This window comes from Amycolatopsis stemonae, assembly GCF_054781455.1.
On sequence record NZ_BAAGUJ010000008.1, the window covers coordinates 280039 to 333169 of the forward strand.

Below are 53131 nucleotides of genomic sequence, written 5' to 3' on the forward strand. Positions count from 1 at the left end.
GGGACGCCGACTTCGACGAGTTCTGGTCGGCCTACCCCCGGCGCGAGGCCAAGAAGGGCGCAAGGACCAAGTTCGCCCAGGCCGTCAAGGCGGGCACCTCAGCCGCCACGATCGTCGCCGGGGCCCGCCGGTACGCCGCGTACGTCACCCAGGTCGGCCGCGAACGGGAGAAGATCAAGATCCCAACGACGTGGCTCAACAACGGGTGCTGGGACGACGAGCTGAACGGCCCGACGATCGCGGCCCCGGCCAAGCCGTCCGGCGACCCCGCCGACTGGCTGCGCGAGCGCTGGCAGGCCGGAGACGCCGCCGCGGTGGCGCGCGTGCTCGGCGAGCGCTACGAGCGGCCGGACCTCCCGGTGCACGTCGACGGGAAGGAGAACATCGCCGCGTTCTGGCGAACCTCGGCGCGCACGTGGATCGAGGACCACCGCGAGGCCGCGCTGGCGAAGCTCGCCGAGGGGGTGGCGGCATGACGGACTTCGACGACGACGTGCAACACGCGCCGCCGAACCTCGCCGCCGAGGCACTGGCCCAGCTGCGCCCAACCGCCGAAGAGGCGTACCTCGTCAGCCTGCTGACCACGATCACCGCCCGCGAGATGCGCGAGGAAGCCCTCACGCGGATCCAGCCGGAGGACTTCGCCGTAGCCGCCTACGCGGGGCTGTGGGAGGCCGCGCAGCGGCTGCTCGCCGAGGGCAAGCCGGTCACCGCGCGCACCGTCGCCGCGGCCGCCGACACCGCCGGCGAGCTCGCCGAGCGCACCCTGGCCCGGTTCGTCGGCGCCGTCCCCAACCCGGCGGACTTCCCGAACGCGCTCGCCGAGGTGACCCGCTGCGGCGCGCTCCGGCGCGTCGTCGAGGCCACCGTGCGGATCCAGCAACGCACGATGGCGGCCGCCGACGGCTCGGCAGCGCTCGCCGCTGCGCACGAGGAGCTGGGCAAGCTCGACACCGCCGAGCTCGGCCAGGACGAGCACACCCGCACGTTCCGGGACGTGCTCACCGAGCTGGACGCCGCGCTGCGCAGCCCGGAGACCTACCGGTACGTCCCGACGCCGTGGGACGACCTCAACGAGCGGTTCTCCGGCGGGCTCCACATGGGACGGATGATCGTCGTTGGCGCGCGGCCCGGCGAGGGGAAGTCGATCGCTGCGCACCAGATCGCCGAGCACGCCGCGAGCCTCGGCCACCCCGCCGTGATCTTCAGTGTGGAGATGGGCTCGGTCGAGGTCGCCGGCCGGATCGTGGCCAACGGCGCCACCGTCGAGATGGGCGAGATCACCCGCCGCGAGCTGTCCGAGCACTCGTGGCGCAACTTCCACGAGTACCGGGCCCGCGCGCAGGACTTCCCGCTCACGATCAACGAACGCCCGGACCTGACGCTCGGCTACATCGCCGCGCAGTGCCGCGCGATCAAGCGACGGACCGGGCTCGACGTGGTCGTGATCGACTACCTGCAGTTGCTCAACGGCGACCGGCGGATGCCACGCGAACAGCAGGTGTCGGCGATCTCACGCGGCCTCAAGCAACTGTCGCGGGAGCTCGACTGCGCAGTGGTCGTCCCGGCCCAGTTGAACCGCAACGCCGTCGCGCGCGGCAAAGCCGGCCTGTCCGACCTGCGTGAGTCCGGGAGCATCGAACAGGACGCCGACGCCGTCATCCTGCTCGCCCGTCAGTACGACGACGAGGGCGAGCCCAACGGCATGCTGACCATCGACATCGCGAAGAACCGCTTCGGCCGCATGGGTGAACTCGAGCTGCCTTGGCGCCCGTACCTGTCCAGAATCGGGTGAGGATGTCCTGATGCCGAAGGTCTACCGACAGCACAACTGCGCACGCAAGCACCGGACGTTCCTCGCGATGGCCAAATGCATCTGGCGTCGCGCCGTCTGGATCACCGGTGAAGGGCCCTACGCCACCGTGTCCAGGTGCGCGCACGGCCCGTACGAGCTGGCGGTCACCGTTCGCCTGCACGCCGACCTCGACAGCGCCCAAAGCTCGCTGAAACTGATCAACGACACCGGCTGCGGGGGTCGCTGCTCGAACAGGCACGAACTGGTCGAGCTCCAGCGTTAAGAGACGTAAGGCCAGGCGACCCGAACCCGCGGGGAGCCTGGCCTCACGCATATCGGCAGGTCAGGACATGCGTCCCAACAGTGCGGACATGCGTCCTGCTGAGTAACCATCTCACCAGGTTAGATGGTTAGAATACGTGCATGTCGCACGCATGGGCCCGTGGGTCCACCCGCCAGTGGCGCCGCCTCAGGCGCGCCGTACTGGACCGCGACCAGTGGATCTGCCAGCTGTGCGGCAAGCCCATCAACCCGCAGCTGCGCAACCCCGACCCGATGTCCGCCCAGGTGCACCACGCCCAGGGCAAGGCGTACGGCGACGACCCCGCCCAGCTGCAGGCAGCTCACCGCCTGTGCAACCAGCAGGCCGGCGACCCCACACGCGCGCCCGACCCGGCACCCCGACCGATGACCAGGTGGTGAGGCGGATGCGAGCAACACGAACCGATCAAGCCTCTGACCTGCAGGAACGCGTGACCACAGTGGACAACGCGCTGACCTGCGGTTTTTTGCGAGGCCCGACCGGCCCGGACATCCGCGCCCTTATGTTCTCTCTCTCCCCGGGCTCTCACCACCACCGCGGGGGCCCGCGGTGAGCCCCGGCGTGTCGGCCGCCGACGTGCACGGCGCGGTCGCTGAGGCGGTCGAGCACCTGGAGCTCGACGACGAGGACCAGGCCGCCGTCGCTCTCGCGCTTCGGCTCGCTTCCGCGATCGATGGCGAGGAATCCGGCCGGACCTTGGCCGAGCTCGCCGGAAAGCTGACGAACGTGCTGGCCGAGCTCGGGGCGACTCCGGCTGCGCGCAAGTCGATCGTGCCGCGTACCGGCCCGGCCGAGCGCTCGCCGTCGCAGCAGGCCAAGGACGAGCTGAAGGCCCGGCGCGCGAATCGCCAGGGGGCGGGATGACCGCGGCCGCGCAGGAGCGCGTTCTGGGCTCGACGACGCCGCGGCAGTTCACGCCGCCGCTCGTCGAGGGCCCGCCGGGGTCGTGCGGGTGCGGGTGCGCGCTGACGCCGGAGACGAGCTACGGCTTCGAGGTCGAGGAGTTCGCGCGGGACACGCTCGAGCGGCCACTGGACCCGTGGCAGCGCTTCGCCGCGATCCACGCAGGCGAGCTGCTGCCGGATGGCCGGCCGCGGTTCCGGATCCTGCTGATCATCGTCGCGCGCCAGCAGGGCAAGACCGAGCTGCTGGTGATCCTGGTCCTGTACTGGCTGTTCATCGAGGAGCGGAAGCTGGTGCTCGGTACCAGCACGAACCTCGCGTACGCCGTGGAGAGCTGGAACAAGGCGGTCGAGCTCGCCGAGGCGTGCGACGCGCTGGCCGAGGACATTCCGACGAACGGCGTCCGCCGGACCAACGGCGAGAACCAGCTGCGCACGATCTACAAGGCGCGGTACCGGATCGCCGCGTCGAACAGCAAGGGCGGCCGGTCGCTCACGATCGACCGGCTGATCCTCGACGAGCTGCGCGAGCACCACGACTGGACGGCGTGGAACGCCGCGGTGCCCGCCACGAACGCCGTGTTCAACGCCCAGATCTACGCGATCAGCAACATGGGCGACCACCGCGCCGTCGTGCTCAACTCGCTGCGCGAGGCCGCGCTGCGGTTCATCGAGTCCGGCGAGGGTGACCAGCGGCTCGGCCTGCTGGAGTGGTCCGCGCCGGAGGGCTCCAAGCCGACCGACGAGCGCGCGCTGGCCATGGCGAACCCGAACTACGGCCGCCGGACCGATCCGGACTCGCTGCTCGGCGACGCCGCGCGCGCGGAGAAGGCCGGCGGCGAGGAGCTGACCGGGTTCCTGACCGAGATCATGTGCATCAAGGTCGCGATGCTCGACCCGGCGATCAACGCCGAGATGTGGACGGCCGCGGCGCCGGCGGGCTGCCTGGACCCCGGCGACCTCTCGGCCGCGCGCGGCCGGGTGGCGCTGTGCTTCGACGTGTCCATCGACGGCCGCCACGCCACGCTCGCCGCCGCGGCCGTCCTCGAGGACGGCCGGGCGCGCGTCGAGGTGGTGCAGGCGTGGACGGACATGAAGAAGATGCGTCAGGAGCTGCGCGCCGTCGTGCGCCGCGTCGGGCCGCGCCGGATCGGCTGGTTCCCGTCCGGCCCGGCCGCCGCGTACGCCGCCGAGCTCGACGACAACGACCAGGACGACTGGCCGCCGGACGGCGTCGAGGTCGAAGGCATCCGCGCCGAGGTGCCCGCGGTGTGCCAGGGCTTCGCGCAGCTGGTCGAGGACGGCGACATTGCGCACTCGGATGACCCGCTGTTGAACGCACAGGTGGCCAGCACGGAGAAGGGACGCCGGGGCGACGGCTGGGTGTTCGTGCGCCGCGGCGCCGGCCACTGCGACGCCACCTACGCCATCGCGGGCGCGGTGCACCTGGCCCGGACTCTGCCCGAAGAGAAGCCCGCCGGCTGGTTCGGCGTGGTGTGAGGAGACCACAGTGGACGAATTGCTGACTCAGCTGCGGCAGGTGTGGCCGCCGTACGCACAGGCGGTCGGCGTGCTCATGGTCCTGGCCGGCCTGGTGCTGCTGGTGACCGTGACCGCCGGGCCGGTGTTCGGCGTCGTCGCCGGGCTGGTGCTCGGCGGCCTGGCCGTCGCCGCACTCGGCGTGCTGCGCGAAGCCGGGAGGCTGTGATGGGACTCGGGAAGACGTTCATGCGCTCGGCCGTCGCCGAGCAGCAGCTGCGGATGATCGTGTCGAACGGCTGGCAGATCGGGCCGAGCGTGGACATCGCCGGTGACGAGGCGTTCGGCTGGTCCGGGTTCGTCCGGGCACTCGGCATCCCCGGCGTCGGCCGTGCCGTCACGTTGATCTCGGACCTGATCGGCGGCCTACCGTTCGACGCCTACACCAGCCACGGCCGCGAGTTCGCCGACAAGATCACGCCGCGCCCGATCCTGCTCGAGCAGCCGAATCCCGAAGAGATCGGCATGAACACGTTCGCCGCGTGGGTGGCGGACTACCTGCTGCACGGCAACGCCGTCGGCATCATCGTCGAGCGCAACGCCCTCGGCGTGCCCACCGCGGCGCTGCCGGTGCCGACGTGGGCGGTCGGTGTGCGCCGCGCCGACGGCTGGACCAACTCGGTGCTGCCGAAGGGCGCGATCGAATACAGCATCGCCGGGAAGTCGTTCAGCGCGCACGAGGTCATCCACGTGAAGGGCCTGTGCGAGCCCGGCCGACTGCGCGGTGTCGGCGTGATCGAGGCGCACCTGAACGGCCGCGGCTCCCTCGACCTGGCCGCCGAGCTCGCCCGCCAGGCCCGCAACATCGACGGCAACGGCATCCCCACCGGCGTGCTGAAGGCGACGAGCCCTGACGTGACCGAGGACCAGCTGCGCGCCGCCAAGACCGGGTGGATGGCGAACATGCGCGACCGCACGGTGGCCGCGCTCGGCCCCGGGACCGAGTTCGAGGCGCTGGCCTGGAACCCCGAAGAGCTGCAGCTGATCGAGGCCCGGAAGTTCTCCCTGCTCGAGGTCGCGAACATCTTCGGCCTGCCGCCGCGGTTCCTCGGCGCGTCGAGCGGGGACAGCCTGACCTACTCCACGCAGGAGTCGGAGGCGATCGACCTGCTGAAGTTCACCATCGGTGGCCACCTGCGCCGGTTCGAGCAGACGCTGTCGCTGCTGTTCCCCCGCGGTACGCAGGTGCGTGCGGACCTGGACGAAGTGCTGCGCGCCGACACCGCCGCCCGCTACAGCGCCTACAAGACCGGCATCGACGCGGGTTTCCTGCTGAAGTCCGAGGCCCGCGCCAAAGAGAGCGATCTCCCGCCGGTGCCCGGCATCGACGACCCGCCGGAGCCGAAGAAGCCGCCGGCCGCGGTAGTGCCGCTGCCCCTCGCCAAGCAGGACCCGAACCCGGAGGAGAACGCATCATGACCGCCCGCAAGAGCAACGCCCGCGGCGCCGCCACCAAGCCCGCGACGACCGCGGCCACCGAGGAGCCAGCCACCCCGACGCCGGCGGTCGCCGAGCAGCCCGCAGCGGCTGCCGACGAGGGCCAGGCGCAGGAGCTCGCGTGGTGCCGCATCGGCCGCGACCTCGAGGACGACGCGCCGGAGTGCCCGCGCCACGAGTTCGAGCCCGGCGCCCGGCTGTGCAACCTGCACTTCGTGACCCGTTTGGACCTTCGGGAGGTGGCCCGCAATGACGGCTGAGGTGCTGTACCGGCAGTGGCTGCCGGACCTGGAAGTCCGCTCGTCCGGCGACGGGCGCACGATCTGCGGCATCGCCGTGCCCTACGGGCGGCCGCAGTTCATCGACTCGCGGCTGACCGAGCAGTTCGCTCGCGGCGCGTTCAACCAGCAGCTGCGCGCCGCGCACCGTTCGCCGCTCATGCGCGACCACGGCCCGCACGGCGGAACCCTGATCGGCGTGGCCCAGCAGCTGCGCGACGACGCGGCCGGCCTCTACGGCGAGTGGCGCGTGTCCCGCACACCGGTCGGCGACGAGACGCTGGAACTGGTCAAGGACGGCGCGCTGTCCGAGCTCTCGATCGGGTTCCGCGAGGGCCAGAACCGCACCCTGGCCGGCGGCATCGTCGAGCGGGTGACCGCGACCCTGACCGAGACCGCGATCGTGATGGCCGGCGCCTACGGCTCGGCGGCCGCGGTCGCGTCGGTGCGCGCACAGTCCACCGTGGACCGCGCGCAGCAGGCCGAGCAGATCCTGGCCGGCCTGCCGGAGCTCTCCACCGCGGCCGAGGAGCTGACCCGCTCGGCGCACGGCGGCTCGAACCTGAAGCACGGCCCCGGCTCGCCACTGTGGAAGTACTGGACCGGGCCGGAAGGCTTCGCGCGGTACGCCGGTGCCGCAGACCCGTGGACGACGCTGCGCGACGCGCTGATCAAGGAAGGGACTCCTGCCACGATGGCCGACGGCCTGGCCACCAACATCATGCAGGCGACCCCGGCCGGGCGTGCCCTGTTCGCCGCACACCACGGGAAGAAGGCGGGATGACTCCGATGAGACGGCCCCTCGCTCGTCCTGGCCTGGACGCGCGCGGGGCCGCCTGTCGTCTGGGTTCACCCCCGCGGGACTGGTCACGGCCAGTAGACGTGTCCCCGCTTGCTGCCGTCCGCACAGGGCGGCCGTGCGGCCAGGGGTCGCGGGCCTCTCTGTGCGTCGTCCCGGACCGGGCCACCACGACCGTAGCAGCAACCACCGACAAGTAACCGGCATTCGCTGATCATCGGTTACACTCGCACCAGACGCGGACGCCGACACCTCAGCCCCTCACCGAAGCTGACACCCCGGCCTCTCGGGCGGATCCCCATCCGTTTCGAGAGACCGGAGGCCGGCGTCATGCCGAACCCCTACCTGACGCGGCTGCGCTCGCAGCACGACGCGCTGAAGGCGTCGATCGAGGGCCTGCAGACCCGCGCCGCCGACGCCAACCGCGACCTGACCGAGGACGAGCTGCGCTCGGTCACCGAACAGGCCGCGCAGTTCAAGGCGCTCACCGAGCAGATCGAGTCCCTGGCCGAGTTCGAGACCCGCTCCCGCCGTGTCGGCGAGCTGGCCGCGGACCTGGACAAGGGCGGTGAGCAGGGCCAGGAGCAGAACCTGGGCGGCGAGCAGTCTCGCTCCCGCACCACCACCCGCGACCGCGATCCGGGCCACTACCGCTCGGTCGTCGACGGCGGTCAGCACTCGTTCTTCGGCGACCACTACCGGGCCGTGAAGCACGGCGACCAGGACGCCCGCAAGCGGCTCGACGAGCACATGCGCGCCGTCACGCAGGGCTCCGGCGGGGACGGCATCATCCCGCCGAAGTGGCTCACCGAGGAGTACCAGGGCCTCGCGCGGCAGAACCGCGTCGTGGCCGACCTGGTGCGCCACCTCGACCTCGGCCAGGACCCGCGCCCGCTGGTGCTGCCGAAGCAGACCGGCGGCACCGACGCGAACATCACGACGCAGACCACCGAGGGCGCGAACAACGCCGGATGGGGTACCGACCGGTACACCTCGGACACCGACACGCTGACGCCGGAATTCAAGGCCGCGTGGCAGGACGTGTCCCGCCAGCTGCTCGACGCGTCGACCCCGGCCGTGGACTCGCTGATCTTCGGTGACCTGCGCGCCGCGTGGGACGCGGTCGTCGAGGGCCTGACGTGTGTCGCGATCCTCGGGGCGACCGGCACCGCGGCCGGCACCACCTTCGCGACCGAGGCCCTGTTCAAGACCGGGGCCGCGGCGATCGACGCCGTCATCGACGCCCAGACCGCCGTTGCCGGTGACCAGCGCGGCCCGGCCGACCTCGCGGTGATGAACTACCGCCGGTTCGGTGCATTCCGGAAGCTGCGCGACGACGCCAACCGGCCGCTCATGCCGGTGTCCCGGTACAACCCGCAGAACGCCACCGGCGCGCTGGACAACCGGCTCATCGGTGACATCGAGGGCGTCGACGCCGTCGCGTCTTCGGGCGTGCCCACCGCGTACGCGGAGAAGTACGCGGTGCTGCGGCGGAACGCGGTGATCCTGGCGGAGTCCGGTGTGCAGGACTTTACCTACGAGCAGGCCGGCGGTCCGGCGTTCGTTCGCATGGGCATCTGGGGCTACGTCGGGACGCTGGTTCGCAACCCGGGCAGCATCTCGATCCAGACCGTCACCGCGGCGAGCTGACCCGTGACGACGTGGCCGCCGCCGCTGGCGGACCTGAAGGCGGACATGAACGTCCCCGGCGACGGGGACGATGCCCGCCTTCAGGCGTGCCTTGATGCGGCGGTCACGTTCGTCGAGCGGATCCGGTCCGAAGTGGACTACCGGCCCAACCCGCTTCCCGAGGTGGCCGTGCCGACGCCGGACCTGGCGCTCGGCACGCTCCGCCTGGCCGCGCGGTGGTTCACCCGCCGGCGCTCTCCCGAGGCGCTGGTGGACATGGCGGACCTCGGCTCGGCGCGAGTCCCGTCGTTCGATCCGGACATCGATCGCCTGCTCGGCATCGGCCGCTTCCGAGGGCCGGTGTTCGCATGACGACCCGGATGCAGGACGCCGTCGCCGCGCTGAAGGCCGCGCTCGTCACGGTCGAGCAGTTGGACAAGCGGGTGTACGAGGATCCCAGCGCCACGGTGCCGGGCATCAGCGCGGTGATCACCCCGCCGACGCTGACGTGGGGCGCCTACGGCGGCTCCGCGCCGACCGACGCCACGTTCGTCGTGCACCTGGTCGTCCCGTTCGACGAGTACGCCACCGCCCGGCTCTTCGAGCTCGTCGAGCCGGTCGTGACAGCGATCGAGGCTGACCCGCTGTTCGCGGTCGTCTCGGCATCCCCGGGCCTGCTGCAGCAGGGCGGGACACAGCTCCCCACGTACGCCCTCACGGTCGACGTGGGTTTGTAGGAGGAGGAACCGATGGGCGCTCTCACCGCACGGCGGCTGAAGCTGCTGAACCTCACGATCGGCACGGTGTCGGTCGAGTGCCAGCTGTCGAGCTGGACCCTGGACCCCGGCGTGCAGGACGGCGACCGGCTCTACAGCTACTGCCCGGACGGCGTCGCGGTCGCCGAGACCGACGCCGAGCCGACGTTGCAGGTGAAGACCTACAGCAAGTGGGTGGCCGGCGGGTTCGAGGACTTCCTGTGGAACAACCGCGGCGTGGTCGTGGACTTCCAGCTCGACCACCACCCGGACATCGCGACTGAGCACGTCCGCTGGACCGGTCAGGTGCTGATCCAGCCCGCGCCCGTCGGCGGTGACCGAGGCGATCAGGAAATGACCGAGATCACCTTCATGTGCGTCGGTGACCCCGAGTTCTCGCGGCCGTAAGGGAGATCTACGACATGGCACGTCAGTCCGTCACCACGCAGAAGATCACCCGCGCCGGGACCGTTCCGACCGCGGCGTCACCGAACGTCGACGGCGACATCATCGACACCGGCGCATCGGTGTTCCTGCTCCTGTCCAACACCGGCGGCTCGCCCGCTACCGCCGTCGTGGTCTCGCAGGCCACGTTCGACGGCCTTGCGGTCGACGACCTGACGGTGTCGCTCGCGGCCGGTGCAACGAAGGTGGTCGGCCCGATCTCGTCCACGTTCGCCTTCCCCGAGGGCGACTCCAACGCGGGCAGGGCGTTCGTGAACTACACCGGAACCCCGGCTGACATCAAGCGTTCCGTCTTGTCCTACTAGGAGACCGATCATGCTCGACCTGAAGATCACCGGCGACAACGGTTTCGATCAGCTCGTCACGGCGAAACCGCGGCACATCCTCGCGTTCGAGCGGGCGACCGGCACGAAGTTCTCCGAGCTGGAGGACGAAGTTTCCATGGCCACGATCTACCAGCTGGCGCACCTGGTGATGAAGATCCAGCACCCGCAGGAAACCCCGGCGAAGCTGGCCGAGTTCGAAGAGACCTTCGACGTGCTGCCGGTCGCGAGCGAGGAGGCGCCGGACCCTACCCCCGCGGGAGCCTGAACCGAACGGTGATCGCGCTCGCGGTCGCCACCGGTATCGCCCCGCAGTTCATCGCTGCACTGGACGAACGGTCGATCATCACGATGGCCTGGATGGTTGACCAGCAACACAAGCAGGCCAACGGAAAAACCTCGGGGACAGGTGAAGTCCCGAGCCGCTTCGGCTCCGCCCAGATGTCCGGATAGGCGCGAGGAGGTGCACCCCGATGGCGAAGGCAACGCTCGTCGTCAAGGTGCGCATCGAGGGCGTACGCGAGATCCTGCGCGCATTCTCCGTGTTGCCGAAGGACGCGCAGAAGGCGATCCGCGACCACTCGCAGGCGCTGGCGCGCAAGCTCGCGGTGAAGGCCGTGGTGGACGTGTCCGTCCACGGTGGACCGCAGGGGCCGAACCTGGCGACGACCGTCAAGGCCGTGCGCGACCGGGTGCCGGCGATCCAGGTGGGCGGCACCCGCAAGCTCGGCCGTCACGGTGCACCGGCCTACGGGACGCTGTTCGGCTCGCTGTTCGGCATGAACGGCCGCTCCGGCTGGTTCTCCGCGGCCCGCTACGCCAGTGCGGCGGGCCGCCAGTACCGGCCGCACCAGGGAGACGCCTACGCGTTCTTCCCGCTCGTCGAGCGTGAGGCCGCCACGATCTCGCGTGAGTGGCACGCCGCCGTCGACGACGTGGTGCGCAAGTTCTCCGAGGGCGGTGCGTGATGGCCCTCGGCGAGCGCACAGTAAAGATCAAGTTCGACGGGTCCAGCGCGGGCCTGGTGGCCGCGGCCGCCGCCGCCAAGGCCGAGATGAAGGCGCTCAGCGACGACGCAAAGAAGCGCAGCAAGGCGCTGAACGACTTCGCCGGCGGCGTCGGCAAGGCCGCGCGCGGCGTGATGGACCTGATGCTGAAGGCGTCTACCGCAGCGTCGGTCGCCAACCTGCTGCCGGTCGCCATCAACGGGATCATCGCGGCGGCCGGACTCTTGCCGGTCGCCGTCGCGGCCGGGTTCGCCTTCGCAGGCGCGATGATCGCGGTCAAGCTCGGCGCCGACGGGGCCAAGCGTGCGTTCTCCCAGCTGAATCCACAGTTGACCTCGCTGAAGGCGTCCGTCTCGGCCAGCTTCGAGAAGGCGCTGCTGCCCGCCGTGCGCAACCTGCAGGGCCTGCTCCCGAAGACCACGAGCGGGTTCCAGCAGATCGCGACCGCGATGGGCGGCGTGGCCACCAAGGTCACCGGCGTGGTCGCCTCGGCGAAGGGCACGGCCGAGGTCAACACGCTGCTGTCCGGGACCGGCCGGATCATCCAGAACATCGGCGCGTTCCTGGCGCCGGTGATTGCCGCGTTCCTGCGGATCGGCGCCGTCGCGATGCCGATCCTGGTGCAGCTGACCGGAGGCCTCGGCAACGCCGGGCAGGCCTTCAACGACGCGGTGCAGCGCTTCGCCGACTCCGGAAACCTCGAGCAGTGGATCCGCGGCGCCATCGACGGCTTCAAGTCGTTCTTCGGCGTCGTCGGCGACGTGGTCGGCATCCTGTCTTCGGTCTTCGGCGCGATCCAGGACGCCGGCGGCAGCGTCGGCGGGTTCCTTGGCCCGCTGCTGAAGACCGTGCGCGAGTTCCTGGACTCCGCGCAGGGACACGACACCCTCGTGAAGTTCTTCGAGTCGCTGAACACCGTGGCCGGCGTGGTGTCCAAGGTGCTGGGTGCGGTGCTGCAGGCGGTTGGCCCGGCGATCCCGCCGCTCGCGTCGGCCTTCGCCGACCTGGCGACGACCATCGGGAACATCCTCGTCCCGGTCATCAACTTCCTGGCGCCGGTGCTGCAGAACATCGCCAACTTCATCGCCCAGAACACCAGCTGGATCACGCCGCTGGTGATCGCCCTCGGCCTGTGGGCGGCCGCACAGTGGGCACTGAACATCGCGATGGACGCCAACCCGATCGGGCTGGTCATCCTCGCCATCGCCGCGCTGATCGCCATCGTCGCCACGATCATCACCTACTGGGACCCGATCGCCGACTTCTTCGTGGGCCTGTGGAACACCGTCAAGGACGCCGTGACCGTCGCCGCGCAATGGATCTGGCAGCGGCTCGTCGACGCCTGGAACTTCATCAAGGGCGTCTGGAACGGCGTCACCGGGTTCTTCGCCGGTCTCTGGTCCGGCGTCACTGCGGGCGTGACCGCCGCGAACCAGTGGATCCGCGACCGCTTCTCCGACGCCTGGAACTTCATCAAGGGCGTCTGGAACGGTGTCGGCAGCTTCTTCTCCGGTGTGTGGTCGAGCATCGGCAACGGCCTGAAGTCCGCGCTCAACGGCGCGATCCGGCTGCTGAACGGCGCCATCGACGGCATCAACGACATCACCGGCGTGGTCGGCATCCCGAACATCCCGCACATCCCGTACCTGGCCAAGGGCGGCACGGCCAAGGGTGGCCGGCCATACATCGTCGGCGAGCAGGGCCCGGAGCTGTTCGTGCCGGGCCAGACCGGGCGGGTGGTCTCGAACGCGCAGACCTTCGGCAAGGCCCAGGTGATCGAGCTGACCCTCGACCTCGGCAAGGGCATGAGCGAGCGCATCCGGATCGAGCTCGACGAGACCGGCCGAGCAACCGCGCGTGCGGCCGGCGCCGGAGCGGGGGGCATGCGATGACGACCACGACGACCTACCTCGACGACCTCGGTCGCGTCCGTGTCGCCTTCACCGGGCTGAACGCGGACGCGGATTACGCGCTCGTCGAGCGCTCCACCGACGGGATCACCTGGACCACGGTCCGGGGCGGCGACAAGGTCGGGTTGATCGGCGGCGCCGGCAAGCTTGACGACTACGAGTTCGTCGCCGGTGTCGCGAACACCTACCGCGTGACCGCCGTCGACGCGGCCGACGTGACCCGCTTCGCGTCCGGCGCGTTCACCACCGGCAACAACGCCACGTTGAACCCGCCGCTGCCCGCGTCCACTCCTAACGGTGCACTCCTGACCCTGCACGTCACGCACGCCAACACTGCGGCGACGATCGCCACGCCGGCCGGGTGGACGCTGCTGGCCGGCGGGGCCGGGCACATGGCGACGTTCTACCGGGTCATGGCCGGCGGGGTGACGGCGCCGTCGGTGACGTTCTCCGGAGGCGCGGCCGGGGACTCGTGCTCGGCCATCATCACGGCCTGGTCGAACGCGGACACCCCGGTGCATGCGGCGCTGCAGACGAACGCGTCCGCGCAGAACGTCTCGACGCCCGGCGCCACGCTCGCCGCCAACGGCGTGGTGTGGGTCATGCACGAGTGGAAGAAGTCCACCGGCACCAGCGCCTCCGTGCCTACCGCGCAGTTCGAGGCCGACCCGGTCGGCGGGTTCAACACGGCCGGGTCGAACAACGAATCACAGATCATCTGGCGCACGCTCGCCGCGACCAACGCGCAGACCATCCCGTCGTTCGTCACCACCTGGACCGGTGGCACGGCCGCGGTGAGCAAGGCCCGGCTGATGCGGCTGCCTCGCCGGCCGAACGTCGGGGTCGAGACCTCGACGATCACGCCAGTTCTGGACGGGGTGTGGCTGAAGAACGTGCGTCGGCCATCGCTGAACCGCAAGGTCACCATCTCGGGAATCTCCGAGATCACCAACCCTGCCCGGGTGGCGATCATCGACGTGGTCGGCCGCACCTACCCGATCGCGATCGGCGACGTTCGCGGCTCCCAGCGGCTCACGATCACGGTCACCACACCCAGCCTGGCCGCGGCCGCCGACTTCGCCAACGCCCTGATGACCGGGCACACGGTGTTTCTCCAGGCACCGGAACGGGAGTGCGCGGTCCCCACGCTCTACGCCGCGGTCGGCGACGCGGTGAAGCGCAAGACTTCCGCACGCGGTGTGCGCCGGTACTTCGACCTGCCCCTGACCGAGGTCGCCGCTCCGGCGTCCACTGTGTACAGCGACACCTTCACCTACGCCGACGTGCTCGCGACGTACGCCGCGATCGCCGATGTCGTCGCCGGGAACGCGTCGTACTCAGCGCTGATCGACAAGGTATCGACAGCGGTGGTGGTGGTCCCATGAAGCCGGCCACGGACAGCTTCTTCGCCAGTCTGCGCGGATCGCACACGCTGGCGTCGCGGTGCACGCTGGTCGCGCCCGGCCAGACCGGCACTGCGCCGACCGGGATCTCGATCCCCGGCGTCTCCAACCTCGGCCGCTTGCCGATCCTGTCCGGCGACGTGACGACCGACATGACCGCCGACGTTCAGTCCACGTTGGACCTGTCGACGGTTTACCCGTGGCCGTCCAAGCCGACCGACCCGGGCACGCCGTACGGGCAGGAGATCTACGTCGAGCGCGGCGTCGAGTACGGCACCGGCACGCAGGAGCTCGTCGGCCTGGGCTACTTCCGCATCAACAAAGTCGAGCAGCAGTCCGTTCCCGACGGCGCGATCCGGATCACCGCGTCCGACCGGATGGCGATGGTCCGCGACGCCCGCAACACCGCGCCCGTCCAGTTCGGATCCGGCGCATCGGTCGGCTCGGTCATCGACTACGTCGTGGGGCAAGCCGTGCCGGGCCTGGTGACCGTGTACGACTTCGACGCCTACTCGACGCTGCTCGGCTCCGACCACGTCCTGGACGAGGACCGGCTGGGGTTCGTGCAGGACTTGCTTGCCGCGTACGGGAAGTACGGCTACTTCGACTACGCCGGCCGATTCCAGGTGAAGAGCGTGCCGGACCTCACGAAGGTCTCGCCGGTGTGGGACATCAACTCCGGCCGGAATGGCGTGCTGGTGTCGATGCAGCGCACCATCTCCCGGGACGCGGTCTACAACATCGTCGTGGCACGCGGCGAGCCGGTCGGCGAGCTCCCGCCGGTGCAGGCCGTAGTGTCCGACGACGACCCGAGGTCGCCGACGTGGGTCGGCGGACCGTTCGGGCTGGTGCCCACGGTCTACTCGTCGGCGTTCATGACGACCGTCGACCAGTGCGCGGGGGCGGCGAGAGCGAAGCTGGCGAAGGTGACCGGCCTGCCGTACGCGGTGTCTCTCGGCAGCGTGCCGAACCCCGCGCTTGAGGGCTGGGACGTGGTGAGCGTGTCCTACCCGGGCAACTCCGAGGTGCACGTCATCGACCGGATCACCTATGGCCTGGCTCCCGACGACTCGATGGGCATCGACACCCGCAAGCAGTACCTGACGCGGAGGGCGAGCTGATGGACGCTCTCGCCTACGCCGTCGCCATGGCCGCCGCGAACGCCGCTGCCACCACACCGCCCGGCGGCGCCGACCTCGCCCACTACCAGGGCGAGATCCTCTCGTGGGACGAGTCGACCGGACTCAACTCGGTGAAGGTCAACGGTTCTGCGGTCTCGAACATGCGTGTGCTGCAGTCCGGGATCGGCGTCACATACCAGCCCGGCGACACGGTGATGGTCGAGAAGCGGATGTCGCAGTGGTACATCCTCGGCAAGGTCGCCGCGCCCGGCGCCGGCGCGGCCAACCGGATCCAATCCCAGACCATCGCAGCCAACGAGTCCACCGGGTCCGCGTCGTACACGGACCTGGCCACCTTCGGGCCGTCGGTGAGTGTCTACATCGGATCGTCGCGACGCTGCCTGGTCCTGGTGTCTGCGTTCATCACGATGTCCGGAACGACAGCATCCACCGCCAGCTTCATCGGCGGCACGGCCAGCGTCACCGTCTCCGGCGCCAGCACCATCGGGCACAACCTGGCGTACGCCTCGGCGTCGCTGCAGACCCTCGTGCCCTTCGGGAGAAGCACCTTCGGTGCGGGTGGCAGCTTCTCCGCATCCGGGACCCGCCTGTTCACCGCGGCCGACGGGCTCGCCCAGGGTGTGAACACCTTCACTGTTCAGTACTTGTCGTTACAGACATCGCCAACGTGCGGGTTTCGGCAACGGACTCTCACCGTCATTCCGTTCTGACGTAAGGAAAGGAGCCCAGCCATGGGCAACACGAGCCGATACGGCTGGCCCTACCCCGAGGTCACCGACCCGCCGAACACCGCCCTGCACATCAAGAACGCGCTGCAGGCGCAGGAGCCGACGGTGGGGGCGCTGGCTGACGCCGTAGCGGCGCTGCCGCTCGGGATCGTCGCCCAGCAGACCTACACGGCGAACGGTGCTTCCGGAAACACGACCGAGCTGGTGCAGGACTTCCTTCCGTTCACGCTGTCCCTGACCCGCAAGTACAAGGTGACGTTGACGGGGCAGCTGTTCTACCAGAACGCGGCGTACGCGACGATCCGGTTCCGGGTGGCGAACGGCGGGGGCGTGCCGAGCGCGTCGGCGCCGCTGGTGTTCGAGAACAACTTCCGCTCGACCATCGCGTCGAACTTCGAGGCCCGGTCGATCGTCGCCACGTTCAAGGGATCCCAGGTCGCGGCTCTGGGCCTCGCGGCCGGCAGTGCCGCGGTCGGCGTCGGCACGTTCATCACCTCCGGCAACGGCGGCGGTACCTGGACGTGGCAGGGCGGCGTCGGAACCAAGGTGCGGCAGCTGATCCTCGAAGACTGCGGCGCCGAGTGATGACCGTCCACAAGGCACGGAAGGGGTGACGAGTGAATGTGGGAAGTCTGCTCGCCACAGGCGGAACGGGGGCCGTCGTGACCGGGATCATCGGCTACCTGGCGCGGCTGCTCGTCATCGCGGACCGCCGCAACACGGCCGAGCTGAAGCGTGTCAACGAGGCGCACGACGAGGAGATCGCCGAGCTGAAACGGGACATCGCCGACTTGCGCGCCAAGGTCGACGAGCTGGAGGCCCGCGTCGACGAGGAACGCGAGTTGCGCCGCGCTGCCGAGGACCGGGCCGCGGCCGCCGAGCGTCGAGCGGGAGGTGTGTCCGATGCGGGGTAGGACGGGGCTTGTCGCGCTGGTCCTGGCGCTCGTTGCGCTCGGCGGTGTCGGGTGGCTGGTCTACGGCCAGGTCGACGCGCGCGACGCGGCAAGCACGGCGACGACCGAGCGGGACCAGGCGGCCGGAGCGGCGAAGAGCTTGGCCGACCAGGTGGCCGACGCGTGCGCGAAGGGCGGGCCCGCGGCCGCCGAGCTCGGCCGCGCATGCGAGCAGGCAGCGCAGGTCCAGGCGACTCCGGCGCCGGCCGTGGCGCGCGACGGCCGGGACGGTCGCAACGGGACGGACGGCAAGACGCCGCCGTGCTACTTCGAGGCGAGTCAGTGCCGAGGCGCGGACGGCCAGAACGGCACCGACGGGTCGAACGGCCAGGACGGGAAGAACGGCACCGACGGCGCCGACGGCAAGGACGGCCAGACCCCCGCGTGCATGGCCGAGCCCGACCAGTGCCGCGGTGCGTCCGGACCGGGCGGCCCACCGGGACCGCCGGGCCCGACGTGCCCGGACGGTTACGAGCTGCGCGACGCCGTCATCACCGCACCCGACGGCTCGACCTACACGGGCAAGGCGTGCGTGGACCCGAAGACCTCGGCGCCGCCGAGCACCGACCAGCCGCAACCGCACGGAGGAAGCTGATGCGCGGAACCGATGTCCACCCGTTCTACCAGCGCGGGCTCCGCTGGAACCAGGTCACCGACATCCACTTCGCGTGGGTCAAGGTCTCCGACGGCGGCGCCCCGTACACCACAACCCAGGGCGGCGTGACCTACCGGCCCGACACCCACGTGGCCGGCGCGAAGTCGGTCGGGATCCCGGTCGGCGGCTACCACTACGCGCAGCCGTCGCCCGCTCCGGAGCGCCAGGCCGACGTGCTGCTCGGCGAGGTCCGGCGGCTCGGCGCCACCGGCGTCGCGCCCATGCTCGACCTCGAAGCGCCGTTCAAGCCCGACGCGACGGCGAAGGCCTTCGGGCTCGCGTTCTGCCGCCGGGTCGCGGCGGCCGGGTTCCGGCCGGCCGTCTACATGAGCTCGTCGTGGGCGGCCGTGCTGCGGCCGGACCAGTGGGACGTGCCGGGCCTGGTGATCGTGATCGCCCGGTACGGCGCCCGCCCGGAAGCCGCCGGGTCCGGCCGGTACGTCGGCCGCTACGACGTGCACCAGTACAGCAGTAGCGGCAGCCTGCCCGGTTCGGCCGGCGCCGTCGACCTCGACGAGTCGTACACCAACGCCCACCTCACCACCCAGGAGGAACCCGACATGGACGCCACCCAGGCACAGCAGCTCGCCGAGCTTCACGCGTGGCTGAGCCCTCTCTCGGTCGAGACCGGGCCGAAGCCCGACGGCGGGGGCGACGCACCGCGCTCGAACCCGAAGACGATCGCCGACATGCTCGCCAACCTGTACGGGATGATGTTCTTCCCGTCGAACTACATCACGGCGCCGGACGGCAGCCGGATGCCGTCGATCCTGTCGATGGTCGCGAAGGCCGCGTACGGCTCCGGCGTCGACCCGGCCGCGATCGCCGACGCGGTCGAGAAGGCCGTCGGCACGGGCCTCGACGAGTTCCGGGCGCAGCTGCGCGCCGACGTGGTATCGGTGATCGGCGAGGACAACGCCGAGCAGGCCGACGCCATCGTCGACAAGCTCGCCGCCCGCCTCGGCACCAAGCCGGCGGCCGTCCAGTGACCGGGCAGCACGGGGCCTGGCCGACGGCGGTCGCCTGGTACCAGCGGTTCCGGAAGGCGCTGGCCGGCGCCGTCGCGATCGCGTCCGTCCCCGGAGTGCTCGGCGTGCTCGAGCTGGCCGGGGTGCACCTGTCGGCCGGGACGTGGGCGACGGTGCTCGGCATCGCCACGGTCATCGTCGGCGGCGGCACGGTCGCCGCCGTCCCGAACACGCTGAGCCTGGACGACGTGCGGAAGGCCGCCGAGTTGCACGGCCTGACCGTCAAGCCCGTGGCCGGGATCCCGCCGACGGACGCCGGGACGTAGAGCCGCGTGCACAACAAGGGCCCCCGGCACGATGCCGGGGGCCCTCGTCGTGCACGCCCGTTACTGGCCGAGCGCGGCTACGGCCTGGCGAGTTCGCGCCGACCTTCGTCGGTGAGCACGTAGTAGCGGTGGATCTTGTCGGGTTCGTCCCACCCGTCCGTGAGCCAGCCGCGGTCCTGCAACTTGTTCAGCAGCGGGTAGAGCCGCCTGCTGTGCACCTGCGCGTCGCGGCGCAGGTCCTCGGGGTAGAAGCGGGCCTTCGCAGCTCCCGCGAGCAGTACCGCCGCCAGCCTGCGCATTTCCCGATTCGACCGCATGGCTCGATCCTAACTCTCGTCGTCCTGCTCCGGCGGGTGCTGCTGCCAGCGGAACAAGGTCGACCGGTACGGGCCGCCCGGCCGGGTCGGGCCAGTCGGCTGCTGCGGCGGGTAGCTTCCGGCCAGTCCGTCGTAGACCACGTTCCCTTCCTGGCCTCCGGCGAGGCAGCTGCGGCGGTCGCGTCGGCGCGCGCTCGACCTCTTCGGCATGGGGCGTCTCCTAGCGCTTCGGCGGTTTCGGCTGGATGGGCCGGGGCTGCGGGCCGGGGTTGCCGCGGGTGGGTGATGAGGGCGTGTCCTTGCCCGGTCCCGGCCTTGTCGGTCCTGGTCCTGCGGGGTTGCGCGGCATTGACCGTCCTTCGATTCAAGGAGTGGGTAGGTGAAAGTGCGGGTCCGGTGCGCCCGGCAAGCCGGCCGTAGCCGCGCACCGGACCCGACTTCGCCGCGCACGGCACGGTGTGGGCGGCGGTCTGGAACCCGGTCGGCGCGCAGGGGAGGGTGAGCGCGCCGACCGGGGGCTCACGACGGCGGCGCCTCAGGTCGCTTAGCCGCCGTGAGCAGTTCGTGGGGTTCGATCTCTCGGCCGTCGAGTTCTCCGGCACGCGCGGCCAGCTGCGCGCCGATGCCGACGAGCTGGCGGCCGAGCGTGCGCAGCCCGTCGGCGTAGGCGGCGTCATCGGGCTGCAGTGTCAGCAGCTCGACCGTGACGCGCCCGATCTCCGTGTTCACCCTGGCGAGCCCGGCGAGCAGCTGGCGGTCACGCGCGTCCACGGGTCACCACCTCGAACAGGTCGCCCGCGAAGCCGCCGCCGGGAGTGCGGGGGTGGGGAAGGCGGGCCCAGCTGTGCGCCGCGCACGACGGGCACACGTGCGAGCGGAGCGGGACCAGGCCTCGCGGCCCGATGCTCGGCCGATCGTGCTCGAGCGGATAGCCGGGGCCGAGCAGGCACCACGGCCGGAGCAGCTCCAGCCGCAGGTTGGTCAGCTCGTCAAGCAGGTACAGGTGTGCCCGGCCGTCTGCGTCGAACAGGCGCCACTCCCACCGGGCGACGGGAGGTAGCTGCTCAAGGCGGGTCGGTGGCCGATCGTCGAGCGCGGTCATGACGGCCACTGGCTCTGTCGTCGGCTCGCGGCGCGGCGCGGCGGAACAGGTGGTCTCTCCGTCGATAGGAGCCCGCCGGCCTTCTTCGATGCCCTCGCCGGAGGAGGGCTGATCACCACTACGCGCCGTCACGCCGATGACGCTAAGAGCCATCGATCACGCCGAGGGACAACAAAGGGACAACGCCGTACGCTGGGAGCAAGCGGTACTCAACGGGAACAAACGAGAGCAGGTGAAACCCTGTGCCCGTGACGGACTTGCCTGGCGAGAGCGTCGGCGAACGCCTGAAAGCTGCGCGAAAGCTCGCTGGCGTCACGCAGCAACAGCTCTCGCAGGCCACGCACTTCTCGGTGTCCCTGATCAAGAAGGTCGAGACCGGCAAGGTTCCACCATCGGCGGCGTTCACCGCCAGCGCGGCCAGAGCGCTCAGCGTGAAGGTGGCGACGCTGTACGGCCTGCTGCAAGTCGTCGGCGAGCCGAGCGCCGACGCGGCCGCCGTCGCCGATCTGCGGAGCGCACTCGATGCCTACGACGACCCGCGCCCCGAGGGCCCGCCGCTCGAGCTCGACACGGTCACGGCCCGGCTCGCCGTGGCGTCCGGCAAGGTGCTGGGCCTGAACCACGCCGAGGTCGCGCAGCAGCTGCCCGCCCTGCTCCACCACCTGTACGTCCTAGCTGATCAGCCCGGCCGGCCTGGCGAGCTCGCGCGCGCCCAGCTGCACGACGCGTACCGCATGGCCGCGACGATCGCCGGTCGCTTCCGGCAGCCCGAGCTCGCTGCGATCGCGTCTGAGCGCCACGTTCAGCTCGCCGACCGCACCGGGGATCCCCTGCGCATCGCGATCAGCGCGTACCACCGGAGCACCCGCTACCTGCAGCACGGCGAGTACCGGGCCGGACTTCGCTTGCTCGACCGCGCCCGCCAGCATGTCGGGTCTGGTCCGGCTGACCGCGCCGTCGCGGTACAGCTGGACCTCCGATCGTCGATCCTCGCGGCCCGAGCGGGCGACGGCGCGGAGGCCGACGGCTACCTGGAGGAGGCACGCGCGATCTCCGCGGAGTTCCAGCCCCCGGCCGTGCCCTACTACAGCGTGGACGCCAGCACCACGAACATCACCGTGCACTGGTGCGCAGCTCCGGTCGAGCGCTACGACGGCGCCGAGTCGGTGCGTCGGGCCTCGACCGTGCACGTCGCCGATCCGCAGCGTCCCGAGCGCGTCGGGCACCACCACATCGACATGGCTCGCGCGTGGATGCTGTACGGCGACCGCGACCAGACGATCGCCGAGCTGAACGCCGCCCGGCGGGTGGCGCCGACCGCCACCCGCTACCACCCGTCGTTCCGCGAGACCCTGATCGGCCTTGCCGCCGCCGACCGGCGGGCAACCGATTCGGTGGCCAGGTTGGCGCGATGGTCCGGCGTGCAGCTCTAGCGTGTCGGCGGACGCTGTAACAACGAGGCGCGCGCGGTCGACTTGGACGGCGGACCACCGCCGTCGCGCGGGGGGTAGTCGACCAGGGAGGTGCCGTGTTCGGCCGGAAGAAGCGTCGCAACATCGCCAAGCAGACCGAGATCGCCCGCAAGCAGGCCGAGGCGCAGGGACTCGTGGTGAGCAAGCACCCCGAGGGATCGCTCGGTGACCGGCTCCACAAGCGCAGGGTGAGGAAGGCCGCGGAGGCCGCGGAGCAGCAGCAGTAACCCCGCATGCACGGAAGCCCCGACTCGGCCGCGCCAGCCGAGTCGGGGCTTTCCGTTTATCGGCCGGCCGCCGCGAGCAGGCGGCGCGCCGCGCCGTACTCGAACGCTGTGCACCCGACCACCGCCCGACACGTGACCTGCGCCCGGTCGTCGAGGTACGGCGTCACCGTCGAGCCGAGCAGCAGCGACCCGCAGTCCGCGATCGTCTCGATGCTCCGGCCGTACTCGCGCAGCCGCTGCCGCCGGTCCGGGGTTTCCCGGAACTGCTGGGTGTGCATCCACTCGTGGTTGACGACGGACAAGATCAGGTCGCGGTCGCACGGCACGAGCTCGGAGATCGTCACGCCGGCATACGTGGTCGAGACGCCCCACGCGTCCGCCCGCGTCGGGCCGACGTGCCACTCGACGCCGAACCGGCCGAGCTGGGCGAGCCGCGCGTCGACGAGCGCGGCGCGGTCGCACGCCGGCGCCGCGGCCGCGGGTTCCGGCGCGAGGCCTACGAGCATCCCGGCGACGAGCGCCAGAGCGAGGAGCGCGGAGACGGCGCGGCGGAGCGGCCCGTGTTCCGTAGGTGTTCCGTGGGACCCTTGCCGTGAGCAGTCTTCGACCAACGTCGACAAACGCTGTTCGGCCTGCGTATCGACTGGTCCGGCCGCAGATCGCCAGGTCGACGGGGGTGCCTTCCGAGAGCACTCAGATCTACGAAGGCACCAACCAGATCCAGAAGCTCGTGATGGCGCGGGCCCTGCTGAAGGGCTGAGCCGGAGCCACTCGAAGCCCCCGGCGAGTCATCGCCGGGGGCTTTGTCATGTCCGTGAGTGCCGCTCACGGCTTCCTGTTGCCCTAGCACCTGACATCGCGTCAGAAAATCACCCCCGGAGGGGAGTGTCCGGACAAGTTACTCGCGCGTTAACCACTTGGTGACGTGGATCACCATCCTTCACAGAGAGGTGAACCGGATGGGCATGACGCGCAAGTGGCTGACCGCCGCCCTCGCCACGGCGGCGGCGCTCACACTGGGGGCGGGGCAGGCCGCGGCGAAGGAACCGACCGGGCCCGTGCAACCCAACATCCTCACGGCGGCCGCGTACTCGCTGGGGAACCCGACCATCGCGCCGCCGGGGACGAACGACTGGGCCTGCAAACCCTCCGCCGCGCACCCGAACCCCGTGCTGCTCTCCAACGGGACCACCGCCAACGCCTACGAGAACTGGGCCAACCTGTCCCAGAAGCTCGCCGACGCCGGGTACTGCGTCTTCGCCGGGAACTTCGGCGGGGCGCCCGGGAGCTTCCTGCAGACCGTCGGGCCGATCGCCGACACCGCGAAAGCGCTTGCCGCCTTCGGGGACAAGATCCTCCAGGCGACCGGGGCGAGCAAGCTGGACGTCGTCGGGCACTCGCAGGGCGGGATGAACATCCGGTACTGGATCAAGTACCTCGGCGGCGCCGGCAAGATCAGCCGCCTGGTCGGGCTGTCGCCGTCCAACCACGGGACCGATCTCTTCGGCCTGCTCAGCACCCTCGAGCGGATCCCCGGCGTGCCCGCGGCGCTCGGCACCGTCTGCCAGTCGTGCAACGAACAGGCCGTCGGCTCGCCCTTCCTCACCGACCTCAACGCCGGCGGCGAGACCGTCGACGGCATCCAGTACACCGTGATCCAGACGCGCTACGACGACGTCGTCACGCCGTACACGAGCGCGTTCCTCGCGGCCGCGCCGAACGTCAAGAACATCCTGCTGCAGAACGTCTGCACCCTCGACTTCACCGACCACCTCGGCATCACCTACGACCCGGTCGCCGAAGGGCTGGTGCTCAACGCGCTCGACCCGGCCCACGCCAAGACGCCGCCGTGCGTCCCGGTGCCGCCGGTGATCAGCTGAGCTACGCCACATGAGACATAACCCACCGCCGGGGCGGATTTCCGCTCCGGCGGTGTCACTCTCGAAGCATGTACTGGCCGGTTCCGGCGTCCTGGACGCCCCACGACGAAGCCGAGCTGGTCGCCGGCTGGCGGCTGTGGCTCGAGCTGTCCGACCGCGCCTGGCCGACGGCCGCCTGGGACGGGACGCCCGCCGACGCCGTCCGCCAGCTGCGTGACCTCCTCGCCGCGTGCGACGAGATCGAGACGGCCTACCGGGCCGACGCCGCCGAGCCGTCGCCGGGGTTCCTGCGGCTGGTGCAGGGCCTCGTCGTCACCGCCGGCTCGGCCATCGGGCTCTGGTTCGACGACTTCGACCAGCTCGACAGCGAACGCGCGGCGCTGCTGCACGACGACCTCACGCGCTTCGCCGAGCAAGCCGAACAAGTCCTGACGCTGCTCGCGGCCAACGGCGGCTGGGCCGGGCTCGACGCGATCCGGCGCCGGCCGGCCTAAGCCAGCGTCGGGTCGGTGCCGCCGCCCGCGACGGGCCGGAACCGCGTGCCGCCGAGCGCGTCGTCCAGCGGACGGTCCAGCGTCAGCTCGGTTTCGAGCGTCCACGCCCGTTCGACGAGCGTGTCGACGGCCGCCCAGCGCTCGACCCGGTGCGCGCCGTCCGCCGACCACGAGCCGTCGAGCTCCATCCGCAGGCGCACGGTGAGCAGGCCCGGTTCCGGGGTGTGCCAGCCGAAGCGCAGGACGGCGAACTCCGTGCTCCAGCTCGACCAGTACAGCCAGCCCGATCCGTCGGCGCGGAAGCCGAGCTCGGTGTACTCGGGCGAGCCGGGGTGCACCTCCGTTTCCGACCAGTAGCCGACCAGGCGCGCATCCACGCCGGGATCGTCCCATCACAGGGCGCGATTGCGCCGCTTGGCCCAACCGATCGCGGGCCGCCGTGGGTACCCCACACCGCATGAACCGGACAGAAGCCGCCGCCGGCAGAGGCGAGAAGACCGATACCGCGCAAGTGCTCGGCCGGGCCGGGATGGCCTGCTACGGCCTGGTCCACCTCGTCCTCGCCTACCTCGCGTTCCAGGTCGCCTTCGGCGGCGGGAAGCAGGCCGACCAGAAGGGCGCGCTGCAGGAGATCGGCTCGACGGCGTTCGGCCAGGTGCTGCTCTGGGTCCTCGCCGTCGGTCTGGTGCTGTTCGGCCTCTGGCAGTTCCTGATGGCCGCCACCGGCTACGAGTGGGTCAGCGGCGGGAAGCGGACGCGCAAGCGGATCGGCGCCGGCGCGCGTGGCGTCGTCGTCATCGTGCTCGGGTTCACCGCGTTCAAGATCGCCACCGGCAGCGGCGGGGGCGGGTCGAGCAACCAGACCCAGCAGGAGTTCACGGCCAAGCTCCTCCAGCTGCCCGCCGGGCCCGCGCTGGTCGTCATCGCCGCGGCGGCCATCCTCGGTGTCGCGATCGCCGCGGGGGTCAAGGGCTTCAAGAAGAAGTTCCTCGAAGACCTCGACACCACCGAACTGCCGGGCCGGACCAAGCGCTGGATCGGTGGCGTCGGCCGGGTCGGTTACCTCGCCAAGGGAGCCGTCCTCGCGATCGTCGCGATCCTCGTCGCCATCGCCGGGTTCACCGCCGACCCGGGCAAGGCCGGCGGGCTGGACGCCGCGCTCAAGACGCTCGCCGCCCAGCCCTTCGGCACCGCGCTGCTGGTCGTCGTCGCCCTCGGGCTCGCCGCGTTCGGCGCGTACTGTTTCGGCGCGGCCTGGGCGCACAAGCGCTAACGCCGGGCGACCTGCGCGAGGTATTCCTTGCGGTCCAACGGGTTCTCGCCGGTCCGGGGCCGCGTCGGCGGCGGCCCGGGACAGGGGCGGTAGTCCGCGAACTCGCTGAGGAAGACGCTTTCGCCCTGGCTGAGCGCGGGCAGCGCCTGCTCGAACTCGTGGACGTGCTCGGCCGGGATGGTGCCGTGCAGCGTGCACGACGCCGGCCCGACGACCGGCTCATCGGGGACCCCGCGCAGGTCCGCGAGCTTCAGCAGCACCGCGCTGACGGCGTTCGCCGGGACCTCCAGCTCGAAGCGGTGCACCGGCTCGTGCACCCGCGTGCCGGCCTCCTGCAGCGCCGCCATCAGGACGAGCGGGGTCATCTTGCGGAAGTCGCTCGCCGCGCTGAGCGGGCTGAAGAACGCCGTGTGCGTCAGCGTGACGGCGCAGTCGAGCACCTCCCAGCCGTACAGGCCCTGGCCGAGCGTCGCGTGGACGGTCTCCTCGATCGCCTTGTGGAACGCCAGCGGCAGCGAGCCCAGCTCGACCGAGAGACCGAACGTGACGCCGGATCCGGGTTCCACCCGCAGCCCGACCGTCGCGAAGAAGTACAGCCGTTGCCCGGGATCGAGGTGTTCGACGGCCTCGCCGCGCCCGATCGGCTTCTCGACGTACAGCGTGCGCGTCTGCTCGAACGTGACGTCGATGCCCGCGCCCTCGGCCAGCATCGAGCGCAGGACTTCCTTCTGCACTTCGCCGTAGAGGCGGACCGAGATGTCGTGGCCGTGGCGGCGGACGTCGATCAACGGGTCCTCCTCGGACAGCCGGGTGAGCGCCGTGAACAACGGTGCCGCCTGCTCGGGCCGGACCGGCCGCACCACGGTCTCCAGGCTCGGCGGCGCGAACACGCCGTCGCGGACGGTGCCGGGGGAGCCGAGCCGGTCGCCGATCCGGACTTCGCGCAGGCCGCGCACCCGGGCGACGTCCCCGGCGAGCGCCACGTCGTCCCCGGCCACCTCGACCGCCGAGACGCGGCCGGTGAACTCGGTTTCGCCGCGGTAGAAGGAGATCCGCTGCCGTGACGCGAGCGAGCCGGAGTGCAGGCGGGCGTAGGCGATCTTCTCACCCGCGCGGCCACGGTCGATCTTGAACACCGTCGCGGCCAGCGGGCCGTCGCCGGTGCGTTCGGTGGCCGGGAGCAGCTCGGCCATGGCCGTGACGAGGTCCGCCACGCCGGCGCCGGTGATCGCCGAGCCGGTCAGCACCGGGTGCACCGCGGCGCGGGCGACCTGCCGGGCCAGCTCGGCGCGGCAGGCCGCGGCGTCGACCCGGTCGTCCACATAGGACTCCAGGAAGGCGTCGTCACCGTCGGCCAGGAACTCCGGCGAAGTGGCGGCGGCCAGGGCGACCGCCCGCGGCGCGAGCTTCGCGCGGATGTCGGCGAGCTGGTCGCGCGCGCCCATCCGGTCGATCTTGTTGACGAAGACCAGTGTCGGGATGCCGAGGCGGAGCAGGGTGCGCATCAGCACGCGGGTCTGGGCCTGGACGCCTTCGACGGCGGACACGACGAGCACCGCGCCGTCCAGCACGCGCAGTGCGCGCTCGACCTCGGCGATGAAATCGGAGTGGCCGGGCGTGTCGATCAGCGTGATCCGGGTGCCGCCGGTCACGAACGAGACCACCGCGGAGCGGATGGTGATGCCGCGGCGGCGTTCGAGCTCGAGGGAGTCGGTCTGGGTGTCGCCGCGGTCGACGCTGCCGAGGTGGTCGATGGCGCCCGCTTCGAAGAGCAGGCGCTCGGTCAGGCTGGTCTTACCGGCGTCGACGTGCGCGAGAATGCCGATGTTCAGGGTTTTCACGAGGGCGAGGAGTCCTTTGTGATGCGGGTGACAGGCCGGGTCGGACGGTCTGTCGGCGCATCGGGGTCTCCTCACGGTCGTGGACGCAGGTCAGGGCGAAGATAGCCCCGCGCCCGGGCTGCGCCCAACCGAATATCGGTCCCTGTCGGTTCCCTGTCGATCACCCTCCGGAGCTTCGGGTGGGCGCGCCGGGCCTCTACGTTGGGCGAGTCAGTTGAAAATTCACCCACCGGGGAGCTGAAACCGGATGTTCGGACGATTCAAGGACGTGGCACTGCTGCTGGGGAGGATCGGCGTCGCGGTCGTCTTCCTCGCGCACGGGCTGCAGAAGTGGAACAACGGCATCGACGGCACGGCGAAGTTCTTCGAGATGACGGGCATCCCGCTGCCCACGGCCGCCGCGGTCTTCGCGATGACCGTCGAAATCCTCGGCTCGGTCGCGTTCATCGCCGGGTTCCTGATGCCGCTGGTCGGCATCGGCTACGTCGTGATCTCCGTGGGCGCGCTGCTCTCGGTGCACATCGACAACGGCCTGACCGGCCAGGGCGGCTACGAGCTCGTCCTGGTGCTCGCGCTGGCCGGGCTGGCGCTCGGCTTCAACGGCGGCCGGCTCTCGCTGGACCACCTGCTGTGGGGCCGCAAGCGGGCGCGCGCCGCCGCCGAAGCCGGCGAGCTGCAGAACGCCTAGGCCGGGAGGTCCGCCGTGGTGCGCTCGGCATCGCGGCGGGCACCCAGCTTGGCCTGGTCCGCGTTGCTCACGTGGACCAGGTGGGCGCCCGCGGCCAGGGGGACGAGCAGGCCGTCGAGGATGCCCTCGGGGCCGGTCCAGTCCCTTGTGGACAGCACGCGGTCGTCGGCGGTCAGGCCGAGCTTCGCCGCGCGGTTGCGGGCTTCGGCCAGCACCTCGTCCACTGTGGACTCGAACAGCGCGGCCGTGTCGCCGGGGATCGGGAAGAGCGGGCTGTACTGGTCGCCCGCCGCGCGGGACTCCGTCAGGTAGTCGAACGCACCGCCGCCCGGGGGCTCGGCCAGGCCGCGGCCCATCGGGTCGAGCGTGACGACGGCGGTCGCCGCGGCGCCGGTCGGCTCCGGGTCGTCCGGCCCGACGAACGCCACCCGCGCGCCGGCACCTTCGGTCACCACGCGCGCCCCGCACCACCACGCCCCGAGCAGCACGCCGACGGTCTGCCAGTGCGCCGGGAGCTGCACGGCCACGTCGTCGCCCGGCTCGACGTCGAACTCCTCGGTCAGCCAGTTGGCCGTCTTGGCCGCCCAGTTGGCGGTCGTCACCACGGACAGCTCGACGCGGCTGCCCAGCTGGTCGTCGTAGTGGGTGATCAACGGTTTGGCGGGCGAGGCCAGCAGCGGGCGCAGCAGCTCGTCGGTCAGGCTCATGCGGAAAAGCCTAAAGCGCGGACCACGCGGTTCGCCGGTTGACACGGCTTCGCCGGGCTGAGTAGCTTTGTTTTGCAAGCAAAGCTATTTGGGAAGCTGGGGAGCCCTCATGACCATTCTCGTCACCGGTGCCCGCGGGCACGTCGGGCGCGCGGTGCTCGACGCGCTCGTCGCCGCAGGTCAGGACGTTCGCGCGTCCTCCCGCGACGCCACCACGCTCGACGTGCCGACCGCCAAGGTGAGCGCGGACCTGGAGGATCCGTCCACACTGGACGCCGCGCTCGACGGCGTCTCGGCGGTGTTCCTGTACACGCGGCCGTCGGGGATCGAGGCCTTCGTGAAGGCGGCGGAGGCGGCCGGCGTGCGGCACGTCGTGCAACTGTCCTCGGGCGCGATCCTCGAGCCTGGGTCCGCGCAGAGCCGCGTCGCGGCGCTGCACCACGCGGTGGAACAGGCCCTGGTCGCGGCGCCGTTCGGGGAGACGCGGCTCAACCCCGGCGCGTTCGCCACGAACGTCCTGGGCTGGCGCGCGGACATCGCCGACGGCGTCGTGCGCACGGCCTACCCGGACTCGCGGGTCGGCGCCATCCACGAGCAGGACATCGGCGACGTCGCCGCGAGGATCCTCATCGACGGCTCGTACCAGGGAGCGGCCCTGCGGCTCAGCGGTCCGGCGCCGATCACGTTCCGGGAGCAGGCGGCGGTGCTCGCCGACGTCCTCGGCAGGCCGCTGCCGGTCGAGGAGCTGACGCCGGAGCAGGCCGCCGAGCGGATGGTCGCGCTGGGTTGGCCGCCCGAGGTCCCGCCGGAGATCCTGCGTGCCTGGGCGCGGACGCTGGACGAGCCCTCGGAGGTGACGGACGTGGTCCGCGAGGTGACCGGCAACGCGCCGCGCACGTTCCGGCAGTGGGCGGAGGACCACCGCGCCGACTTCGCCTGAGGGCGGGTTGGCAGAGCTAGTTGACGCAGGGGACGCCGTCGGAGGCTTGGGTCAGCGGTGCCGCGGCGGGGGCTGGGGGCAGGCGCGCGGCGGCGAGGTCCGGGGGCAGCGCTGCCGCGGCGGGGGCTGGGGACTGCGGCGCGCCCTCGGGAGCTGGGCGCAGGAGTGCGGCGGCGGGGGCCGGGGGCAGCAGTGCGGCGGCGGGGGCCGCCCCGCTGCCCGAGCCGCCGCCCGTGGGGGTCGAGCCGGGTGCCTTGGCCGCCGCGGGGGCCGGGCGTCCGGCGAGGCCCGCCACGAACTCGCGGACCGCCTGCGGGTCGACCTGCACGATGCTCTGGCCGTCGGGGCTGCGGCCGTTGGCCGTGAGGACCGGGATCGTCGCGAACGTCAGGTTGCCCGACGCGATGCCCTTCGCCTGCTGCGCGAACTGCAGCAGGTCGAGCCCCGGGTCGAGGACCAGCGAGCGGTGCACCGCGTCCATCAGGTTGTTCAGCGTGCCCGGGCTGGTCAGCGTGCCCGCCGAGAGCACCTGGTGCAGCGCCGAGGACAGGAACGCCTGCTGCCGCACGATCCGGTCGAGGTCGCCGCGCGGCAGGTTCTTGCGCTGGCGGACGAAGGAAAGCGCTTCGCCGCCGGAGACCGTCTGCTCGCCGCGGCGGAAGTCCGCGCCCGAGTCCTTGTCCTCGGTCGCGTGGTTCAGGCAGACCCGGACGCCGCCGAGGGCCTCGGTGAGCAGGTAGAAGCCCAGCAGGTTGATCTCGGCGTAGTGGTCGACGCGCACCTGCGTCAGGTCCTGCACGGCCTGCACCAGCACGCGGCGGCCCTCGGTGTCCGAGTCGCGTTCGATCTTCGCCTGGTCGTGCTCGCCCTGCGCGCGCAGCTCCTGGGCGAAGTGCGCCTTCGCGATGCCGTACGCCGAGTTGATCTTCGCCTCGCCGCGGCCCGGGATGTTCGTCCACGTGTCGCGCGGGACCGAGACCGCCGACGGCTTCCCGCCGTTCTTCGGCACCCGCAGCAGGATCACGGTGTCGGTGTTCACCGCGCCGTTGTTGGCCTCGGTGCGCAGTTCCTTGAGAACGCGCAGCGGGAGCGGGTTGCCCTGGGCGTCCGTCCGCGCGTCGCTGCCGACGAGCAGGATGTCGTCCGCGCCGTCGTCGGCCGGCGGCGGCGCGGGCTCGCCGGCGCGCGGCGTGAGCGCGTCTGTCGTCGGGACAGTGCTCTGCAGCTGGTCCTTCGTGACGTACGCGTAGCCGCTGACGCCGAGCGCGAGCAGCGAAACGAGACCGACCGCCACCCGGCGGGTCACCTTCCCGGCTCGCCCCGCCCGCGACGGCGGCGCCACTGCGACCTCCGGAGCGGCGTCCCGCGGGAACGGCGACGGCTTCCACTCGGGACCGTCGTCGCGCTGCGTCACCGGCTGCGCGTCCGGCTCCGGTTCTACCTGCTCGTCTGCCACCCTGGCTCGCTCCCCCCGACCACCCTGCGTACGCAGTCTAGTTGACGCAGGGAACGTCGCCCGCGGTGATCGGCGGCGCGGCGGGGGTGGCGGTCGCGGTCGCCGTCGGCGTCGGCGTCGGCGTGGCCGGCGGCTTCGCGGCCGACGTCGACGGCGCGCCCCCGGAACCGGCGGCCGAGCTGCGGAAGTCCTTGCCCAGCAGCACGCGCACGTGGCCGGCCGTGACGTCGCGGTCCGGCTCGGCCTGGACCGTCGTGCCGAGGGCCTGCTTGACCAGTTCCAGCGCGGTCTCGTCGGCCGGGTTGTAGCGGACGACCGTGGTGGTGCGGGTGCTCAGCTTCTGGTCGGCGGCGAGCTTGAAGCCCTTGCCCTGGAGCGTCGCGTGCGTCTGGCCGGCCAGGGACGGCGAGCCGGAGCCGTCGAACAGCTCGACCGTGACGGCGTTCGCGCCCGGCAGCTGCGCGGGCGTCGGCGCGGTGGAGGTGCCGCCGTCGGCGGTCAGGCGGGTCACCTCGGCCTGGACCGCGGCCGGGTCGACGCGCAGCACGTCGGCGCCGCCGATCACCGCGTTGCCCAGCGTCGGGATGGTGTGGAACTCGATGTTGCCGCCGGTCAGGCCGCGCATCTGCTCGGCGAACTCCGTCAGGTCCCAGCCCTGCGACACCACGACGGACTTCTTCACCGCGGCCACCAGGTCGGCGATCTTGCCCGGGCTGGTGAGCACGTCGGTGGAGATGACCTTGCGGGCCAGCCCGGAGAGGAACGCCTGCTGGCGCGCGATCCGGTCGAGGTCGTAGTTCGGCAGGCCGTAGCGCTGGCGGACGAACGCGAGCGCCTGCACGCCCTCGATCGTCTGGCGCCCGCCCGGCAGGTCCACGCCGGACTTCGCTTCCTTGACCGGGCCGTTCAGGCAGACCTCGACGCCGCCGATCGACTTGGTGATCTCGTAGAAGCTCGCCAGGTTGACCTCGGCGTAGCGGTCGATCATGCCGGGCTTGCCGATGAACTTCTCGATCGTGGCGATCAGGTTCTTCCGCCCGGCGACCTTCGCCTGCGCGTCGGCTTCCTTGAGATCGGTCATTCCCTGGCGCTGTAACGTTTTGTAAGTGTCCGTGTACGCGTAGACGAACGCGCTGTTGAGCTTGTGCTTGCCGTAGCCGCCGGCGAGCTCCACCCAGGAGTCGCGGGGGAACGAGATCGCGATCGCGTGCTGCCCGTTCTGGGGGATGTGCACGAGGATCATCGTGTCGGTGTTCAGCTCGCCGTCGGAGACGCCGGCGTGCAGCATGTCCAGCACCTCGCGGGGCAGCGGGTTGCCCTGCGCGTCGGTGCGGCTGTCCTGGCCGACCAGGAGGATGTCGATCGCGCCGTCGAGCGGCTTCGCGTGCGCCTCGGTGTCGGCGAAGACGTTCGTGGTGGTCAGGCCGCTGTTCGGGTCGCCGATGTAGTTCCAGCCGTACCAGGTCAGGGCCAGGATCGCGACCGAGAGCAGGGACACGACGACCTTGCCGCCGCGGCGTGCGAAGACGCCGACGCCGTGACTGCGCCGTGCCGGGACGGGCGGCGCCGGCCATTCGGTCACGCGCTTCCTCCCCTGTGAACCCCGTGCTTCCCCCAGGGCACGAACGTGCCTCTCGGCGAGACTCTACTGAGGGTGTTGTGGGGCCTCCGTAGGCTGGGGGCCGATTGCCCCGGTCGGGGCCGAAGGAAAGGCGGGAAGATGCGGGTCCTGGTCACCGGTGGTGCCGGCTTCATCGGGTCGCACTACGTCCGGCAGGTGCTCGGCGGCGCCTACCCGGCGCTGCGCGACGCCGAGGTGGTGGTGCTGGACAAACTCACCTACGCCGGCAACGAGGCCAACCTGGCCCCGGTCGCCGCCGACCCGCGGTTGCGGTTCGTCCGCGGCGACATCTGCGACGGGCGGAAGGTCGCCGACGTCATGCGCGGTGTCGACCTGGTCGTGCACTTCGCCGCCGAGTCCCATGTGGACCGCTCGATCCTCGGTGCCGCCGACTTCGTGCTGACGAACGTGCTCGGCACGCAGAACCTGCTGCAGGCGGCCCTGGACGCGGGCGTCTCGAAGTTCGTCCACGTGTCCACGGACGAGGTGTACGGCTCGATCGAGACCGGCTCGTGGACCGAAGACCACGTGCTGGAGCCGAACTCGCCGTACTCGGCGTCGAAGGCGTCCTCCGACCTGGTGGCGCGGTCCTTCTTCCGGACGCACGGGCTGCCGGTGTGCGTCACCCGGTGCTCCAACAACTACGGTCCGTACCAGTTCCCCGAGAAGGTCATCCCGCTGTTCGTCACGAACCTGCTCGACGGGCGGCCGGTGCCGCTGTACGGCGACGGGCTCAACGTCCGTGACTGGCTGCACGTGGACGACCACTGCCACGGCATCCAGCTGGTCGCCGACCACGGGCGGCCGGGCGAGATCTACAACATCGGCGGCGGCGTCGAGCTGACCAACCGCGAGCTGACGGAGAAGCTGCTCGCCGCGCTCGGTGCGGGCTGGGACAGCGTCGAACCGGTCGAGGACCGCAAGGGCCACGACCGCCGGTACTCGGTGGACATCACGAAGATCAGCGAAGAGCTGGGGTACGCTCCGCGGGTGTCCTTCGAGGACGGTCTGGCCGCGACAGTGGCCTGGTACACGGACAATCGCGCGTGGTGGGAGCCCCTGGCGGAGCGGGCCGCGCTCAAGAAGTGAGGATGTGCTCGTGCGGCTGACGGTGCTCGTGCCCGGCGGTTCCGGACAGCTCGGCCGCGACCTGGCCGCGCTGGCGTCCCCCTCGGTGGACGTGGTGGCGCCGGGTTCCGCGGAGCTCGACGTGACGGCGACGGGCCAGGTCCTCGCGGCGGTCGGCGCGCTGGCGGACCGCGCCCGCGAGACGGGCTCGGCCCCGGTGGTGATCAACGCGGCGGCGTACACGGCGGTCGACAAGGCCGAGACGGACGAGGAGCGCGCGTTCGCGGTGAACGCGGACGGGCCCCGGGTGCTGGCCGCGGCGTGCGCGTCCCGCCGCGTGCCGCTGATCCACGTGTCGACGGACTACGTCTTTTCCGGCGACGCCTCGACGCCGTACGAGCCGGCCGACGAGCTGGGACCGCGCTCGGCGTACGGCCGCACGAAGGCGGCGGGCGAGGACGCGGTGCTCGGGTCGGGCGCGTCGTCGTGGGTCGTACGGACGGGGTGGCTGTACGGGCATTCGGGTTCGAACTTCGTGAAGACCATGGCCCGGCTGGAGTCCGCGCGCCCGGAACTGTCCGTTGTGGACGACCAGGTGGGCGGTCCCACGTGGACGGCCGACCTGGCGGCGGGCCTGCTGGAGCTGGCATCCCGCGCGGCGGGCGGCGACGGCCCGGAGCGGCGCACCCTGCACTGCACGAACGCGGGCTCGGTGAGCTGGTGCGGTTTCGCCAAGGCGATCTTCTCGCGCCTGGGGGCGGATCCCGCACGGGTGCACCCGTGCACGTCGGCGGAGTACCCGCAGGCGGCGACTCGGCCGGCGTACTCGGTGCTGTCGCCGGCGTCGTGGCAGGAAGCCTGGCTGACCCCGCTGCGGCCGTGGGAAGAGGCTTTGGACGCTTACTTCGCGGCAGGCTCAGTGACGGCCTGAGGCCAGCCGGTAGGCGCCGACCGTCAGTTCGGCGCACGTGCGCCACGTGAAGTTGGCCGCGTGTGCACGGCGGGCCGAAGACGTCGCCACCGCGTGGGGGTCCGTCACCGCCGTTCGCAGCGCCTCCGCCAGGCCGTCCACGTCGCCGTACGGGACCAGGCTCGCGCAGTCGCCCGCCACTTCGCGCAGGGCCGGGATGTCCGTGCAGACCACCGGGACGTCCGAGGCCATCGCCTCCAGCACCGGCAGCCCGAAACCCTCGTCGCGGGAGGGCAGCACCAGGGCCGACGCGCCCGCCACCACCGTGCGCAGGTCCACATCGGACAGATAGCCGGTCTGGGACGTGCGGGACGAGCGCGGGAACGGGCCCGGGCCGGCGAACACCAGGTCCGGCAGGTCCGGCGCCGCCTCGTGGGCGCGGGTCAGCCAGTCCAGGCCCTTGCGCGGGCCGGCCGCGCCCGCGAACAACAGGTACCGCGAAGGCAGGCCAAGACGCGCCCGGCGCTCGTCGTCCGGGGGACGTGCCGTGAACCAGGCCGGGTTGACGCCCAGCGGCGTGACCACGATCTTGTCGCGCGACACGTCCAGGCGCTCCGCCACCGAGTCGGCCACCGCCGCCGTCGGCGTGCAGATCACGTTGGCGCGGTGGGCGCCGCGGCGGACCAGTGCCGGCAGGCCGCGGTCGCTCGGCGCCAGCTCCGCGGGATTGTCCAAAAAGGCCAGGTCGTGGATCGTCACCACGCCCGCGGCGCGCACCCGGCCCGGCAGCACGAAGTTCGTGCCGTGCACGACGTCCGTCGGACCCGCGAACAGCTCCACCGGCGGGAAGTCCGAGCGCAGCCAGGCCGCCCGCAGCAACCGCGCCGAAACCGGCATCCCGCGGGCCCGCGCGCCGTACGGCAGCACGTGCCGCAGCCGCCGCCAGCCGCGCAGCGTGAACGCCACCGCGCGCGTGTCCACCTCGGGGATCGACACCAGCTCTTCGCTCAGCGCGGCGGTGTACCGGCCGATCCCGGTGCGGGCGCCGAGCAGCGGAGTGCCGTCGAGGAGGACGCTCAGGGACCTAGCCACGGCGCAGCCGTTGCTTCGCGACCTTCAGGACCCGCCCGCCGACGCGCCGCGCCAGCTCCGTCGCCCCGCCGGCCGCAAGGTACTCCCGGACCAGGTCGGCGTCGCGGCGCAGCATCTCGCGGCCGCGCACCGGCGCCGTCTTGGTCAGGTCCGCCGATCCGGGCAGCCGGTCGGCCGCCGGGCGCGGGTCGCGGCAGAACTCCACCAGCGGCTTCAGCGCCTCCGGCCAGGTGTACCGCTGCGCGACGACGGCGATCCGCTCGACGCAGCCCGCCGCGAATTCCTCGTCGTACAAGCACTTCTCGAGCGCTTCGGCCAGCGCGGACGCATCCTCGGCCGGGACGACGACGCCGAGCCGTTCGGCCCGCACGAGGTCGGCGAACGAGTCGCCGTCGGTGGTGACGATCGGCAGCCCGGCCCACAGGTAGTCGAGGACGCGGGTGCGGAACGCGAACGTCGTCTCGACGTGCTCGTAGTGCGTCGTGACGCCGCAGTTCGCGTCCAGCAGCCAGTTCTGGCGCTCGTGGTAGGGCACCCACTGCTCGTTGAAGTAGACGTGCTTCCCGGTGAGCCCCAGCGAATCCGCCAGCCGGATCGTCCGCGTGCCGATGTCCATCTCGGCGACCTCGGGGTTCGGGTGCTTCATGCCGAGGAACACCAGCCGGACGTCGCCGCGGCGGCGGCGCAGCTCGTCGATCGCGCGGACCAGCGTCAGCGGGTCGAACCAGCTGTACACCCCGCCGGCCCAGAGGACGACGTGGTCGGTGCCGCCGATGCCGAGCGACGACCGCAGGCCTGGCCCGGTGCGCACCGGCGCCTGCGGCGACAGTCCGAAGGGGACGACCGCGAGCAGCGACTGCGTGGTCGGGTCGGCGTCGTAGAGCCGCGGGGACAACCGGCCCAGCGCGGCGAGGTGGCCGAGCCACAGGTGCCGCTGCCGCTCGGACGCGCACAGGAAGAAGTCGCCGCGTTCGATCTGCGCGTCCAGCACGCGGGTGACGCCCGCGAGGTCGGCCGCGCGCCGGTCGTCGGCGATGCCCTTGCCCTGCTCCAGCAGCTCCAGGTGCATCGGGTCGTAGAGGTCGGCGACGACGATCTTGCCGCTGTGCTCCTTCTTCAGCGACGGCGCGAGTTCCAGCACGTGGCCCTGCAGCACGACGACGTCGGCCCAGGCGATCGGCGCCTCGAGCTCGCGGTGCTTGCCGGCGCTGACGCGGAACGGCGCGGGCGGCGGCGTCGCGAGCGGGTTGGTGGTGATCAGGTGGACGTCGTGCTCGGCGGCGAGCGCCAGCGCGATGTTCCAGGCGCGGATCGCCGGGCCGGCCATCCGCTCGGTGAGCGCGTCGCCGGTGATCACGAGGATCTTGCGCCGCTGCCCGAACGCCTGCTCGATGCCGAACGCCTCGACGAGGATCTCGTGCGCGGCGAGGTAGCGCGGCAACGGGTAGGCGGGCTCCAAAGCCTTGCGCAGCAAGGGAAGCAGGTCGGCGTCGGTGCGGACGCGGGCGGCCTGCTCGACCGCCCGGGACGCGCCCAGCGAGGGCAGCTGCTCGACGAACTGGTCGATCGCCAGGAGCCCGGCGAGCGTGGTTCGCGGGATCGCGACGTCCCCGGACTCGATCGGCCCGACGCCCCGCTCGAGGTCCAGCTGGGTCGCGTCCAGCTCGCCGCGCGCGGTGGCGCGCCGGACGGCGAGCGCGAGCGCCGCGGGCAGCGCGCGGGCCAGGGTCTCGTCGGAGAGGTTCTTGTACATCGCCGCGAGCGCGTTGCGCTCCAGGAGGAAGGTCTCGCGGCCGGTTTCCGGCGCGTCGACGGCGCCCATCGTGCCGTGGTGGCGGTGGTACGTCAGCGACTCCGGGACGTACCGGACGCGCCAGCCGCGCAGGTTCAGCCGCCAGCCGAGGTCGACGTCCTCGTAGAACATGAAGAATCGCTCGTCGAAGCCGCCCAGCTCGGCGAACACGCCGGCCCGGACGAACATCGCGGAGCCCGTGCCGAACAGGACGTCCTTCGCGACCTCGTGCTCGGCGGCCGGGACGTCGGCCAGCGGCGAGCCCGCGTGGCGCTTGTAACCCATGCCGAACCAGGTCAGGCCGCCGTCGACGAAGTCGGTGCCGGTGCCGTCCCAGTCGACGACCTTGCTGGCCACGGCGGCGACGCGCGGCTGCGCGCGCAGCTCGGCGACGGCGGTGGAGACCCAGCCGGGCGCCGGGCGGGCGTCGTTGTTGAGGAACCCGAGGACGGTGCCGTTCGCGTGCTTCGCGCCGAGGTTGCAACCGCCCGCGAAGCCGGTGTTGCGGCCGGCCTCGACCACGGTGGCCCCGGGCACGGCTTCGCGGATGCGCGCGGCTTCGTCGGAGTTGTCGACGCAGATCAGCTCGAGCTCGGGGTAGTCGTGCTCGGCGAGCGCGCGCAGGCAGGCGATCGTGTCTTCGGCGCCGCGGTAGTTCACCACGATCACCGAGACGAGCGGTTGCGGTTCCCCCTGCGCCAAAGCCAGCTCCTTCGTCGGGTGAGCGCCAGCTTAAAGGCCAGCCCAAGCCTCCCAGACCGCGCCTCGGCTCAGCGCGGCCGCACGGCCGATCGCGCGGCGGGCCAGGAGCGTCGCCGGCAGCCGCGTGATCACCTCGGCCAGGACGCGGCAGCGCAGGCCGAACCGGAAGTTCGCCGCCCGGGGGCGCCCGGGCCGCAGGGGCAGTACCGCTGTCAACACGGCGAACCTCAGCAGCTGGTTCACCGCGACTTCGCGGGGCGCGCAGCGCAGCAGCATGAGCAGCCGGTTGCGCTCGTTCCAGCGGTGGAACAGCGGCGAGCCCAGCTCGCTGCTGACGCCGTGGGCGTGCCGGACGCGCGCCTCGGGCGCCGCGACGACGTCCCACCCGGCCAGCCGCAGCCGCCACGCCGTGTCGGTGTCCTCGTAGTAGCAGAAGAACCCGGCCGGGACGCCGTGGACGCTCTCGAGCGCGTCGGTGCGCAGCAGGGCCGCGCCACCGCAGAAGCCGAACACCTCGTCCGCCGGGGTGGTGAGGTCGGCGCCGTGGCCGTCGGCGGTGAGCCGCACGCCGGCGGACTGCGTGCCGCCGCCGGGCCGCACGAGCAGCGACGTCACCGCGGCGGCCAACGGCGCCTTTTCCAGGGTGTCTTCGAGCGTCGCGAGCCAGTCCGGCTCGGGCTCGGCGTCGTCGTTCAGCCACGCCATCAGCGGGGTTCCGACGCGCCGGACGGCGACGGCGAGCGCGCCCGCGTACCCCGCGTTGCGGGGGAGGCGAAGTACTTGCGGACGCGAAGGATGGGCCGCGAGCAGGGCGGCGGTGCCGTCGTCGGAGGCGTTGTCCACCACGAGCGTCCGATGTGGACGCGTCTGCGCGGCGAGCGCGTCGAGGCAGGCGGTGACGTGCCCGGCACCCCGCCAGGTCACGACGACCACCGTGGTGGCGGGATTCGCGGTCACGTCCCGCACAATAGCCGCGTGCCCGAACTGGTCGTGCTCGCCGAGCAGCTCCTCGCGCCCGTGCCCGGAGGCACCGGGCGCTACACGGCCGAGCTGCTCCCCGCCCTCGCGCGGACCGCGCCGCCGGGCTGGACGGTCTCCAGCGTGGTCGCGCGGCACGCCGACGTGCGCGCGGCCGAGCTCGAGGGCGTCGAAGGCCCGCGGGTGCTGCGGATCCCGCCGCGGGTGCTGGTCGGCGCGTGGCAGCTGGGGATCCCCTGGTGGCCGGGCGGCGACGCGGTGCACGCGCCGACGCCGTTCGCGCCCCCGCGCGCCCCGGCCGGGAAGACGGTGAGCGTCACCGTGCACGACACCGTGCCCTGGACCCACCCCGAGACGCTCACCGCGCGCGGCGTCAGCTGGCACCGGTCGATGATCGCGCGGGCGGCGCGGTCGTCGACCGGGCTGGTCGTGCCGACTCGGGCCGTCGCGGACGAGCTGGCGGTGCTGGTCGACGTCGGCGTCCCGGTGCACGTGGTGCCGCACGGCGTGCGGGTCCCCGAGGGGGCCGCCGAGCTGGACCTGCCTGCGCGGTACGTGCTGGCCGTCGGGACGATCGAGCCGCGCAAGGGCATCGACGTGCTGGTCGACGCGGTCGCGGCGCTGGACGGCGTGGTGCTGGTGCTGGCCGGCCAGCCGGGCTGGGGCGGCGTCGACCCGGCCGCGCTGGCGCGGGAACGCGGCCTGCCCGCGGACCGGCTGCGGGTGCTGGGGAAGGTGCCGGACGCCGAGCTGGCGACCGCGTTGCGCCGGGCGAGCGTGCTGGCCGTGCCGAGCCTCGCCGAGGGCTTCGGGCTGGGCCTGCTGGAGGCGATGGCGGCGGGCGTCCCGGTGGTGCACACGGACGTCCCGGCGCTGGCCGAGGTAGCGGGCGGCGCGGGCCGGATGGTGCCGCGCGGCGACGCGGCAGCGCTGGCCACGGCGTTACGCGAAGTGCTGGGTTCACCGTCTGTGGCCGACGACCTCGCCCGATCGGGGAGGGAACGAGCCCGCACGTTCACGTGGCGTAGGGCGGCGGAAGCCGTCTGGGCGATCCACACCCGCGCACACGGCTGACGTGTTTGCCAGTTCCCCACCATGACACCGGGTCACCGCCGTACCCTGCAGGGGTGAGCGAAGACCCCCGGGTTCTGATCGACGCGACCGCGGTTCCCGCGGACCGCGGCGGGGTCGGCCGGTACGTGGATTCGCTCGTCGCCGCCCTGGACGCCGACGGGGCGCGCGTCACCGTCGTCTGCCAGCCCCGGGACCTGCGGCTTTACGATCGGCTGGCACCGCACTCACGCATCGTGCCCGCCTCGCCGTCGACGACCACCCGGACCGCGCGCCTGACCTGGGAACAGGCGACGCTGCCGAGACTGGTGCGCCGGCTCGGCGCGGACGTCGTCCACTCGCCGCACTACACGATGCCGCTGGCCACGTCGGCGGCATCGGTCGTCACGCTGCACGACGCGACGTTCTTCACCGACGCGGTCCTGCACTCTTCGGTGAAGGCCCGCTTCTTCCGCGCGTGGACGGCGACGGCCCTGCGCCGCGCGACGTTGTGCGTGGTCCCCTCGGCGGCGACGGCCGCGGAGCTGACCCGCGTCGGCCAGGTGCGGCACGCTTCGCTGGAAGTCATTCACCACGGCGTCGACAGCGAGCGCTTCCACCCGCCGTCGCCCTCGGAAGTCGCCGCCGCCCGAGCGGCGGTGGGGCTGGGCCGGACCCCGTACGTGGCGTTCTTGGGCGCGCTGGAGCCGCGCAAGAACGTGCCGGCGTTGATCCGCGGCTTCGCGCGGGCGGTGGCCGGGCAGCGCGACGCGCCGGCGTTGGTGCTGGCCGGCCAGCCGGGCTGGGACACGCAGGTGGAACGGGCCCTGGACGCCGTGCCGCACCGGCTGCGGGTGATCCGGGCAGGATATCTGCCCTTCGGCACCCTGGCCGGCTTTCTCGGCGGGGCTTCGCTGGTGGCGTACCCGTCGCTGGGCGAGGGGTTCGGGCTCCCGGTGCTGGAGGCCATGGCGTGCGGCGCGTGCGTGCTGACGACGCGCCGGCTGTCCCTGCCGGAGGTGGGCGGCGACGCGGTGGCGTACTGCGGCGTGGGCGCGGGCGACGTGGCGGCGGCGATCTCCGAGCTGCTGGCGGACCCGGGCCGCCGAGCCGAGCTGGCCACGGCGGCCCAGCAGCGCGCGAAGGAGTTCTCCTGGGCGACGACCGCGGAACGGCACCGCGAGGCGTACGCCAAGGCTTGGTCCCGCCACCTCCGCACCCGCTGACCCGTCCTCAGAGAGTCGACACACGTGATTGAAGGGTCGACACGGCGGCATTGGCCCTTTCCGTCACGCGCTGCGGGGCGGCGGGGTTGCGCTGGGTGATGAGTGGACAATGGCCGGGTGACTGAGCACTCCCGCTATGGCGACGAAGTCGGCGTCGTGACCGTGACCTACTTCTCCGAGGACACCATCGAGCGGTTCCTCGACACCCTCGAGAAGGCCACCGAGCGCGAGCTCAAGGTGGTCGTCGCGGACAACGCGTCCGTCGAGGGTGCCCTCGAGAAGGCCACCGCCCACCGCAAGAACGTCCAGCTGCTCGCCATGGGGGAGAACCTCGGCTACGGGACCGCCGCCAACCGGGGCGTCGCCGAGCTGGACGACCGGTACGGCTGGGTCGTCGTCGTCAACCCGGACCTCGAGTGGGAGCCCGGGTCGCTCGACGCCCTGCTCGAGGTCGCGCGGCGGTGGCCGCGCGGGGGTGCCTTCGGGCCGCTGATCCACGATCTCGAGGGGGTCGTCTACCCCTCGGCGCGGCTGCTGCCCTCCTTCGGCCGGGGCATCGGGCACGCCCTCTTCGGGAAGGTCTGGCCCGGCAACCCCTGGACGAAGCAGTACCGGCAGGAGACCGGCACGCCGGTCGAGCGCACCTCGGGCTGGCTGTCCGGGTCGTGCCAGCTGTTCCGGCGGGAGGCGTTCGACTCCGTCGGCGGCTTCGACACGAGCTACTTCATGTACTTCGAGGACGTCGACCTCGGCGACCGGCTCGCGAAGGCCGGCTGGCTGAACGTCTACGCCCCGTCCTCGAGCGTCGTCCACGAAGGCGGGCACTCGACGTCGCAGGCGTCGAAGAAGATGCTCAAGGCCCACCACGCCAGCGCGTACCGCTACCTCGCCGACCGCCACCCCGGCCTCGTCTGGAAGCCGGTCCTGGCCGCCGCGAAGCTCGGCCTCGCCGTGCGGCTGAAGCTCGAGACGCGCTAGATCCCGTCGAGCCGGCGCGAAAGGTCGGACTTGCCGTTGGTCTGCGTCACCGTCGGCACCAGGCCGGTGTCCTCCGGGTCCGGCTCCTTCAGCGGGCTCGTGATCGGCTCGGCCTGGGGCCGGCGGGCCAGCGGCGTGTGCATCGGGGTCGTGGGCGTCGGCGTGCTCAGCGGGGTCGTCGGCTGCGCGCGGCGGCCACCCTGGGTCTCCATCCGCCGCGTCGGCGCCGAGCCCGCGAGCGGGTGGTCGTTCTCCTCGATCAGCGACGCCGGCAGCTGCGTGGTCGTGTCGGGGTCGCGGCTGCGGTCGAGGCCGTCGATCTGCGCGCGCGGGATCTGCTGCGTGTTCGACGAGTCCATCGGCGACGTGGCTCTGTCGGGTGTCACCACGAACACACCGCGCGCTTGGGCTCGTGCGAGCAGGGCGTCCGCCCGATCGCGGGGGTCCATCCCCTCGGCCTCCCGACTGACCCGGGGGCCCTCTGGGGAAAGGCCCGCCTGTTTCCTGTCTAGGGTAGGCCCTCCGGGCGACCTCCGTCAGGGTTTCCCGCGGCTTGTCGCTCAGCGGTGCGTGATACAAGAGGAGATTTCCGTGACGTCCGAGGTCGAGATCGACGCCGTCGTGCTGGTCGGAGGCAAGGGCACGCGCCTGCGGCCACTGACCCTTTCGGCACCGAAGCCGATGCTCCCGACAGCCGGGACGCCGTACCTGAGCCACTTGTTCTCCCGCATCCGCGAAGCCGGGATCCGGCACGTCGTGCTGGGCACGAGCTACCGTGCGGAGGTGTTCGAGGAGTACTTCGGCGACGGCAAGTCGATCGGTCTGGACCTCGAATACGTCGTCGAAGAGGAGCCGCTCGACACCGCGGGCGCGATCCGGAACGTCTACGACAAGCTGCGTGCGGACCACGTGATCGTCTTCAACGGCGACATCATCTCCGGCTCGGACCTCGGCGAGCAGCTGCGCGTGCACCGCGAGTCGGAGGCCGACGTCACCCTGCACCTGCAGCGCGTGCCCGACCCGAGCAGGTTCGGTTCGGTGCCGACCGACGAGACCGGCCGCGTCCAGGCCTTCCTCGAGAAGACGCCGAACCCGCCGACCGACCAGATCAACGCCGGCTGCTACGTCTTCCGCCGCCCGGTGATCGAGTCGATCCCGACCGGGCGCCGGGTGTCGGTCGAGCGCGAGACGTTCCCTGGGCTGCTGGAGCAGGGCGCGCACATCCAGGGCTTCGTCGACGCGTCGTACTGGCTGGACGTCGGCACGCCGGAGGCGTTCGTGCGCGGCTCCGCCGACCTGGTGCGGGGTGTCGCGCCGACGTCGGCGCTGCCCGGCCGGCCCGGCGACTTCCTGGTGCTCGACGGTGCTTCCGTCGCCGAAGACGCCCAGCTGTCCGGTGGTTCGACCATCGGCGGCGGCGCGGTGGTCGGCTCGGGCGCGAAGATCGACGGCTCGGTGCTGTTCGACGGCGCCGCCGTCTCCGAGGGCGCGATCGTCGAGCGTTCGGTGCTCGGGCACGGCGCGCGCGTCGGTGCCGGTGCGGTGCTGCGCGGGGTCGTGCTGGGCGACGGCGTGTCCGTCGGGGCCGGTTGCGAACTGCTCGACGGCGCCCGGATCTGGCCCGACACCGTGCTTCCCGACGGTTCCGTCCGCTTCTCGAGCGACGCGTAGCGATGTTCTGGCGCCCCGCGTTCGAAGTCGACCCAGGCCGTGTCCTGAGTCCGCTGAGGCGCGGCCGCGGGTCGCTCAACATCCTCGACGACGAACGCGGCATCACCTGGCTCGCGTCGAACACCCCGGACGGCCCGGGCACCCTCGCGCTGCGCCGCCTGACCGACGGCCGCTTCGAGGCGGCGGCCTGGGGCGCCGGCGCGGACCGGCTGCTCAGTGGCGTCCCGGCCCTGCTCGGCGCGGAGGACGACGACTCGGAGTTCGTCGCGCACCACGACGTCGTCGCGCGCGCCCGGCGGGAGAACCCCGGGCTGCGGCTCGGCGCGACGGGCGTGGTGTGGGACTGGCTGGTGCTCGCGGTGCTGGAGCAGAAGGTGACGGGCAAGGAGGCGATCCGGTCGTGGGCCGAGCTGTGCCGCCGCTTCGGCGAGCGGGCGCCCGGGCCCGGGCCGGACCGCCTGCGCGTCCCGCCGACGCCGGTGGCGCTGCGGTCGCTGCCGGACTGGCACTGGCACCGCGCGGGCGTCGACATCAAGCGCCGGACCACGCTGATCAACGCGGCGCGTGTCGCCCGGCACCTGGAGCGGGCGGTCGAGCTGGGCGGGATCGCCGGGCGGCACCTGCTGCGGACCGTGCCCGGCATCGGCGTGTGGACGGCGGCGGAGGTCGCGCAACGCGCCTGGGGCGACCCGGACGCGGTCAGCTTCGGCGACTACAACATCCCGTCGATGGTCGGGAACGCCGTGCTCGGCGTGAAACTCGACGACGTCGGGATGGCGGAGGTGCTGACGCCGTACGCCCCGCAGCGGCAGCGGGCGGTGCGGTACCTGGAGGCGGCCGGCCACCGCCGGCCCCGCTTCGGACCGCGGATCGAGCTGCGCGACTACCGCGCCATGTGACCTTGCTACTGAGCCGGGGGATACCCGCCGGGCGGCGGGTACGGCGGCTGCTGACCCGGGTAAGGCTGCTGCTGGCCCGAGTAGGGCTGCTGCGGCGGATAGCCCGGCTGCTGGGGCGGGTAACCGGGTTGCTGGGGCGGGTATCCCGGGTGCTGCTGCGGCGGGTACGGCGGCTGCTTCGGCTTGGCGTTGATCGCGATGACCACCACCGTCACCAGGCCCCCGACGACCAGCAGCAGGATCAACAGCACCAGCACACTCACGAGTCACCCTCCAGGGCAGCGCGGACGATCGACAGGGCCTCCGCGTCGGACAGGCCCAGTTTGCGGGTGGTCTTCGCGTATTCCGCCGCCGCCTGCTGGGCGCGGCCGCGGCTCTGGTCGCCCGAGGCCGCGACGAAGCTGCCCGCCCGGCCGCGCGTCTCGATCAGCCCGGCTTCCTCCAGCTCGCGGTACGCGCGGGCGACCGTGTTCGGGGCGATGCCGAGGTCGGCCGCCAGCTGCCGGACCGTGGGCAGCTTGGTGCCCACGGCCAGGCTCCGGTCGTTGATCCGCGTCGCGAACCCGGACCGGACCTGCTCGTACGGCGGCACCGGCGAGCTGCTGTCGAAGGGGACGATCACCAGCTCTGCGGTCCCGCTCCCGGCCCCGGCGGCCGTTGCCCGTACGGCCCCTGCGGCAACGGCTGCGAAGGCGGGTACCCCGGCTGCTGCGGAACCGGCTGGGACGGCGGGAACCCGGCCTGCGGCGGGGCGAAGCCGGGCTGCGGCGGATAACCCTGCTGCGGCGCGGGGAACCCGCCCGACGCCGGTTGCGGGAATCCGCCCGACGGCGCCGGGAAGCCTTGCTGCGGCGGGAAACCTTGCTGCGGCGGGAAGTTCTGCTGGGCGGGCGGGAACTGCCCGCCGTTCTTCATCGCCTGTTCGCGGCGCATCTTCGACACCCGCACCGCGACCACGACGATGAACACGATGATCGCCAGGACCAGCAGGCCCAGGACGACGTAGCCGAACGCGCCGCCGCCGCTGCCGCCGCCGGAATGGAAATGCACCCGCTCGGGGAACTGCGTAGCCATGGGTCCTCCCTCTCCGCGCCCCAGGCTAGTGCCCGGCACCGACAGGAACGGCCGCTTTCACCAGATCGGCGAGATCTTCGGAGCCCGCCGGGAGCGCGTCCGCCGGCCACCACCGCAGGTCGTCGGACTCCTCGCTGCGGACCGGCGAAGCCCCCGGCGGCGCGTGCACGGCGAACCGGACGTCGAAGTGCCGCGTGGGCACGCCCAGCGAGCACGTGATCGGGTGGACGTCGAGGTGCACCGGCTCGGCGGAGATCCGCAGCCCGGCGATGCCGGACTCCTCGGTGGCCTCCCGCAGGGCGGCGCCGGCCAGTGAGACGTCCGACGGCTCGCAGTGGCCGCCGAGCTGCAGCCACCGCCCGACCCGCGGGTGCAGCGTCAGCAGCACCCGGGTGCCGGTGTGGTCCAGGACCACGGCCGACGCCGTCAGGTGCCCGGCCGCGCACGACCGCCGGCACGAGTCGTCGCGCGCCGCGAGGAACCCGAGGAACGCCTGGCGCAGCGACTCCTGGGACGCGAGATCGGGCCGCCACGAACCCAGCGTCGCGACGGCGTCTTCGTGCAGGCTCACAGTTCCAGGAGTCCTTCCCCGGGCGTGATCGGCCCGCGCGGGCCGGGGTCGTCCAGCGGCACGCCGATCGCGACCGAGCCGAGCGGCTGCCAGCGTTCGTCGAGGCCGAGGACGTCCCGGACGAGGTCGGCGGCGAAGATCGTCGACCCGATCCAGCACGAGCCGAGCCCTTCGGCGGCCAGCGAAACCAGCAGGCCCTGCACCGCGGCACCGCCGGCGACGGTGAACATGGTCTTCTCGCAGTCGTTGCGGCGCTCGTCGCGGTAGGTGTGCGCGCCGTCCGGGACCAGGAACGGGATGACGACTTCCGGGGCCCGGTAAAGGATGTCGCCGCGGCTGAGCCGCTTCGCGATCTGCTCCTCGGTGAACCCGTCGCCGGACAGGTCGGCCCGCCACGACTCGCGCATCGCGTCGAGCAGCTGCTTGCGCGTGCCGCCGTCGCGCAGCCAGACGAACCGGACGGGGTGGGTGTGGTGCGGCGCGGGCGCGGTCAGCGCGGACGCCACCGCGCGCCGCATCGCCGCGGGGTCCACCGGCTCGTCGGCGAACTGCCGCACCGAGCGCCGCGCCGGGACGGCCGCGCGCCGGCCCTGCGCGATGGCTTCGTTGGTGCCCAGCCGGAAGAGGTCCTCGTCGAGCGGGCGCACGAGGTTCCGGGCCGTCGAGCCGTCGTCGAAGATGTCCAGACCACGCACGACGGCGACCGGGGTGCCGCCGAGCTTGCCCTTGACCAGGTCGGCGGCCGCGGCCAGCTCGTCCGCGACCGCGACCTCGGTGACGGCCAGCTCGTTGCCCTGCCCGTCGACCTCGCCGCGGTAGGCGTGCAGCACGCGCAGCCCGGACGAGCCGATCGCGGCGTCGGTCTGCCCGACCCGCCACGCGCGGCCCATCGTGTCCGTGACGACCACGGCGACCTCGACGCCGAGCCGTTCGCGCAGCCCGTTGCGCAGCGCCAGCGCCGACGCGTCCGGGTCGGCCGGCAGCAGCGCGACCTCGTCGCCTTCGACGTTCGACGCGTCGATGCCCGACGCCGCCTGCACGATCCCCAGGTGGTTCTGGGTGATCACCGTGCGCGCGATGCGCGCGACCACCCGGATCGCTTCGCGGTCGACGAGCTTGCGGCGCTCGGCGTCGCGGACCTCGGGGTCCGTCGGTACCTTGACGAGCCTGCCCTCGGCCTTCGAGACGATCTTGCTGGTCACGACCAGGACGTCACCCGAGCGCAGCCAGGGTGCGGCCTTGACGATCGCGCCGGTCAGGTCGTCGCCCGGGCGGAACTCCGGCAGCCCGGTGACGGGCAGGATCTCCAGCTTGGGGGAGGCGTGGTCAGTCAACGGGGGCTCCGGCCAGGTCCAGGGCGGCGCGGGCCATCGCCGCGGTCGCGTCCACATCGGACATCAGCAGCGGCACGTCGCGGACGGTCACGCCCGGCACGTCCGCCGTCTCGCCTTCCGCGATCAGCCAGCCGTCGAGCACGCCGTCGTCCTTGCGCGAGCCGTAGTGCCGGCCCACCGCCTCCGCCGACGTCTCGACGCCGATCGCGGTCAGGCACGCGTCGGCCATCCCGCGCAGCGCCTTGCCGCCGATGATCGGCGACACCCCGACGACGCCCGCGGACGTCTTGCGCAGCGCGTCCCGGACCCCGGGCACGCCCAGCACGGTGCCCACCGAGACGACCGGGTTCGACGGCGCGAACAGGACGGCGTCCGCTCCGGAGATGGCTTCCAGCACCCCCGGCGCGGGCTTGGCCTCTTCGGCGCCGACCGCGACGATCGAGTGCGCCTTCGGCTCGGCGCGGTAGCGCACCCACCACTCCTGGAAGTGGATCGCCTTCTGCTGGCCGTCCTGATCCGGGTCGTCGATCACCACGTGCGTCTCGACGCGGTCGTCCGACATCGGCAGCAGCCGGACGCCGGGCTGCCAGCGGTCGCACAGCGCCTCGGTCACCGCCGAGAGCGGGTAGCCCGCGCGCAGCATCCGCGACCGGATCAGGTGCGTGGCGATGTCCTTGTCGCCGAGCCCGAACCACGACGGCTCGGCGCCGTAGGCGGCCAGCTCGTCCTTGACGACCCAGGTCTCGCCCGAGTGCCCCCAGCCGCGTTCCTTGTCGATCCCGCCGCCGAGGGTGTACATGCAGGTGTCCAGGTCGGGACAGATCCGGAGGCCGTGCATCCAGACGTCGTCGCCGGTGTTGACCAGCGCCGTCACCTCGTGCCCGGACTCCGAAGCACCTTCCGGTGCCATGCCCAGCGCTGCCTTCACACCCAGCAGGAAGCGGGCTCCGCCCACTCCGCCGACCACTACCACGATCTTCACGACGTCGAATCCTCGCACGAGCCGGGTGCGGGCACCCAGTACCGGTATCTGTGGTGCGGGACGTAGCCGAGCCCCGCGTAGAGCGCGAGCGCGCCCGCGTTCCCCTCCGCCACCTGCAACACCGCGTGGTCCGCCCCGTGTTCCGCGCCCCACGTGTGCAGGGCGCCCATCAGCGCGGACGCCAGCCCGCGGCGGCGGAAAGCGGGGTCGACCTCCAGGCGGCCGACGTGCAGCCAGCCGTCCACCAGGGCCCCGCGGACCACCCCGGCGGTGGTGCCGTCGGGCGTCGCGACGCCGTAGCCGACCTTGCCGCCGGTCAGGACGCTGCGCGCGGCCTCGGTGTCCTCGCCGGGCCCGAGCGCCAGCTGCCACCACTCCGGTGTCGGCTCGTCGTGCACCTCGACGCCGTCGGCCGGGGAAGCGCCGGTGAGCGGGGCGGTGAGGACGACGACCTCGTGGCCGCGGTGGTGCCGGGTCGCCTCGGACCAGCCCTCGGCGACGATCGCGCGCTCGTTCGGGCTGTCGCGGATCACCTGCACCATCGGCGGGATCCCCCGATCGTGGGCGAAGTCACACACCGCGCGCAGGGCGTCCGGGACCGGGCGGCCCGCGTCGCCGACCGCGAGCGCGCTGTTGGCGCGCCCGGTGAACCCGCCCGCCCAGCGCAGCCGCCAGTTTCCCAAGGGTTCTTCGACCAGTGGCGGCCATGCTCTGCTGCAGGCGATTTCGAGCGTCTCGGGTGCGTTCACGGTTAGATTGTCCCCAAGGCCGTGAAAGTCGCGGAGCGGATTTCCGAGGAGGTGGCCGTGGGCATCCAGCGCAAGGACGAGCGGCACAACGAGAAGCTCGTCGACGAGATCTCCGAGGGGTTCAACCGCGCCGTGGGGGACAAGAAGGCCGAGGACGAGCCGCCCAAGCCGCGGTTCGTCATCACCGGTGACGCGCGGGCCACCCCGCCGCCGCGCCGCCGGGAGAGGTGACCTCGCCATACCCCGGGTATGGCTAAGGCTTGCCTCACCAACCGATCGGGTGCCGCTGCCGCGTAATGTCGGCACGGACTGGCTGTTTGCAGAGAAAAGCAGGAGTGCGCAGTGACCTACGTGATCGCCGAGCCCTGCGTCGACGTGCTCGACAAGGCGTGTATCGACGAGTGCCCCGTGGACTGCATCTACGAGGGCGAGCGGATGCTGTACATCCACCCGGACGAGTGCGTCGACTGCGGCGCCTGCGAGCCGGTCTGCCCGGTCGAGGCGATCTACTACGAGGACGACGTCCCGGACAACTGGTCGGACTACACCAAGGCCAACGTCGACTTCTTCGACGAGCTGGGCTCGCCCGGCGGCGCCTCCAAGGTGGGCAAGACCGCGCACGACCCGGGCTTCATCAAGGCGCTGCCCCCGCAGGGCGAATGAGCCGGGTTTCGCTGCCCGACTTCCCCTGGGACTCGCTCGCCGAGGTCAAGGCCACGGCGAGCGCCCATCCCGGCGGGGTGGTCGACCTCTCCATCGGCACCCCGGTCGACCCGGTCCCGGCCGGCATCCGCGACGCGCTCGCGTCGGTTTCGGACATCCCCGGGTACCCGACCACGCACGGCATCCCGGCGCTGCGCGCGGCGGCCATCGCCGCGCTCGGCCGCCGGCACGGCGTCACCGGCATCGAGCCGGACGCGGTGCTCCCGACGATCGGGTCGAAGGAGGCCGTGGCCTGGCTGCCGCGGCTGCTCGGCTTCGGTCCCGGTGACCTCGTCGTCATCCCCGAGCTGGCCTACCCGACCTACGAGGTCGGGGCGCTGCTGGCGGGCGCGACGATCCTGCGCGCCGACAGCACGGTCGCGCTCGGCCCGCAGCGCCCGGCGATGATCTGGCTGAACTCGCCGTCCAACCCGACCGGCAAGGTGCTCCCCGCGGAGCACCTGCGCAAGGTCGTGGAGTGGGCCCGCGAGCGTGACGTCGTGGTCGTCTCCGACGAGTGCTACCTGGCGCTCGGCTGGGAGACGGCCCCGCTGTCGATCCTGCACCCCGACGTCTCCGGCGGCCGGACCGACGGCCTGGTCGCGGTGCACTCGCTGTCCAAGTCGGCGAACCTGGCCAGCTACCGCGCGGGGTTCCTGACCGGCGACCCGCGCCTGATCGCGGGTCTGCTCGAGGTCCGCAAGCACGCGGGCATGATCGTGCCGCGCCCGGTCCAGGAGGCGATGGTCGCCGCCCTGACTGACGACGAGGCCCTGACGGCCCAGCGCGAGCGGTACGCACGGCGTCGGCTGGCGCTGCGGAAGGCGTTGCAGGACAACGGGTTCCGCATCGACCACTCCGAGGCCGGGCTGTACCTGTGGGCCACCCGCGACGAAGACGCGTCGACGACCGTGTCCTGGCTCGCCGACCGCGGGATCCTGGTCGCGCCGGGCACGTTCTACGGCCCGACGGGTGGCAGGCACGTCCGGGTCGCGCTCACCGCGACCGACGAGCGCGTGGACGCCGCCGTGGAGCGGCTCACCGCCTAGGCCCGGAGCTGGCCGGCCAGCCGCTCGAGTTCGGCCGCCGCCGCGGGTGAGGTGCTGCTGAGCCCGCTGTGCACGGCCGTCCTGCTCCGCAGGAAGCGTCGGAGCACGGCCACGAGCAGTCCTTCCGGCAGCGTCCGCAAGGCCGCGAACCCGCGCGGGACCGGCGACATCGGCAGCGCGCCCAGGTTCCGCCGCATCCGGTGGAGCATGGCGCGGACCGCGGCCGGGTCGCCGGCCAGGGCCACCGGGCCTCCGGCCGCCGCCACCGCCTGGCCGAGCGGCACCTCGAACGCGGCGTGCGTCTTGAGCCAGGCGTCCATCCGCGGGGTGGCCTTGGCGTTGACCCCGGCGTCGCGGAACGTCCGCACGATCCGGTCCAGCCGCGGCGTCCGCCGGCCGTCGGGTTCGCCGATCGACATCGCGACCAGGCGGGTCAGGGGGCTCGCGGCGCGGTAGCGGACGACGTCGCCGTCCATCGTGCCGCCGTCCGCGGGAAAGCCGAGCAGCACCCGCTCGTGGCCGAGCACCGCGCTCAGCGGTTCCGCGCCGGCCGCCCAGTTGAGCAGGAACAGCACGTCGCCTTCGACGTCGGCGAGGGACTCGAGCACCTCGTCCAGCTGGTGGGCGCGGGTGAAGACGGCGATCAGGTCGTACCCGCCGGCCGGGTGCTCGACCACCGGCACCGGTACCCGCTCGACGACCGGGCTGTCTTCCACGGCGAGCCGCACGCCGTGCCGGCGCAGCGCGGCCAGGCGTTCGCCCCGGGCGAGGAGCGAGACGTCGTGCCCGGCTCGGTGCATGCGGGCGGCGAACAGGCTGCCGGTGACGCCGGCGCCGTACACGAGCAGCTTCATGGCGCTCCTGATCATTCATACGTTTGTTTGAAACAGACGTATGTAGAGTAACCGTCCATGGCGGTCTCCGACACCCGCTCCCAGCTCCTCGACGCG

General features: G+C 72.0%; 67 protein-coding genes (1 of these 67 cut by a window edge). 45 read left to right on the forward strand and 22 right to left on the reverse strand.

The window, feature by feature from the left end; genetic code table 11:
• From ACYVLJ_RS28865 to ACYVLJ_RS28995, 27 genes are all read left to right on the forward strand, one after another.
• On the forward strand, nucleotides 1-476 hold a 476-nt coding region (locus ACYVLJ_RS28865), incomplete at its 5' end, for a hypothetical protein (protein ID WP_460441022.1).
• Nucleotides 473-1795, forward strand: a complete 1323-nt coding sequence (locus ACYVLJ_RS28870) for a replicative DNA helicase (protein ID WP_460441023.1) — start codon at nucleotides 473-475, stop codon at nucleotides 1793-1795. The genes ACYVLJ_RS28865 and ACYVLJ_RS28870, both read left to right, overlap by 4 nt.
• 10 nt (nucleotides 1796-1805) lie before the next feature.
• Complete coding sequence (locus ACYVLJ_RS28875) at nucleotides 1806-2078, forward strand: hypothetical protein (protein WP_460441024.1); 273 nt, start codon at nucleotides 1806-1808, stop codon at nucleotides 2076-2078.
• A 140-nt stretch (nucleotides 2079-2218) separates the two neighbouring features.
• Nucleotides 2219-2497: an HNH endonuclease gene (locus ACYVLJ_RS28880; RefSeq protein WP_460441025.1), complete on the forward strand. Its 279-nt coding sequence runs from the start codon at nucleotides 2219-2221 to the stop codon at nucleotides 2495-2497.
• Nucleotides 2498-2678: 181 nt separating this feature from the next.
• On the forward strand, nucleotides 2679-2981 hold the full coding sequence (locus ACYVLJ_RS28885; RefSeq protein WP_460441026.1) for a terminase small subunit: 303 nt from the start codon (nucleotides 2679-2681) through the stop codon (nucleotides 2979-2981).
• A complete protein-coding gene (locus ACYVLJ_RS28890) occupies nucleotides 2978-4519 on the forward strand; it encodes a terminase (protein WP_460441027.1) in 1542 nt (513 codons plus the stop codon). The genes ACYVLJ_RS28885 and ACYVLJ_RS28890 overlap by 4 nt, the downstream gene beginning before the upstream one ends.
• A 10-nt stretch (nucleotides 4520-4529) precedes the next feature.
• Nucleotides 4530-4727, forward strand: coding sequence for a hypothetical protein (locus tag ACYVLJ_RS28895; RefSeq protein WP_460441028.1), 198 nt, complete (start codon nucleotides 4530-4532; stop codon nucleotides 4725-4727).
• Nucleotides 4727-5977: a phage portal protein gene (locus tag ACYVLJ_RS28900; RefSeq protein WP_460441029.1), complete on the forward strand. Its 1251-nt coding sequence runs from the start codon at nucleotides 4727-4729 to the stop codon at nucleotides 5975-5977. Before ACYVLJ_RS28895 ends, ACYVLJ_RS28900 begins: the two co-directional genes overlap by 1 nt.
• On the forward strand, nucleotides 5974-6255 hold the full coding sequence (locus ACYVLJ_RS28905) for a hypothetical protein (protein ID WP_460441030.1): 282 nt from the start codon (nucleotides 5974-5976) through the stop codon (nucleotides 6253-6255). Before ACYVLJ_RS28900 ends, ACYVLJ_RS28905 begins: the two co-directional genes overlap by 4 nt.
• Entirely contained in the window at nucleotides 6245-7057 is an 813-nt protein-coding gene (locus tag ACYVLJ_RS28910; RefSeq protein ID WP_460441031.1) for an HK97 family phage prohead protease, read from the forward strand. The genes ACYVLJ_RS28905 and ACYVLJ_RS28910 overlap by 11 nt, the downstream gene beginning before the upstream one ends.
• A 345-nt stretch (nucleotides 7058-7402) precedes the next feature.
• Nucleotides 7403-8722, forward strand: coding sequence for a phage major capsid protein (locus tag ACYVLJ_RS28915; protein ID WP_460441032.1), 1320 nt, complete (start codon nucleotides 7403-7405; stop codon nucleotides 8720-8722).
• 3 nt (nucleotides 8723-8725) lie between these two features.
• Entirely contained in the window at nucleotides 8726-9073 is a 348-nt protein-coding gene (locus ACYVLJ_RS28920; RefSeq protein WP_460441033.1) for a head-tail connector protein, read from the forward strand.
• On the forward strand, nucleotides 9070-9438 hold the full coding sequence (locus tag ACYVLJ_RS28925; protein ID WP_460441034.1) for a hypothetical protein: 369 nt from the start codon (nucleotides 9070-9072) through the stop codon (nucleotides 9436-9438). The genes ACYVLJ_RS28920 and ACYVLJ_RS28925 overlap by 4 nt, the downstream gene beginning before the upstream one ends.
• A 12-nt stretch (nucleotides 9439-9450) precedes the next feature.
• Nucleotides 9451-9864, forward strand: coding sequence for a hypothetical protein (locus ACYVLJ_RS28930; protein WP_460441035.1), 414 nt, complete (start codon nucleotides 9451-9453; stop codon nucleotides 9862-9864).
• Nucleotides 9865-9878: 14 nt separating this feature from the next.
• Entirely contained in the window at nucleotides 9879-10226 is a 348-nt protein-coding gene (locus tag ACYVLJ_RS28935) for a hypothetical protein (protein ID WP_460441036.1), read from the forward strand.
• A 10-nt stretch (nucleotides 10227-10236) separates the two neighbouring features.
• Nucleotides 10237-10512 carry a hypothetical protein gene (locus ACYVLJ_RS28940; RefSeq protein ID WP_460441037.1) on the forward strand — a complete coding sequence of 92 codons (276 nt, stop codon included), beginning with the start codon at nucleotides 10237-10239 and terminating at the stop codon, nucleotides 10510-10512.
• An 8-nt stretch (nucleotides 10513-10520) separates the two neighbouring features.
• Nucleotides 10521-10697, forward strand: a complete 177-nt coding sequence (locus ACYVLJ_RS28945) for a hypothetical protein (RefSeq protein ID WP_460441038.1) — start codon at nucleotides 10521-10523, stop codon at nucleotides 10695-10697.
• A gap of 20 nt (nucleotides 10698-10717) precedes the next feature.
• Nucleotides 10718-11212 carry a hypothetical protein gene (locus ACYVLJ_RS28950; RefSeq protein ID WP_460441039.1) on the forward strand — a complete coding sequence of 165 codons (495 nt, stop codon included), beginning with the start codon at nucleotides 10718-10720 and terminating at the stop codon, nucleotides 11210-11212.
• Nucleotides 11212-13143: a phage tail protein gene (locus ACYVLJ_RS28955; protein WP_460441040.1), complete on the forward strand. Its 1932-nt coding sequence runs from the start codon at nucleotides 11212-11214 to the stop codon at nucleotides 13141-13143. The genes ACYVLJ_RS28950 and ACYVLJ_RS28955 overlap by 1 nt, the downstream gene beginning before the upstream one ends.
• A complete protein-coding gene (locus tag ACYVLJ_RS28960; RefSeq protein WP_460441041.1) occupies nucleotides 13140-14546 on the forward strand; it encodes a hypothetical protein in 1407 nt (468 codons plus the stop codon). Before ACYVLJ_RS28955 ends, ACYVLJ_RS28960 begins: the two co-directional genes overlap by 4 nt.
• Nucleotides 14543-15685: a DUF5047 domain-containing protein gene (locus ACYVLJ_RS28965; RefSeq protein ID WP_460441042.1), complete on the forward strand. Its 1143-nt coding sequence runs from the start codon at nucleotides 14543-14545 to the stop codon at nucleotides 15683-15685. Before ACYVLJ_RS28960 ends, ACYVLJ_RS28965 begins: the two co-directional genes overlap by 4 nt.
• A complete protein-coding gene (locus tag ACYVLJ_RS28970; RefSeq protein ID WP_460441043.1) occupies nucleotides 15685-16416 on the forward strand; it encodes a hypothetical protein in 732 nt (243 codons plus the stop codon). The genes ACYVLJ_RS28965 and ACYVLJ_RS28970 overlap by 1 nt, the downstream gene beginning before the upstream one ends.
• Nucleotides 16417-16437: 21 nt before the next feature.
• A complete protein-coding gene (locus tag ACYVLJ_RS28975) occupies nucleotides 16438-17019 on the forward strand; it encodes a hypothetical protein (protein WP_460441044.1) in 582 nt (193 codons plus the stop codon).
• A 77-nt stretch (nucleotides 17020-17096) separates the two neighbouring features.
• Complete coding sequence (locus tag ACYVLJ_RS28980) at nucleotides 17097-17348, forward strand: hypothetical protein (RefSeq protein ID WP_460441045.1); 252 nt, start codon at nucleotides 17097-17099, stop codon at nucleotides 17346-17348.
• Nucleotides 17338-17982, forward strand: coding sequence for a collagen-like domain-containing protein (locus ACYVLJ_RS28985; RefSeq protein WP_460441046.1), 645 nt, complete (start codon nucleotides 17338-17340; stop codon nucleotides 17980-17982). Before ACYVLJ_RS28980 ends, ACYVLJ_RS28985 begins: the two co-directional genes overlap by 11 nt.
• Complete coding sequence (locus ACYVLJ_RS28990) at nucleotides 17982-19031, forward strand: glycoside hydrolase family 25 protein (protein WP_460441047.1); 1050 nt, start codon at nucleotides 17982-17984, stop codon at nucleotides 19029-19031. The genes ACYVLJ_RS28985 and ACYVLJ_RS28990 overlap by 1 nt, the downstream gene beginning before the upstream one ends.
• On the forward strand, nucleotides 19028-19336 hold the full coding sequence (locus ACYVLJ_RS28995) for a hypothetical protein (protein WP_460441048.1): 309 nt from the start codon (nucleotides 19028-19030) through the stop codon (nucleotides 19334-19336). The genes ACYVLJ_RS28990 and ACYVLJ_RS28995 overlap by 4 nt, the downstream gene beginning before the upstream one ends.
• Nucleotides 19337-19413: 77 nt before the next feature.
• Here the strand turns inward: ACYVLJ_RS28995 and ACYVLJ_RS29000 are convergent, their stop codons facing one another.
• The 4 genes from ACYVLJ_RS29000 to ACYVLJ_RS29015 all read right to left on the reverse strand — a co-directional run bounded on the left by ACYVLJ_RS29000 (nucleotide 19414) and on the right by ACYVLJ_RS29015 (nucleotide 20887).
• A complete protein-coding gene (locus tag ACYVLJ_RS29000) occupies nucleotides 19414-19653 on the reverse strand; it encodes a helix-turn-helix transcriptional regulator (protein ID WP_460441049.1) in 240 nt (79 codons plus the stop codon).
• Between the two features lie 9 nt (nucleotides 19654-19662).
• Nucleotides 19663-19863 (reverse strand): hypothetical protein, encoded by a 201-nt coding sequence (locus tag ACYVLJ_RS29005; RefSeq protein WP_460441050.1) that lies wholly within the window; start codon nucleotides 19861-19863, stop codon nucleotides 19663-19665.
• Nucleotides 19864-20172: 309 nt separating this feature from the next.
• Nucleotides 20173-20424, reverse strand: coding sequence for a hypothetical protein (locus ACYVLJ_RS29010; protein WP_460441051.1), 252 nt, complete (start codon nucleotides 20422-20424; stop codon nucleotides 20173-20175).
• A complete protein-coding gene (locus ACYVLJ_RS29015) occupies nucleotides 20411-20887 on the reverse strand; it encodes a hypothetical protein (protein WP_460441052.1) in 477 nt (158 codons plus the stop codon). The genes ACYVLJ_RS29010 and ACYVLJ_RS29015 overlap by 14 nt, the downstream gene beginning before the upstream one ends.
• A 116-nt stretch (nucleotides 20888-21003) precedes the next feature.
• Here ACYVLJ_RS29015 and ACYVLJ_RS29020 point away from each other — a divergent pair, with 116 nt between their 5' ends.
• Together ACYVLJ_RS29020 and ACYVLJ_RS29025 are read left to right on the forward strand one after the other, a co-directional pair.
• Entirely contained in the window at nucleotides 21004-22188 is a 1185-nt protein-coding gene (locus ACYVLJ_RS29020; protein WP_460441053.1) for a helix-turn-helix domain-containing protein, read from the forward strand.
• Between the two features lie 95 nt (nucleotides 22189-22283).
• Nucleotides 22284-22454, forward strand: coding sequence for a hypothetical protein (locus ACYVLJ_RS29025; RefSeq protein ID WP_460441054.1), 171 nt, complete (start codon nucleotides 22284-22286; stop codon nucleotides 22452-22454).
• Between the two features lie 56 nt (nucleotides 22455-22510).
• Here the strand turns inward: ACYVLJ_RS29025 and ACYVLJ_RS29030 are convergent, their stop codons facing one another.
• The gene (locus ACYVLJ_RS29030; protein WP_460441055.1) at nucleotides 22511-22960 is read right to left on the reverse strand and encodes a hypothetical protein; all 450 of its coding nucleotides are present in this window, start codon (nucleotides 22958-22960) and stop codon (nucleotides 22511-22513) included.
• 453 nt (nucleotides 22961-23413) lie between these two features.
• Between ACYVLJ_RS29030 and ACYVLJ_RS29035 the strand changes: the two genes are divergently transcribed.
• A complete protein-coding gene (locus ACYVLJ_RS29035) occupies nucleotides 23414-24334 on the forward strand; it encodes an esterase/lipase family protein (protein WP_460441056.1) in 921 nt (306 codons plus the stop codon).
• Nucleotides 24335-24402: 68 nt separating this feature from the next.
• Nucleotides 24403-24828 carry a hypothetical protein gene (locus ACYVLJ_RS29040; protein ID WP_451977380.1) on the forward strand — a complete coding sequence of 142 codons (426 nt, stop codon included), beginning with the start codon at nucleotides 24403-24405 and terminating at the stop codon, nucleotides 24826-24828.
• Here the strand turns inward: ACYVLJ_RS29040 and ACYVLJ_RS29045 are convergent.
• The gene (locus ACYVLJ_RS29045; RefSeq protein WP_460441057.1) at nucleotides 24825-25205 is read right to left on the reverse strand and encodes a hypothetical protein; all 381 of its coding nucleotides are present in this window, start codon (nucleotides 25203-25205) and stop codon (nucleotides 24825-24827) included. The genes ACYVLJ_RS29040 and ACYVLJ_RS29045 overlap by 4 nt on opposite strands.
• 80 nt (nucleotides 25206-25285) lie before the next feature.
• On the opposite strand from ACYVLJ_RS29045, the gene ACYVLJ_RS29050 reads away from it, so the two are divergent.
• Entirely contained in the window at nucleotides 25286-26101 is an 816-nt protein-coding gene (locus ACYVLJ_RS29050) for a DUF1206 domain-containing protein (protein ID WP_451977374.1), read from the forward strand.
• On the opposite strand, the gene ACYVLJ_RS29055 is transcribed toward ACYVLJ_RS29050, so the two are convergent.
• A complete protein-coding gene (locus ACYVLJ_RS29055) occupies nucleotides 26098-27942 on the reverse strand; it encodes a GTP-binding protein (RefSeq protein ID WP_460441058.1) in 1845 nt (614 codons plus the stop codon). The genes ACYVLJ_RS29050 and ACYVLJ_RS29055 overlap by 4 nt on opposite strands.
• A 247-nt stretch (nucleotides 27943-28189) precedes the next feature.
• On the opposite strand from ACYVLJ_RS29055, the gene ACYVLJ_RS29060 reads away from it, so the two are divergent.
• The gene (locus ACYVLJ_RS29060) at nucleotides 28190-28630 is read left to right on the forward strand and encodes a DoxX family protein (RefSeq protein WP_451977368.1); all 441 of its coding nucleotides are present in this window, start codon (nucleotides 28190-28192) and stop codon (nucleotides 28628-28630) included.
• Here the strand turns inward: ACYVLJ_RS29060 and ACYVLJ_RS29065 are convergent.
• Nucleotides 28627-29337 carry a TIGR03089 family protein gene (locus tag ACYVLJ_RS29065; protein WP_451977365.1) on the reverse strand — a complete coding sequence of 237 codons (711 nt, stop codon included), beginning with the start codon at nucleotides 29335-29337 and terminating at the stop codon, nucleotides 28627-28629. The two genes, ACYVLJ_RS29060 and ACYVLJ_RS29065, sit on opposite strands and share 4 nt — an antisense overlap.
• Before the next feature lie 109 nt (nucleotides 29338-29446).
• Here ACYVLJ_RS29065 and ACYVLJ_RS29070 point away from each other — a divergent pair, with 109 nt between their 5' ends.
• Entirely contained in the window at nucleotides 29447-30277 is an 831-nt protein-coding gene (locus ACYVLJ_RS29070) for a Rossmann-fold NAD(P)-binding domain-containing protein (protein WP_460441059.1), read from the forward strand.
• Nucleotides 30278-30293: 16 nt separating this feature from the next.
• On the opposite strand, the gene ACYVLJ_RS29075 is transcribed toward ACYVLJ_RS29070, so the two are convergent.
• Nucleotides 30294-31733, reverse strand: coding sequence for an LCP family protein (locus tag ACYVLJ_RS29075; protein WP_460441060.1), 1440 nt, complete (start codon nucleotides 31731-31733; stop codon nucleotides 30294-30296).
• Nucleotides 31734-31770: 37 nt separating this feature from the next.
• Nucleotides 31771-33315 (reverse strand): LCP family protein, encoded by a 1545-nt coding sequence (locus ACYVLJ_RS29080; protein ID WP_460441061.1) that lies wholly within the window; start codon nucleotides 33313-33315, stop codon nucleotides 31771-31773.
• A gap of 138 nt (nucleotides 33316-33453) precedes the next feature.
• Between ACYVLJ_RS29080 and rfbB the strand changes: the two genes are divergently transcribed.
• Entirely contained in the window at nucleotides 33454-34443 is a 990-nt protein-coding gene (gene rfbB, locus ACYVLJ_RS29085) for a dTDP-glucose 4,6-dehydratase (protein ID WP_451977353.1), read from the forward strand.
• A 4-nt stretch (nucleotides 34444-34447) separates the two neighbouring features.
• Complete coding sequence (gene rfbD, locus ACYVLJ_RS29090) at nucleotides 34448-35353, forward strand: SDR family oxidoreductase (RefSeq protein ID WP_460441062.1); 906 nt, start codon at nucleotides 34448-34450, stop codon at nucleotides 35351-35353.
• Here rfbD and ACYVLJ_RS29095 read toward each other — a convergent pair.
• From ACYVLJ_RS29095 to ACYVLJ_RS29105, 3 genes are read right to left on the reverse strand one after another with little or no spacing between them, the layout of a single operon-like run.
• Nucleotides 35339-36424 (reverse strand): glycosyltransferase family 4 protein, encoded by a 1086-nt coding sequence (locus ACYVLJ_RS29095; protein ID WP_460441063.1) that lies wholly within the window; start codon nucleotides 36422-36424, stop codon nucleotides 35339-35341. The two genes, rfbD and ACYVLJ_RS29095, sit on opposite strands and share 15 nt — an antisense overlap.
• Nucleotides 36417-38918, reverse strand: coding sequence for a glycosyltransferase (locus ACYVLJ_RS29100; RefSeq protein WP_460441064.1), 2502 nt, complete (start codon nucleotides 38916-38918; stop codon nucleotides 36417-36419). Before ACYVLJ_RS29100 ends, ACYVLJ_RS29095 begins: the two co-directional genes overlap by 8 nt.
• Nucleotides 38919-38948: 30 nt before the next feature.
• A complete protein-coding gene (locus ACYVLJ_RS29105; protein ID WP_451977339.1) occupies nucleotides 38949-39884 on the reverse strand; it encodes a glycosyltransferase family 2 protein in 936 nt (311 codons plus the stop codon).
• A 9-nt stretch (nucleotides 39885-39893) separates the two neighbouring features.
• Between ACYVLJ_RS29105 and ACYVLJ_RS29110 the strand changes: the two genes are divergently transcribed.
• The 3 genes from ACYVLJ_RS29110 to ACYVLJ_RS29120 all read left to right on the forward strand — a co-directional run bounded on the left by ACYVLJ_RS29110 (nucleotide 39894) and on the right by ACYVLJ_RS29120 (nucleotide 43150).
• Entirely contained in the window at nucleotides 39894-40970 is a 1077-nt protein-coding gene (locus ACYVLJ_RS29110; RefSeq protein WP_460441065.1) for a glycosyltransferase family 4 protein, read from the forward strand.
• Nucleotides 40971-41023: 53 nt separating this feature from the next.
• Nucleotides 41024-42172: a glycosyltransferase family 4 protein gene (locus ACYVLJ_RS29115; RefSeq protein ID WP_451977333.1), complete on the forward strand. Its 1149-nt coding sequence runs from the start codon at nucleotides 41024-41026 to the stop codon at nucleotides 42170-42172.
• A 117-nt stretch (nucleotides 42173-42289) separates the two neighbouring features.
• Nucleotides 42290-43150 carry a glycosyltransferase family 2 protein gene (locus ACYVLJ_RS29120; protein ID WP_451977330.1) on the forward strand — a complete coding sequence of 287 codons (861 nt, stop codon included), beginning with the start codon at nucleotides 42290-42292 and terminating at the stop codon, nucleotides 43148-43150.
• Here the strand turns inward: ACYVLJ_RS29120 and ACYVLJ_RS29125 are convergent.
• Entirely contained in the window at nucleotides 43147-43599 is a 453-nt protein-coding gene (locus ACYVLJ_RS29125; protein WP_451977327.1) for a hypothetical protein, read from the reverse strand. The genes ACYVLJ_RS29120 and ACYVLJ_RS29125 overlap by 4 nt on opposite strands.
• Nucleotides 43600-43741: 142 nt before the next feature.
• Here ACYVLJ_RS29125 and manB point away from each other — a divergent pair, with 142 nt between their 5' ends.
• A complete protein-coding gene (manB, locus tag ACYVLJ_RS29130) occupies nucleotides 43742-44821 on the forward strand; it encodes a mannose-1-phosphate guanylyltransferase (RefSeq protein ID WP_460441066.1) in 1080 nt (359 codons plus the stop codon).
• A gap of 2 nt (nucleotides 44822-44823) precedes the next feature.
• The gene (locus ACYVLJ_RS29135) at nucleotides 44824-45720 is read left to right on the forward strand and encodes a DNA-3-methyladenine glycosylase family protein (RefSeq protein WP_451977324.1); all 897 of its coding nucleotides are present in this window, start codon (nucleotides 44824-44826) and stop codon (nucleotides 45718-45720) included.
• Between the two features lie 5 nt (nucleotides 45721-45725).
• Here the strand turns inward: ACYVLJ_RS29135 and ACYVLJ_RS29140 are convergent, their stop codons facing one another.
• From ACYVLJ_RS29140 to ACYVLJ_RS29170, 7 genes are read right to left on the reverse strand one after another with little or no spacing between them, the layout of a single operon-like run.
• Nucleotides 45726-45983 carry a hypothetical protein gene (locus tag ACYVLJ_RS29140; protein WP_460441067.1) on the reverse strand — a complete coding sequence of 86 codons (258 nt, stop codon included), beginning with the start codon at nucleotides 45981-45983 and terminating at the stop codon, nucleotides 45726-45728.
• Complete coding sequence (locus tag ACYVLJ_RS29145) at nucleotides 45980-46342, reverse strand: GntR family transcriptional regulator (RefSeq protein WP_451977318.1); 363 nt, start codon at nucleotides 46340-46342, stop codon at nucleotides 45980-45982. Before ACYVLJ_RS29145 ends, ACYVLJ_RS29140 begins: the two co-directional genes overlap by 4 nt.
• Complete coding sequence (locus tag ACYVLJ_RS29150; RefSeq protein WP_460441068.1) at nucleotides 46339-46794, reverse strand: hypothetical protein; 456 nt, start codon at nucleotides 46792-46794, stop codon at nucleotides 46339-46341. The genes ACYVLJ_RS29145 and ACYVLJ_RS29150 overlap by 4 nt, the downstream gene beginning before the upstream one ends.
• 25 nt (nucleotides 46795-46819) lie before the next feature.
• Nucleotides 46820-47365 (reverse strand): NUDIX hydrolase, encoded by a 546-nt coding sequence (locus ACYVLJ_RS29155; RefSeq protein WP_451977312.1) that lies wholly within the window; start codon nucleotides 47363-47365, stop codon nucleotides 46820-46822.
• On the reverse strand, nucleotides 47362-48756 hold the full coding sequence (locus ACYVLJ_RS29160) for a coenzyme F420-0:L-glutamate ligase (RefSeq protein WP_460441069.1): 1395 nt from the start codon (nucleotides 48754-48756) through the stop codon (nucleotides 47362-47364). Before ACYVLJ_RS29160 ends, ACYVLJ_RS29155 begins: the two co-directional genes overlap by 4 nt.
• Nucleotides 48692-49681, reverse strand: a complete 990-nt coding sequence (gene cofD, locus ACYVLJ_RS29165; protein ID WP_460441070.1) for a CofD/YvcK family protein — start codon at nucleotides 49679-49681, stop codon at nucleotides 48692-48694. The genes ACYVLJ_RS29160 and cofD overlap by 65 nt, the downstream gene beginning before the upstream one ends.
• Entirely contained in the window at nucleotides 49678-50430 is a 753-nt protein-coding gene (locus tag ACYVLJ_RS29170; protein WP_460441071.1) for a GNAT family N-acetyltransferase, read from the reverse strand. The genes cofD and ACYVLJ_RS29170 overlap by 4 nt, the downstream gene beginning before the upstream one ends.
• Before the next feature lie 57 nt (nucleotides 50431-50487).
• Between ACYVLJ_RS29170 and ACYVLJ_RS29175 the strand changes: the two genes are divergently transcribed.
• The 3 genes from ACYVLJ_RS29175 (at nucleotide 50488) to dapC (ending at nucleotide 52181) form a co-directional block, all read left to right on the forward strand.
• Entirely contained in the window at nucleotides 50488-50661 is a 174-nt protein-coding gene (locus ACYVLJ_RS29175; RefSeq protein ID WP_451977300.1) for a hypothetical protein, read from the forward strand.
• Nucleotides 50662-50772: 111 nt separating this feature from the next.
• On the forward strand, nucleotides 50773-51093 hold the full coding sequence (fdxA, locus tag ACYVLJ_RS29180) for a ferredoxin (RefSeq protein WP_086680320.1): 321 nt from the start codon (nucleotides 50773-50775) through the stop codon (nucleotides 51091-51093).
• Nucleotides 51090-52181 (forward strand): succinyldiaminopimelate transaminase, encoded by a 1092-nt coding sequence (gene dapC, locus ACYVLJ_RS29185; protein ID WP_451977298.1) that lies wholly within the window; start codon nucleotides 51090-51092, stop codon nucleotides 52179-52181. Before fdxA ends, dapC begins: the two co-directional genes overlap by 4 nt.
• Here the strand turns inward: dapC and ACYVLJ_RS29190 are convergent.
• Entirely contained in the window at nucleotides 52178-53035 is an 858-nt protein-coding gene (locus ACYVLJ_RS29190) for a ketopantoate reductase family protein (protein ID WP_460441072.1), read from the reverse strand. The genes dapC and ACYVLJ_RS29190 overlap by 4 nt on opposite strands.
• A gap of 57 nt (nucleotides 53036-53092) precedes the next feature.
• On the opposite strand from ACYVLJ_RS29190, the gene ACYVLJ_RS29195 reads away from it, so the two are divergent.
• A protein-coding gene (locus tag ACYVLJ_RS29195) for a TetR/AcrR family transcriptional regulator (protein ID WP_451977292.1) crosses the window boundary here: on the forward strand, nucleotides 53093-53131 show its 5' end (the start). It continues 582 nt past the right edge of the window; 39 of the gene's 621 nt are visible here — the first part of the coding sequence; the start codon lies at nucleotides 53093-53095; its stop codon lies beyond the right edge, outside the window.

What these genes read in the sequence shown, in the direction of transcription:
- ACYVLJ_RS28870 (WP_460441023.1), top strand. Translation starts at nt 473, where the DNA reads ATGACGGACTTCGACGACGACGTGCAACACGCGCCGCCGAACCTCGCC.
- ACYVLJ_RS28875 (WP_460441024.1), top strand. Translation starts at nt 1,806, where the DNA reads ATGCCGAAGGTCTACCGACAGCACAACTGCGCACGCAAGCACCGGACG.
- ACYVLJ_RS28880 (WP_460441025.1), top strand. Translation starts at nt 2,219, where the DNA reads ATGTCGCACGCATGGGCCCGTGGGTCCACCCGCCAGTGGCGCCGCCTC.
- ACYVLJ_RS28890 (WP_460441027.1), top strand. Translation starts at nt 2,978, where the DNA reads ATGACCGCGGCCGCGCAGGAGCGCGTTCTGGGCTCGACGACGCCGCGG.
- ACYVLJ_RS28900 (WP_460441029.1), top strand. Translation starts at nt 4,727, where the DNA reads ATGGGACTCGGGAAGACGTTCATGCGCTCGGCCGTCGCCGAGCAGCAG.
- ACYVLJ_RS28905 (WP_460441030.1), top strand. Translation starts at nt 5,974, where the DNA reads ATGACCGCCCGCAAGAGCAACGCCCGCGGCGCCGCCACCAAGCCCGCG.
- ACYVLJ_RS28910 (WP_460441031.1), top strand. Translation starts at nt 6,245, where the DNA reads ATGACGGCTGAGGTGCTGTACCGGCAGTGGCTGCCGGACCTGGAAGTC.
- ACYVLJ_RS28915 (WP_460441032.1), top strand. Translation starts at nt 7,403, where the DNA reads ATGCCGAACCCCTACCTGACGCGGCTGCGCTCGCAGCACGACGCGCTG.
- ACYVLJ_RS28925 (WP_460441034.1), top strand. Translation starts at nt 9,070, where the DNA reads ATGACGACCCGGATGCAGGACGCCGTCGCCGCGCTGAAGGCCGCGCTC.
- ACYVLJ_RS28930 (WP_460441035.1), top strand. Translation starts at nt 9,451, where the DNA reads ATGGGCGCTCTCACCGCACGGCGGCTGAAGCTGCTGAACCTCACGATC.
- ACYVLJ_RS28935 (WP_460441036.1), top strand. Translation starts at nt 9,879, where the DNA reads ATGGCACGTCAGTCCGTCACCACGCAGAAGATCACCCGCGCCGGGACC.
- ACYVLJ_RS28940 (WP_460441037.1), top strand. Translation starts at nt 10,237, where the DNA reads ATGCTCGACCTGAAGATCACCGGCGACAACGGTTTCGATCAGCTCGTC.
- ACYVLJ_RS28950 (WP_460441039.1), top strand. Translation starts at nt 10,718, where the DNA reads ATGGCGAAGGCAACGCTCGTCGTCAAGGTGCGCATCGAGGGCGTACGC.
- ACYVLJ_RS28955 (WP_460441040.1), top strand. Translation starts at nt 11,212, where the DNA reads ATGGCCCTCGGCGAGCGCACAGTAAAGATCAAGTTCGACGGGTCCAGC.
- ACYVLJ_RS28960 (WP_460441041.1), top strand. Translation starts at nt 13,140, where the DNA reads ATGACGACCACGACGACCTACCTCGACGACCTCGGTCGCGTCCGTGTC.
- ACYVLJ_RS28965 (WP_460441042.1), top strand. Translation starts at nt 14,543, where the DNA reads ATGAAGCCGGCCACGGACAGCTTCTTCGCCAGTCTGCGCGGATCGCAC.
- ACYVLJ_RS28970 (WP_460441043.1), top strand. Translation starts at nt 15,685, where the DNA reads ATGGACGCTCTCGCCTACGCCGTCGCCATGGCCGCCGCGAACGCCGCT.
- ACYVLJ_RS28975 (WP_460441044.1), top strand. Translation starts at nt 16,438, where the DNA reads ATGGGCAACACGAGCCGATACGGCTGGCCCTACCCCGAGGTCACCGAC.
- ACYVLJ_RS28985 (WP_460441046.1), top strand. Translation starts at nt 17,338, where the DNA reads ATGCGGGGTAGGACGGGGCTTGTCGCGCTGGTCCTGGCGCTCGTTGCG.
- ACYVLJ_RS28990 (WP_460441047.1), top strand. Translation starts at nt 17,982, where the DNA reads ATGCGCGGAACCGATGTCCACCCGTTCTACCAGCGCGGGCTCCGCTGG.
- ACYVLJ_RS29000 (WP_460441049.1), bottom strand. Translation starts at nt 19,653, where the DNA reads ATGCGGTCGAATCGGGAAATGCGCAGGCTGGCGGCGGTACTGCTCGCG.
- ACYVLJ_RS29005 (WP_460441050.1), bottom strand. Translation starts at nt 19,863, where the DNA reads ATGCCGAAGAGGTCGAGCGCGCGCCGACGCGACCGCCGCAGCTGCCTC.
- ACYVLJ_RS29030 (WP_460441055.1), bottom strand. Translation starts at nt 22,960, where the DNA reads ATGCTCGTAGGCCTCGCGCCGGAACCCGCGGCCGCGGCGCCGGCGTGC.
- ACYVLJ_RS29035 (WP_460441056.1), top strand. Translation starts at nt 23,414, where the DNA reads ATGGGCATGACGCGCAAGTGGCTGACCGCCGCCCTCGCCACGGCGGCG.
- ACYVLJ_RS29040 (WP_451977380.1), top strand. Translation starts at nt 24,403, where the DNA reads ATGTACTGGCCGGTTCCGGCGTCCTGGACGCCCCACGACGAAGCCGAG.
- ACYVLJ_RS29050 (WP_451977374.1), top strand. Translation starts at nt 25,286, where the DNA reads ATGAACCGGACAGAAGCCGCCGCCGGCAGAGGCGAGAAGACCGATACC.
- ACYVLJ_RS29060 (WP_451977368.1), top strand. Translation starts at nt 28,190, where the DNA reads ATGTTCGGACGATTCAAGGACGTGGCACTGCTGCTGGGGAGGATCGGC.
- ACYVLJ_RS29065 (WP_451977365.1), bottom strand. Translation starts at nt 29,337, where the DNA reads ATGAGCCTGACCGACGAGCTGCTGCGCCCGCTGCTGGCCTCGCCCGCC.
- ACYVLJ_RS29070 (WP_460441059.1), top strand. Translation starts at nt 29,447, where the DNA reads ATGACCATTCTCGTCACCGGTGCCCGCGGGCACGTCGGGCGCGCGGTG.
- rfbB (WP_451977353.1), top strand. Translation starts at nt 33,454, where the DNA reads ATGCGGGTCCTGGTCACCGGTGGTGCCGGCTTCATCGGGTCGCACTAC.
- ACYVLJ_RS29125 (WP_451977327.1), bottom strand. Translation starts at nt 43,599, where the DNA reads ATGGACCCCCGCGATCGGGCGGACGCCCTGCTCGCACGAGCCCAAGCG.
- ACYVLJ_RS29135 (WP_451977324.1), top strand. Translation starts at nt 44,824, where the DNA reads ATGTTCTGGCGCCCCGCGTTCGAAGTCGACCCAGGCCGTGTCCTGAGT.
- ACYVLJ_RS29150 (WP_460441068.1), bottom strand. Translation starts at nt 46,794, where the DNA reads ATGGCTACGCAGTTCCCCGAGCGGGTGCATTTCCATTCCGGCGGCGGC.
- ACYVLJ_RS29160 (WP_460441069.1), bottom strand. Translation starts at nt 48,756, where the DNA reads ATGTGGACGCGACCGCGGCGATGGCCCGCGCCGCCCTGGACCTGGCCG.
- dapC (WP_451977298.1), top strand. Translation starts at nt 51,090, where the DNA reads ATGAGCCGGGTTTCGCTGCCCGACTTCCCCTGGGACTCGCTCGCCGAG.
- ACYVLJ_RS29190 (WP_460441072.1), bottom strand. Translation starts at nt 53,035, where the DNA reads ATGAAGCTGCTCGTGTACGGCGCCGGCGTCACCGGCAGCCTGTTCGCC.